Consider the following 56,882-nt stretch of genomic DNA (forward strand, 5'->3'; position numbering starts at 1 on the left):
GACGGTATGGGCTGTAGGCCCTTTCACGCAGGTTATCCACAGGCAGTTCCACAGCGATTGTGGGTAACGCAGCACAGCTCAATGACAACCGTGTGACTGCCAGACCCGCTGCGCACTGTGATGGAGGATGCCGTGGCGGCGGGCGAGGGCGTGGCGATCCTTACTGTAGCCGCCGCCAATCACGCCCATCACCGGAATGTCGCGGCCCAGGCAATGGCGCATCACACTTTCATCACGGGCGGCGACGCCTTCATCCGTCAGTTGTAGATAGCCGAGGGCGTCGTCCTTGTGCACGTCGACACCGGCGTCGTACAGCACCAGATCCGGTTGATACAGCGGCAGCAAATAATTGAGCGTGTCATCGACCACCTTCAAATAATCGGCATCGCCCATGCCTTTCGGCAGCGGTATGTCCCAGTCACTTTCCGCTTTGCGTGCAGGAAAATTCTTCTCGCAGTGCAGGGAAACGGTAATCGCCTCCGGCGTGTCGTGAAGAATCCGTGCCGTGCCGTCGCCCTGATGCACGTCGCAATCGAAGATCAGCACGCGATTCACCCGGCCACTTTGCAGCAGGTAATGGCTGATGATCGCCAGGTCATTGAAGATGCAGAAACCCGCCGGGTAATCGTAATGCGCGTGATGAGTGCCGCCGGCCAAGTGACAGGCCAGACCATGTTCCAAGGCTTTTTCCGCCGCCAGAATCGAACCGCCAACCGCGCGCACTGTGCGTCGCGCCAAGGCGTCGTTCCACGGCAGGCCGAGGCGCCGTTGGTCTTCGCGGGACAACTCGCCGCTCATGTAGCGTTCGATATACGCACGGTCATGGGCGAGGGCGAGGATGTCGTTGGGGCAGATCTCCGGGCGCAGCAGGTCGGCATCGCGGGTCAGCCCGCTGTCGACCAGGTGATCGCGCAGCAAACGGAACTTGTCCATCGGAAAGCGGTGATCCGCCGGAAACTCGGGGCTGTAGTCTTCGTGGTAGATCAGCGGCAGTGGCATGGCGTATTCATGTAGGAAATGTTGGAAAGAGTGAAGGATCCTACCAGCGATGTAGACTTGCGGCATGGAAACGGAGGGGCACGATGGAGCCGATACTGGAACTGCAAAGCGCACGCTTGTTGATGCGCCAGTGGCAGGACGAAGATTTGCCGGCATTTGCGGCGATGTGTGCCGATCCTCAGGTCATGCGTTATTTTCCGGCTGCGTTGAGCCGACTCGAAAGCGCCCCGCTGATCGGGCGGATTCGCGGGCATTTTGCCGAGCACGGTTTCGGCCTGTGGGCGCTGGAGCGCAAGGACAGCGGCGAATTTATCGGTTTCACCGGGCTCGGCGTGGTCGGTTTCGACGCGCCGTTTACTCCGGCGGTGGAAATCGGCTGGCGTCTGGCCAAGGAACATTGGGGGCTGGGCTATGCCAGCGAAGCGGCGTGGACGGCTCTGCGCTGCGGCTTTGACCGGATGGCCCTGAAAGAAATCGTCTCGTTCACCGCGCAAATCAATCTGCCGTCGGAGAAAGTCATGCAGGCGATTGGCATGCATCACGCCCCTGACGATGATTTCGATCACCCCAAGCTCGCCGTCGATCACCCGCTGCGCCGCCACGTGCTGTACCGCATCACGCGGGAGCAGTGGCTGGAAACCTTGCATGGATAAGCAGACACAGACGTTTACAATGGCGCGATAGTGGCTCGCGCCAGAACCTGAATCGACCGTTGCAGCCAAGACTGCACGGCATTGCTTTGTGTGAGGAGAGTCTGAATGAGCCAAGTGTTGGAAGATCTGGTCGACCTGCTGACCCTGGAACCGATCGAAGAAAACCTCTTCCGTGGCCGCAGCCAGGACTTGGGTTTCCGTCAGTTGTTCGGTGGTCAGGTGCTTGGTCAGTCGTTGTCGGCGGCCAGTCAGACGGTTGAAGAAGCGCGCCACGTGCATTCGATGCACGGTTATTTCCTGCGTCCGGGCGACGCCAAGTTGCCGGTGGTGTATTCGGTTGATCGCGTGCGTGACGGCGGCAGTTTCAGTACGCGCCGGGTGACCGCGATCCAGAAGGGCCATCCGATTTTCACCTGCAGCGCGTCGTTTCAGTACGACGAAGAAGGTTTTCAACACCAGAGCCAGATGCCGGTTGTGGTCGGCCCGGAAAACCTGCCGTCGGAACTGGAGTTGTTCCAGCAACGCGCGCAACTGATCCCCGAGCACATGCGTGAAAAGCTGCTGTGCCCGAAACCGATCGAAGTGCGCCCGGTCACCGAAAAAGACCCGTACAACCCGCAACCGGCCGATCCGGTGAAGTACGTGTGGTTCCGTGCTGACGGTGCGTTGGCCGATATTCCGGCGCTGCACAAATACTTGCTGGCCTACGCCTCCGACTTCGGTCTGCTGACCACTTCGATGCTGCCCCACGGCAAATCGGTTTGGCAGAAAGACATGCAGGTCGCCAGCCTCGATCACGCGCTGTGGTTCCACAATGATCTGCGTGCCGATGACTGGCTGCTCTACGCGATGGACAGCCCGTGGGCCGGCAATTCCCGTGGTTTCTCCCGTGGCAGCGTGTACAACCGCGCCGGCCAATTGGTCGCTTCGGTGACGCAGGAAGGCTTGATTCGTCATCGCAAGGATTGGGCATGAGCCTGAAAGAGGTGAAGCACTGGGTGTTCGACATGGACGGCACGCTGACCGTGGCCGTGCATGATTTTGCGGCGATTCGCGTGGCGCTGGCGATTCCGCCGGAGGACGACATCCTCACGCATCTTGCGGCGTTGCCGGCGGATGAAGCGGCGGCGAAACATGCTTGGTTGTTGGAACATGAGCGCGATCTGGCGCTGGGTTCGACTCCGGCCGCTGGCGCTGTTGAGCTGGTGCGTGATCTGCATGCGCGCGGTTATCGCCTCGGTATTCTGACCCGCAATGCGCGAGAGCTGGCGCATGTGACGCTGGAAGCGATTGGCCTGGCTGACTGCTTTGCTGTCGAAGACGTTTTGGGCCGCGACGAAGCGCCGCCTAAGCCGCATCCGGGTGGTTTGCTGAAACTGGCAGACGCCTGGGACGTGCCGGCCAGCGAGATGGTGATGGTCGGTGATTATCGCTTTGATCTGGATTGCGGAAGAGCGGCAGGGGCGCGGACGGTGTTGGTGAATTTGCCGGATAACCCGTGGCCGGAGTTGGCGGATTGGCATGCTAAAGATTGTGTTGAGTTGCGGCGGATGTTGGTGGATTAAGATCAAAAGATCGCAGCCTGCGGCAGCTCCTACACAGGACAAATGTAGGAGCTGCCGCAGGCTGCGATCTTTTGCTTCTCTAATCGAACAGGGCTTTCTGCCCCTCCGGCGACGTCAGCATCCCATCGCCGTTGTGCCCAACCCCCGGCACTTCCACCAGCCGCTGATTGACCCCTTCCGGATGTCGGCGTAGCAAATAGCCGAAGTAAGATTTCCCACGCTCAAGACGGAACGCGCCCTGCGCTTCCGCCGCGCAACTCTTGTCCAGCGCCGGGTGATGCGGATCAATATCCTGCTGCCCGAGCAGATAGATCACCTCGCGTTTGACGTAACTGCTTTCAAGCTGCAGCGGCGTTTGCCCACCGGCGTACACCGGCATGTCTGCCAGCCCATATTTCCAGCGATTGAAACCCGGGCACTTGGCGTGATCGAACGCCGCCGGCCGCTGTTCATTGAAGTACGCGTAGGAGGACGGATTCGCCACCACATAACGCAGACGAATGCCGTTGGCCTTCAGCGCCGGTTGATCCTTGGCCAGCAGGGCATAGCGCTGCACCACCTGGCCGCCGCCGGAGTGGCCGAAAATCACGATCTGCTTCACGTCGGGAAACTGTTTGCGATCGGTAATACGCGCGACGATTTCATCCAGTGCCGCGTACGAACTCAACGGATTCGGCCCTGTGGATAAGCCGCCACCCATCCACTCATTGCCTTGCCAACGCAGCAACGTGGCGGGCAACGAGTACAGGGCGACATCGCTTCCATTGAGAAACTGCGGGGCGATCACCAGCGTGTGTGCGGCCTGTCCGGCCAGTTCGGCGGCGCTTTCGGCGCTTTTGCGATAGGTCTCGGCGTTGCGCAAACGGCCATGAATGACGATCAGCACACGCTCGATTTTTTCCGGCGCCGGGCCAATGCCCACCGCCATTTCCCCGGCCTTGAGTTGCAAGCGACCGGGGCTGATCGCATCGACACCTGCGGCGTGCGCGGTGCTGCCAACGATCAGTAACGCCAAAAGCCATTTATGCATTTACAGGTTTTTCGCCGCGAAGGTGTCGCACTGGCCGACCTGGCCCTGCGCGAATCCGGTTTTAAACCAGCGCACCCTTTGCGCCGACGTGCCGTGGGTAAACGAGTCCGGCACCACACGGCCCTGACCCTGTTGTTGCAGGCGATCATCACCGATGGCGTTGGCCGCGTTCAAGGCTTCTTCGATGTCGCCCGGTTCCAGCCAGTTCAAACGCTTCTGCGCACTGTAAGCCCAGACACCGGCCAGGCAATCGGCCTGCAATTCCTGACGCACCAGCAAACCGCCGTCGCCTTCCATCTGCCGACCTTGCTGGCGGGCTGTCTGAATTTTCGCCGAGACGCCGAGAAGCGTCTGCACATGGTGTCCGACTTCGTGCGCAATCACGTAGGCCTGAGCGAAATCGCCGGCCGCCTTGAAGCGTTGCGACATTTCCTGGAAGAACGCCATGTCCAGATAGACCTTCTGGTCAGCCGGGCAATAGAACGGGCCGGTGGCGGAGGTCGCCAGACCGCACGCCGAATTGACCCGGTTGCTGAACAGCACCAGGGTCGGATCCTTATATTGGCGACCGGCCTGCTGGAAAATCGAACCCCAGGTGTCTTCGGTATCACCGAGGATCGAGCGAACGAATTCAGCCTGTTCATCGTTGGCCGGCGGCGCCTGACGGGTCTGCGAAGTCGGTGCCGCTTGCTGGGTAGATTGCCCGGCGAGCTGGCCGAGGATCTGCAACGGATCCTGGCCGGTGATCCAGCCGATCCCGACGATCAGCAGAATCGCCCCGAGGCTCAGGCCTTTGCCGCCACCAAAGCGCATGCCGCCACCGCCACCGCCTGCATCATCACCCCGGGCGTCGACGACGTTGTCACTGCGTCGGCCTTTTTTCCATAGCATGTGGGAATCCTCTGTTGTACGTGGTGATGAGTGTTGCTGGTGCACGACGGTGGCGCCAGTCCGGTCGTCAGACCATCGTGATCGACGCCGGTTCTAAAGCAGATGCCGATATTGCCAAGCTTACAGCTGCGCGGCGTTGAAGGTATCGCACGCGTCGACGCGGCCGCTATCGAATCCTGCGCTGAACCAGGCACTGCGCTGTTGTGATGTGCCGTGGCTGAAGGTCTCGGGACGTACTGTCTGGTTTCGCGCACGTTGCAGCGCATCATCCCCGAGCACGCTGGCAGCGTTCAGTGCTTCGTCGATGTCGCCCGGTTCCAGCCACGCATGGCGTTGTTGCGCATGGTGAGCCCAGACCCCGGCCAGACAATCGGCCTGCAGTTCGGCGCGCACCTCCGGTCCTGAGTCGCCGGTCACAGGCTGCCTGGCGGACAGCGTGCGTTCAAACGGTGCGGAAATACCCAGGGCAATTTGCACGTGGTGGCTGACTTCGTGGGCGAGGATGTAAGCCTGAGCGAAGTCACCGACCACCGAAAAGCGCTCGGCCATCTGTTCGAAGAACGCCGGATCCATGTAGATGTTTTGGTTGGTGGGGCAATAGAAGGGGCCGCTTGACGCACCGGCAAAGCCGCAGCCCGATGCGATGCCATCGCTGAACAGGGTCAATGTGGGCGCCGGGTAATGTTGCCCGGTACTGGCAAATACCTGTTTCCAGGTGTCTTCGGTGTCGCCGAGTATCGATTCGATGAATTTGAGTTGGGGGTCGTCGACCGGCGCGATTTCCTGACTGATGTAGTCCTCAGCGGCAGACGTCTGTGGTGCGGGGTCGTAGCTCGAATAGAGCACTACGCCTGTCAGCGCGGCGGCGGCCAGTCCGGCGCCGATTTTTTTCCCTGTCAGTGTGCGGGCGTCCTTGCCCTCTCGCGTGTCGTTGACGTTGTCGCTGCGTCTTGCCTTGTTCCATAGCATGGTGCGGTCTCTCATAGGTTGATGGGGCGTTTTCGCCTCGCCTATGAATAACCGCACAGCTCAGGTTGTGCAGGGCAGATGTGTAAGAGCGCGTAAGACCGATCCTGCAACTGGCGTCTCGAACCGGGCAAACGCTGTTTTCCTACTCACTGATCAAACGCGTCCCACACCGGCGCGAAGTCCGGGCTGACCTGACGCTCGCGCTTCGACAGACTGGCAATCAGCGCCCGGTCTTCATCGTCGAGATTGACCTCAAGTGCCGCGAGATTGGCCAGTTGATTGGTTTTGCTGCTCGCCTTGGGAATCGCCGCGACGTTGTCTTGATCGAGCAGCCATTTCAGCGCGATCTGCGTCGGCAGCACGCCATGCTTGGCGGCGATCTGCTGGATCTCGGCAATGTGTGAAACCTTGTTACGCGCCAGCGGTGTGTAAGCTGTCAGCGCCAGATTGTGTTGGCGAGCGTAGTCGAGCAGGGCGTTTTGTCCGAGCAGGACGTGGTACTCGACCTGAATCGCTGACAGATCGATGCCGTATTCCTCGACGACTGTGCGCAGCAGCGGCAGCGGAAAATTCGCCACGCCGATATTGCGCGCCAGGCCTTGCTCCTTGAACGAAGCCAAGGTTTCGAGCGTGCGCGGCAAGTCCCAATCGGTGGTGGGCCAGTGCAGCATGAACAGGTCGACATAGTCGCTGCGCAAGGCCTTGAGGCTGCGATCCATCGAGTGACGCATGGCATCGGGTTGCAGTTGATCCCACCAGACCTTGGTGGTGACGTGAATCTGCTCGCGGGGTGTCGGCGTATTCGCCAGCGCTTGTCCGACGGCGTCCTCATTGTTGTAGGCCGCAGCCGTGTCAATGTGCCGATAACCGAGTTCCAGCGCTTGCTCCACGGCCTGGGTGCATTCTTCGCCGAGCATCGGCCATGTGCCGAGACCGAGTTTCGGCATGTTCAAACCCTGGGCATTAACGATGTGCTGCATGGTCGATCTCCTGTTCGAAAGCAGTGATGCCGGCGATGTGGCGAGCGGCGATGTAGCCGAACGTCAGCGCCGGGCCGAGGTTGATTCCGCCCGCCGGGTAGTGGCCGCCCATGATGCTGGCCATGTCGCCGCCCGCTGCATACAGCCCGGCGATAGGTTGTTGGTTGGCGTCGAGGACTTGCGCGTGAGGGTTGACCTTGAGCCCGGCAAACGTGCCGAAGCATCCCGGTTGTACTTTCACGGCATAGAACGGGCCGGTTTCTATTGGGGCAACGCAGGGGTTGGGAAGGTTCGCCGGATCGCCCTGTTTGCGGTTGTAGGGCGTTGCGCCGCGCCCGAATTGCGGGTCTTCGCCGTTGCGTGCATGGCGGTTGTAGTCATCGAGGGTTTGGCGCAAACCGTTCGAGTCGATGCCGCAAGCGTTGGCCAATTCCTCCACGCTGTTACCGGTTTTCAGATAACCGCTGCGGATAAATTCTGACAACGGAACCGGAAACGGCCGTGACATGCCGAGGCCATAGCGGCGCTGAAAGGCGTGGGTGCAGATCAGCCATGAGGCGACCTCTTCACCTGGCGGCGCCGCATTGACCATCGCGCTGACGTAGTCGAAATAGCCGTTGGCTTCGTTGACGAAACGCTGGCCGTTGCTGAGTACGCCGATGATGCCGGGTTTGCCGCGCTCGATGATGTGTGGGAAATGGCCGATGCTGCCGTCGGAATGAGGCACTTGCGAGACGGGTGCCCACGCAACAGGTGACGCAACGTCGGTGTTGACCCGCGCGCCGACGCTTTCGCCCAGCCGCAAGCCATCACCATTCACGGCCAGCGGCGGCAACGCCCAATGTTCGTGGCCGGTGGGCGTGCGTGGGAACAGGGCTTTGCGCCGTTGGATATCGTTGGCGAAACCACCTGCTGCGAGCACTACGGCTTTGCGTGCATGAACGCGGATCGGGCCTTTTTTGCTGTTGATCACTGCACCGCAAATGCGGTTTTCGTCGCGCAGCAGTTCAGTGACTGGCGCCGATTCCCACAGCAACACGCCGAGGTCTTCGGCCGATTTCGCCAGTCGCGCGACCAGTGCCACGCCGTTGACCAGTTGCAGCGCACGGCCATGCGTCGCGAGGTCAAACAGGTGCCGGGTGAAACGTCGCGTCACGTGCCATGCGGCTTTCAATGAGCGGGTCAGATTGAGGAATGCCGAGAGATCCGCGCCCGCCATGATCGGCATGCCCATGAAGGACGTTTCGCGCATGGTCGTACGAAGTCGCTTGAGCAAGCGTCCGACCTTGCGCCCGTTGTAGGGGGCGGCAATCACTGAGCGTCCGCCGGTGCCCGCGCCCGGGGTGTCGCCATGGATGTCGGCAATCGCGTTGCCGTCGGCGAATTGCAGTGCGGTGTGTTGCTCGAAAAACGCCACCATATTTGGCCCGGCTTCGAGGAAGGCATCGATCATCGCCGGGTCAAAATGCTCGCCCAGTTCATAGCGCAAATAGGTGCGCGGTTGTTCGACGTCTTCGATGATGCCGGCACGACGGGCCAGCGGATTACACGGCACCCACGCCCAGCCACCCGACCATGCGGTGGCGCCGCCGAATACCGAATCCTTTTCGACGACGATGACCTTCAGGCCATGCCACGCAGCAGTGACGGCTGCCGACAATCCGGCGGCGCCAGAACCAACGATCAAAACGTCGCAGTCGATAGCGGGAAGTTCGGCAGGCATCAAACATGGCTCCAGCGCTGAATTATTTTTGGAATTTGATTCCAGAAAATAACCATTGCTGCCGTCGGCCTACAAGCCTTGATACGACAAACCGGGCGGTTATCGAACAACCAGTTCCAGATTTCGCTTTGCAGCAGATGTCTTCTAGAATCGGCGAAATTTCATTTGGATTTCCCTATGGCCGGCAGTCAGATTGAACGGGTTTTCAGCGTGCTGGAAAGCCTTACCAGTGATCCGCGCGGGCTGCCGATGCAGACGCTTGCCGAGCAATTGGACATTCCGAAAAGTGCGACTCACCGCTTGCTCGCCGAGCTGATTCGTCTTGGTTACGTGAGGCAGAATCCGGAAACTTTGCGCTATCACTTGTCGACCAAACTGGTCGCGATGGGCTTTCAATATCTGTCGAGCAGTGGCGCCGATATTGTTCAGCCCGTGCTGGATCGGCTGGCGCAGGAAACCGGCGAACTGGTGCGTCTCGGTGTGATCGATGGCGAGCGGCAAACCTGGATTGCCAAGGCGCAGGGTGCGCGTACCGGTCTGCGTTATGACCCGGACATGGGCCGCGATGCGCCGCTTTTTTACACCGCGTCGGGGCATGCGTGGCTGGCGTGCATGAGCGATGCCGAGGCGTTGTCACTGGTTGAGCGACAGGCGGCGGAGGTGCCGGTGGGTATCGGGCCGAATGCGCCGCGCTCCAATATTGAACTGCTGGAACGGCTGCGTCTGGCGCGTGAGCAAGGGTATGCCTGGGTCGAGGAAAGCTCGGCGGTCGGCACGTCGGCGATTGCGGCGGTGGTGAAACATCCGGCGGATGGTCGGGTGATTGGTGTGCTCAGCATTGCCGGGCCGAGTGCGCGGATGCCGGGGGCGCGGTTGCATGAGTTGGCGCCGTTGTTGTTGAAGTTTGCGCAAGAGTTATCCGCCGCCAGCCTGGCTTCTGAATTGTTTATCTGACACTCCACAAACCCCCTGTAGGAGCTGCCGAAGGCTGCGATCTTTTGACTTTTTTTTTAAGATCAAAAGATCGCAGCCTTCGGCAGCTCCTACAGCGGATTTTGGTGATTCAGAAAGGGTGCGGTGTTCGCAGGGTTTTAAGGTTGATGGGTATTTGATTCTGGAACTCGGTTCTAAATTGTTGCTGGAGTTTTTTTCAGACAATAATCACAAAAGGATCGCGCCTTGAATTCGCCCCTTCGAATCGCCCTGATCGGCGCTGGCAATATGGGTCAGCAACATTACCGGCACCTGCAAACCCTCAGCGAAGCCAGCCTGTGCGCAGTGGCTGATCCCGGGCCGCAAGCCGCCACTCTTGCGGCTGAGTGGGGTGTCAGACATTTCGCCGATCACCGTCAGATGCTTGATCAGATCAAGCCAGACGCAGTCATCGTCGCCAATCCTAATAACCAACACGTCAGTACGGCGCTCGATTGTCTGGCGGCCGGTGTACCGGTGCTGCTGGAAAAGCCTGTCGGCGTGCATCTGGATGAAGTGCGCGAACTGGTCGCGGCGGTTAAACGCAGCGGCGTGCCGGTGTTGGTCGGCCATCATCGACGCCACAATCCGCTGATCGTCCGTGCCCATGAGCTGGTGCAAAGCGGTGCGCTCGGGCGTTTGACCACGGTCACCGCGTTGTTCCAGGTGCGTAAACCGGACAGCTATTTCGAGATCCCGTGGCGCCGTGAAGCAGGGGCGGGGATGTTGCTGACCAACCTGATTCACGACCTCGATTTGTTGCGTCACCTGTGCGGTGAAGTGCGTTCGGTGCAAGCGTTCACCGACAACTCGGTGCGCGGTTTCGCCAACGAGGACAGCGCGGCGGTGTTGCTGCAGTTTGCCGGCGGCACACTGGGCACGTTGAGCGGCTCCGATGCGGTGGCGGCACCGTGGAGTTGGGAGCTGGCCTCCGGTGAAAACCCGGCGTATCCGCGTCAGGCGGATCAACCGTGTTATCTGCTGGCGGGTACCGCCGGGGCGTTGAGTATTCCGCAGCTCAAGCGCTGGCATTACGCCGCTGATCAGGTGGACGCCGGTTGGCATGAACCGTTGTTGAGTGTGGAAGAGTCCTACGGCGGTGAGGAAGCTTTACGCTTGCAGTTAGAGCATTTCGTCCGCGTGGCTCGGCGCGAAGTCGAGCCGTTGGTCAGTGCTGCTGATGCCGCGCGCACCCTCGCGCTGATCGAAGCCATTCGCGAAGCCGCCTCCACCGGCCGTGCTTGCGCCCCTGCACTGATCGAGGCTTGAACATGAGCGAACGTATTCTCTCCCTGGCCAGCCTGACCGTGCTGGAGTTGTCGCCACCGCAAATGATTGAAGTCGCTGCTCGCGCCGGATACAGCCATGTCGGATTGCGTCTGGAACCAGCAACGCCCGAGGAATATCACTTTCCACTGGTAGCCGATAACGATTTGCGGCGTAGGACGATGGAGCGATTGCGCGACACTGGCATCCGCGTGCTCGACGTGGAAATCCTCCGTCTGAAACCGCAGACCGTTGTTGCCTATTTCGAGAAACTTCTTACGGTCGGCGCCGAGCTTGGTGCGACTGAATTGCTCGTCGCCGGTAACGATCCTGACGAGCAGCGACTCACGGATAACTTTGCCGCGTTGTGCGATTTGGCGGCGCCGCTCGGGTTGCATCCGCATCTGGAGTTCATGCCCTGGACGGATGCGCGCAACCTTGAGCAAGCGCTGCGGATTGTGGAAAACGCTAGTCGGGAAAATGCTGCGGTGTTGGTTGATGCGTTTCATTTTGATCGTTCGGCGTCAAAGCTTGAGGATCTTGCGAAGGTGCCATCGTCGCGACTGCGTTATGCGCAGTTATGTGATGTCGCAGGGCCGCGACCGTCAGACATGGCCGAGATCTTGCGTCAGGCGCGCAACGAGCGACGGTTTCCCGGCGAGGGTGATTGCGATTTGCTCGGGTTGCTGAAAGCGCTGCCGGCTAATATCCCACTGAGCCTGGAAATTCCTACGGTTAAACTGCTGGAGCAGGGCGTGAGTGGATTGGATCGGGCGCAGATGGCGATCAACAAGACTCGGGAATTGTTGGCGCGGCTGTAAGCGGTGCTGCGCACCTGTTCGCGAGCAAGCGGGTTTTACGCAAACCGTGTGGGAGCAAGGCTTGCCCGCGAAGCTTTTGATCTTTTTTGGCAACACAAGGAAACCCAATGACCGTCAGCACCCCGCTCTCCGGTGTCAACCAACCCTTCAAAGGGATCCTGCTGATTGTCGTGGCGACTTTCCTGTTCTCCAGCCACGACGCGCTGTCGAAATACCTCTCCGGTTTCTATCCGATCGTGATGGTGGTGTGGGCGCGTTATTTGGTGCACACCTTACTGATGGCGGGAATTTTTCTGCCTCAGTCCGGGCTGCGCGTCCTACGTACCAAGAAGCCGTTATGGCAGTTGGTTCGAGCACTTTGCCTACTCGGCACCAGCCTGTTTTTCACCACGGCGCTGCTGTACATCCCATTGGCGGAAGCCACGGCGGTCAACTTTCTTGCACCGGTGTTGGTCACGGCGTTGTCGGTGCCGCTGCTCAAAGAACGAGTGACACGCGGCCAATGGATCGCCGTCATTTGCGGCTTTATCGGCGTGCTGATCATCGTCCACCCGGGCGGTGAACTGTTCACGCCAGCGGTGCTGTTGCCGTTCTGCTCGGCGCTGTTTTTCTGCTTCTATCAATTACTCACGCGCAAGCTCGCGGAGATCGACAGTCCGACCACCAGCAACTTCTTCGCCGGGTTGTGCAACACGTTGGTGATGAGTGCGCTGGTGCCGTTCTTCTGGCAGGTGCCGACGCTGACCCACGCCGGGTTGATGCTGGCGCTGGGCAGTTGCGGGATGACCGCGCATTTGTTCCTGACCCAGGCGTTCCGCCATGCCGCGCCGGCGCTGCTGGCGCCGTTCGGGTATTGCCAGATCGTGTTTGCGGGGTTGTTGGGCTGGCTGCTGTTCAATCACACGCCGAGTGTGTTGACGATCATCGGTATCGCGGTGATCTGCTGCAGCGGACTGGCAGCAGCGTGGCAACAAAGCCGGAAACACAAACCCCTGTAGGAGCTGACGAGTGAAACGAGGCTGCGATCTTTTGATCTTCAACATCAAGATCAAAAGATCGCAGCGTGCCGCAGCTCCTACAGGAATTTATTCGGTGACGGTCGGGATCTTGCGCGGGGCCATGAAGTACATCCACGTCAGCGCAAGGAAATACATCGCCGGAATCAGGGTAAACAACACGGTGTAGTTGTTGTTGGTCACGGTCAGGATATGGCCGACGATCTGGGTCATGAACATCCCGCCGATCGCCGCGCACATGCCGCCGAAACCGAACACCGTGCTCATCATGTGCTTGGGCGTGTAGTCCATCACCAGGCTCCAGATGTTCGCCGTCCAGGCCTGATGCGCGCCGATCGCCAGAGAAATCGCCGCCACCGCGACCCACAGATTGGCCGAGCCAGCCGCCATGATCACGCCGATGATGCAGCAGGCGAACAGCAACATCGACAGCAGCCGCGCCTTGATCGAGTTCATCCCGCGACCGATCAGGAACGAAGACAGAATGCCGCCGCCGACGCTGCCGAAGTCAGCCGTCACGTAGATGATGATCAGCGGAATACCCATCTGGGTGACGTTGATGCCCAGGTTGTATTGCTGATTGAGAAACGGCGGCAGCCAGTACAGGTAGAACCAGAACACCGGCGCGGTCAGCGCATAAGCGATGGCGAAGGCCCAGGTGCCGCGCATCCGCAGGATTCTCGAGAACGGCACGCGGGCCTGTTCCGGTTCAACTTCCTGCTGGATGTAGTCCAGTTCGGATTGCTTGACGCTCGGGTGATCTTCCGGGTTGAAGTATTTCAAACCCCAGAACAGCAACCAGATCCCGCCGAGCGCCGACATGCACAGGAACGCCGCTTGCCAGCCCCAGACGTGGAGAACCAGCGGCAGCAACATTGGCGTGAACATCGCGCCGACGTTGGTGCCGGCGTTGAAGATGCCGGTGGCGACCGCACGTTCGCCAGCGGGGAACCACAGGCGCGTGGTTTTCACGCAGGCCGGGTAGTTCGCCGCTTCGGTGAGGCCGAGGATAAATCGGCAGACCATGAAACCGACCGCCGATGTCGCCAGGCCGTGGGCGCCGGTGGCCAGGCTCCAGAGCAGCACGGCGCAGAAGAACACGCGTTTGACGCCGACCCGGTCGATCAGTCGACCTTGCAGGACGAAACCGATCGCGTAGCCGACCTGAAACCAGAAGTTGATGTTGGCGTAATCCATCGCCGTCCAGCTCATTTCCTTGGCGAGGATTGGCTGCATGACGCCGAGGGCGGCGCGGTCGATGTAGTTCAGGGTGGTGGCGAAAAACACCAGCGCCAGCATGCCCCAGCGGGTTTTGCCGACCGCCATGGCGCCGCGGATCTTGTCGCCGATGCCACCTGAGGCAGTGCTCATGGCCGGAGCCATGCGGGAAGTCTGTGAAGGAATCATGTGTTCCACCCGTTTTTGGATTTTTTATTTGGTGTGCTTTTTTTCTTTGCACGCTGCGACCGGTGGTTCATATCCGGACTCAATGTGCGGTCGATGGTGGGCAGTGGACGAAAAATCGTCAATTCGCCAAACCGCCATTGTGTTCGATAATCGCACGCAAAACTAACCGGGTAGTACACTTTAAATTGCTGCCGCGTTCAATGCAGCCAATAATTTCCCCACTATAAAAACCCATCCCATGTAGGAGCTGCCGAAGGCTGCGATCCTTTGATCTTGATTCTGAAAAGCAACATCAAAAGATCGCAGCCTTCGGCAGCTCCTACAGTAAAGATCAAGCGGCGCAGTCCGGGAGTTGAAACATGCAGCGTTCCATTGCCACCGTTTCCTTGAGCGGCACCCTGCCGGAAAAACTCGAAGCCATTGCCGCCGCCGGGTTCGACGGGGTGGAGATCTTCGAAAACGACCTCCTGTACTACGACGGCAGTCCGCGAGAAATTAAACAGATGTGCGCCGATCTCGGCATCGCCATCACCCTGTTTCAGCCGTTCCGCGATTTCGAAGGCTGCCGCCGCGATCGCCTGGCGCGCAATCTTGAGCGCGCCGAACGCAAGTTCGACCTGATGCAGGAACTCGGCACCGACCTGGTGCTGGTCTGCAGCAACGCCTCGGCGGACAGCGTCGGCGATCAACAAATTCTAGTCGATGACCTGCGCTTGCTGGCGGAACACGCCGGCGCGCGCGGCTTGCGCATTGGTTACGAAGCGCTGGCCTGGGGTCGTCACGTCAATACTTATCAACAGGTCTGGGACATCGTGCGTCAGGCCGATCATCCGAGCCTCGGCGTGCTGCTCGACAGCTTTCACACCTTGTCGCTGAAGGGCGATCCGCGCGCCATTGCCGACATTCCCGGCGACAAAATCTTCTTCGTGCAAATGGCCGACGCGCCGATTCTGCAGATGGACGTGCTGGAGTGGAGCCGGCATTTCCGCTGCTTCCCGGGGCAGGGCGAATTCGATCTACCGGGGTTCCTTGCACCGATCATTCAGAGCGGTTACACCGGGCCGCTGTCGCTGGAAATTTTCAACGACGGCTTCCGCGCCGCGCCGCCACGGGCCAATGCTGCCGACGGTTTGCGTTCGCTGCTGTACCTGGAGGAGAAGACTCGCCAGCGTCTGGAGCAGGAAGCGACGCCTGTGGCCAACCGCGAAATTCTTTTCGAAACGCCGCAGGCCAGCGAGTACAACGGCATCGAGTTTCTCGAGTTTGCCGTCGATGAAAGCCTCGGTGCCAAGCTGTCGAATTGGCTGGAACGCTTGGGTTTCGTCAAGGCCGGGCAGCACCGCTCCAAGAGCGTGAGTCTGTTGCGTCAGGGCGACATCAACCTGATTCTCAACTCCGAGCCTTACTCTTTCGCCCACAGCTTTTTCGAAGCCCACGGCCCGTCGTTGTGCGCCACCGCCGTGCGGGTCAAGGACAGCGCCAGTGCTTTGGCCCGCGCCGTGGCTTACAAAGGTCAGCCCTATCGCGGACTGGTCGGCCCCAACGAACTGGAACTGGCGGCAGTGCGCGCGCCGGACGGTAGCCTGATTTATCTGGTCGATGAACAGGCCGACGTCTACGGCACCGATTTCAACCTGCTGGCGGATGCCCCGGCCCGTGGCGGCCTCAAGCGCATCGACCACATGGCCATGGCGCTGCCGGCCGACAGCCTCGACAGTTGGGTGCTGTTCTACAAGAGCCTGCTGGATTTCGAAGCGGATGATGAAGTGGTGCTGCCCGACCCGTACGGGCTGGTGAAGAGCCGCGCACTGCGCAGTCGCGACAGCTCGATCCGCTTGCCGCTGAATATCTCAGAGAACCGCAACACCGCGATCTCCCACGCGCTGTCGAGTTATCGCGGTTCCGGTGTGCATCACATCGCCTTCGATTGTGACGACATCTTCGCCGAAGTCAGTCGCGCCAAAGAGGCCGGTGTGCCGCTGTTGGATATTCCGCTCAACTATTACGACGACCTCGCCGCACGTTTTGATTTCGACGACGAATTCCTCAGCGAGCTGGCGTATTACAACGTGCTCTATGACCGTGATGCGCAGGGCGGCGAGCTGTTTCACGTCTACACCGAGCCGTTCGAAGGACGCTTCTTCTTCGAGATCATCCAGCGCAAAAACGGCTATGCCGGTTACGGCGCAGCGAATGTCGCGGTGCGTTTGGCGGCGATGGCCAAATCACGCAGCGGCGCCGTTCGCCAGGCGAAGTTGTAGGAAATTCGTAAACGCGGGATTAAACACGGCTCGCGCGGCTTCCTTCACTGTGCGGCGCGGGCCCATAATCGCCGCCTGTGCAGTGATGGCCGTGAGCCCGCAATGACGATAAATTCAGAACTTTCCGCAGCTACTGTCGTGCCCGTCGTAGAGCCGCGCAAGAGTCGCAAAAACAACCCGGAAAAGACCCGCGAGAACATCCTGCAGGAGGCGATCGTCGAGTTCGTCCAGCAAGGTTTGTCCGGTGCTCGCGTCGACGCGATCGCCGAGCGCATCCACACCTCCAAACGCATGATCTATTACTACTTCGGCAGTAAGGAGCAGTTGTACGTCGAGGTGCTGGAGAAGCTTTACGGCGATATCCGCAGCACCGAAAACCGTCTGCACCTGGCCGAGCTGGCGCCGGTCGAAGCGATTCGCCGATTGGTTGAATTTACGTTTGATCACCACGATCGCAACGTCGATTTCGTGCGCATCGTCAGCATCGAAAACATTCACAATGCTGAATTCGTGAAGCGTTCCGATGCGATCAAGGCGATGAACAACACCATCCTCGATTCACTCGGCGAGATTCTGCGTCGCGGTGCTGACGAAGGTGTGTTCCGTGCGGGGCTGGATGCGCTGGATGTGCATTTGTTGATCAGTTCGTTCTGCTTCTATCGCGTGTCGAACCGGCACACGTTTGGCGAGATCTTCCAGATCGACCTGCCGGATGAAAGCATCAAGCAGCGGCATCGCGAGATGATCTGCGAATCGGTGCTGCGCTACCTGCAAGCCTGACAATCAAAAGATCGCAGCCTTCGGCAGCTCCTACACCGATCCCTGTAGGAGCTGCCGCAGGCTGCGATCTTTTGATCTTCAGCTGTTCATGCTTTGAAAATGCGCCAGCATCCGCTGCGCATCCGGCACCACGCCGCTGAACAATTCAAACGCCTTCACCGCCTGAAACACCGCCATGTTGCCGCCATCCAACGTGCGGCAACCCAACGCGCGAGCATTACGCAGCAGCTCGGTTTCCAGCGGGAAATAGACAATCTCCGCCACCCACAATTCCTTGCGCAGCAACTCGACTGGCACTGGCATGCCCGGCAGTTTGGCCATACCCATCGGCGTGGTGTTGACCAGACCATCAGCCAGATTCAGCGTACTCGGCAAATCCCGACCCGCCACCGCACGACCGAAGCCGAAATGCTGATTCAAGTTGTTCGCCAGACTTTCCGCACGCTCAATGTCGACGTCGAAAATACTCAGTTGCTGCACGCCTTCGCTCAATAACGCGTGGGCCACTGCCGCGCCCGCACCGCCGGCGCCCATCTGGACGACACGTTCGCGGGCAGCGTCCTGCAAACCACGGCGAAAACCCTCGGCAAAACCCAGACAATCGGTGTTGTGACCGACGCGCTTGCCGTCCCTCAGCACCACCGTGTTGACCGCGCCGATGCCCCGAGCTTCCGGCGACAACTCATCAAGCAGCGGAATAATCGCCTGCTTGCACGGAAAAGTAATGTTCAGCCCGGTGTAGTTCATCCGCTCAGCTGCCAGCAGCAGATCGGGCAGGGCGGTGCTGTCCATTTGCAATTGATCGAGATCGATCAATCGATACAGATAACGCATGCCCTGCGCATCACCCTCGTGCTCATGCAGCGCCGGCGTGCGCGAAGCCTGAATACCGGCACCGATCAACCCGGCGAGAATTACGTTGGAATGCGACATGCGATTCACCCCTTCAGCCGCTGACTGAAATGTTCCAGCGCCAGGCGATAGCCATGACTGCCAAACCCGGCCATCACCGCCGTGGCAATTGCCGAGACAAACGAGTGATGACGAAACGGTTCGCGGGCGTGGACGTTGGACAGATGCACTTCAATCACCGGCAATTCACTGGCCACCAGCGCATCGCGTATCGCCACCGACGTGTGCGTCCACGCTGCCGGGTTGATCACGATCCCGGCGCAACGACCGCGCGCCGCGTGAATCCAGTCGAGCAATTCGCCTTCGTGATTGGTCTGGCGAAACTCCACGGCCAGGCCGAATTCTTCAGCCGCGCGACCGCACAGTGCCGAAATATCCGCCAGGGTTTCGTGACCATAAGTCGCTGGCTCGCGGGTGCCAAGCAGGTTCAGGTTCGGGCCGTTGAGCACCAGAACGATAGGGGGCATGAGGGGTAACTCCACTTATTGTTTTTGGCTTTGGCCAGAGGTTTCGGCCTGTGGAGATAAAATGTACTAGATGGTTACCATGGTCAATTGAACAAAAATGCACGTGGCGTTTTATGTTCGGTGATCGCACAGAAGCAATATTTGGTAGAAATTCTGAAGCAGGAATGAGACATAAATTTCACACTTGAAATCAGTTAACCTAACTGATGGGTTAGTATAGGTGCGCAGCTAAAAGAAACATGCAATAGCGATCGTGATGCGAGATGGGCATCCCGCTCGCACGTTTCGAAGGAGTGGAAATCGATCTATGAAAGTCGTCAAAGCTAAGCCATCCACACGTCGCCCCCTGACGGAGGAGATGATCGACGCCGCCATCCTGCAAGGGGAGGCTCGCCGGGCGAGTAGCTTGCAGGCGGTCTCCGTAACCTTTGAAGAATCATCTCTGGTCATCCGTTTTGAGGATGGCAGCGGTGTGTTGCTACCGGTGAACCAGTATCCAGAGTTTGACGGGTTTGATGCAGGCGATTACGAGGGGCTGACAGTCGGGTTCGCAGGCACTGCGCTTTGCCATGAGGGCAAAGACCTTGACGTTTCCATTGCCGGGATGATTTCAGCGAGCCCGTCACTCATGAAGATGGCCGCGTCGGTGGTTGCATCGCGTAACGGTCGTCAAAGCAGTGCTGCAAAGTCCGAAGCTGCTCGAGCGAATGGCAAAAAGGGCGGGCGACCACGCAAGGCCGATCCCGCGTTGTAAACACCCACAAAAAAGCCGTCAATCACGACGGCTTTTTTGTATCTGGCATTCGCACTCAACGTCGGGTCAGTAAGACACCCGATTCCATGTGGTGCGTCCACGGGAACTGGTCGAACAACGCGCACTGGGTGATGCGGTGCGTGTCGTGCAACTGGGCGATGTTGGCCGCCAGGGTTTCCGGGTTGCAGGAGATGTACAGAATGTTGTCGAAACGCCGGGTCAGTTCGCAGGTGTCCGGATCCATGCCGGCGCGTGGCGGGTCGACGAAGACGCTGCCGAACTCGTAGCTCTTCAGGTCGATGCCTTGCAGGCGACGGAACGGGCGCACTTCGTTGAGCGCTTCGGTCAGTTCTTCGGCGGACAAACGCACAAGGGTGACGTTATCCACAGCGTTTTCGCTGAGGTTGCTCAGTGCCGCGTTGACCGAGGTCTTGCTGATTTCGGTGGCCAGCACTTTGCGCACGCGGGTGGCGAGCGGCAGGGTGAAGTTGCCGTTGCCGCAGTACAACTCCAGCAAGTCGTCAGTGCGATCACCGAGCGCTTCGTATGCCCAGTTGAGCATCTTCTGGTTCACGGTGCCGTTCGGCTGGGTGAACGCGCCTTCCGGTTGGCGATAGCTGAAGGTGCGACCGCCGACTTCGAGTTTCTCGACCACGTAATCGAGGCCGAGCACTTCGCGTTTGCCTTTCGAGCGACCGATGATGCTGACGCCGAGATCCGCCGCCAGTTTGGTCGCCGCCGCGTGCCAGTGCTCGTCCAGCGGACGGTGATAGCACAGGGTGATCATCGCATCGCCCGACAGCGTGGTCAGAAACTCGACCTGAAACAACTTGTGGCTCAGCGCCGAACTGGCCTGCCACGCCGCTTTCAGCTGCGGCATCAACTGATTGATGCGCAGGCTGGCGATCGGGAATTCTTCGATCAGGATCGGCGTGCGTTTGTCGTCCTGAGCGAACATCGCGTAATGCCGATCGCCGCCCTCGCGCCACAGGCGGAATTCGGCGCGCAGACGGAAGTTCTGCAGCGGCGAGTCGAACACGGTCGGCTCGGGGGCATCGAACGGCGCCAGCAGGTCACGCAAGCGCGTGACCTTGGCTTCGAGTTGCTCGGCGTAAGCCTGGGAATCAAATGTCATGCGTTGAACCAACCCAACTTGATCACGAACAGAATCGACAGAATCACCAGCGCCGGGTTCAGCTCACGGGCGCGACCGGACAGTAACTTGATCACCGTCCAGGAGATGAAGCCGAAGGCGATGCCGTTGGCGATCGAGTAAGTGAACGGCATGGCCAGCGCGGTCACCACAACCGGCGCGGCAACAGTGATGTCGTCCCAGTCTATTTCCGCCAGGCCTGAAGTCATCAACACGGCGACGAACAGCAGTGCCGGTGCAGTGGCGAACGCCGGAACGCTGGCTGCCAGTGGCGAGAAGAACAGCGCCAGCAGGAACAGAATCGCCACGACGATGGCGGTCAAACCGGTACGGCCGCCAGCACTGACGCCGGCGGCGGATTCGATGTAGCTGGTGGTGGTCGACGTACCCAGCAGCGAACCGGCCATGGCCGCGGTGCTGTCGGCGATCAGTGCGCGACCCATTTTCGGCATGTGGCCGTCCTTGCCCATCAGGCCGGCGCGCTTGGCGACGCCGATCAGGGTGCCGGAGTTGTCGAACAGGTCGACGAACAGGAAGGCGAAAATCACGCTGACCAGACCGATGTCCAGTGCGCCTTTGATGTCCAGTTGCAGGAAGGTCGGCGCCAGCGAAGGTGGCATCGACGTCACGCCGCCGAACGGGGTGAAGCCCATGGCGATGGAGGTGATGGTCACCGCGAGAATGCCGATCAACACCGCGCCGCGCACTTTCAGCGCTTCGAGGGCAACGATCAGGGCGAAGCCGAGGGTCGCGAGAATCGGTGCCGGTTGTTTCAGGTCACCGAGGCCGACCATGGTCGCCGGGTTGCTGACCACGATGCCGGCGTTGTGCAGGGCGATCAGCGCCAGGAACAGGCCGATACCGGCGGCAATCGCCGAGCGCAGCGGCAGCGGGATGCTGTTGATGATCCATTCACGGATGCGGAAGATCGACAGCAGGAAGAACAGCACCGCCGAAATGAACACCGCACCCAGCGCCACTTGCCACGTGTGGCCCATGTGCAAAACAACGGTGTAGGTGAAGAAGGCGTTCAGGCCCATGCCCGGCGCGAGGGCGATCGGGTAGTTGGCGATCAGGCCCATGACCGTCGAGCCGATGGCAGCTGCCAGACAGGTGGCGACGAACACCGCACCCTTGTCCATGCCGGTCTCGCCGAGAATGCTCGGGTTGACGAACAGAATGTAGGCCATGGCCAAGAAAGTCGTGATGCCCGCCAGAATCTCGGTGCGCACGTTGGTGTTGTGTGCCTTGAGTTGAAACAGCCTTTCCAGCATGTCTGCTCCCCGTGGCGCGCGTAGCGCCGTGAATGTATCGACCTCAACAGCAAAGCACAGACCGTCGCAAGCGCCTGAGAAATTGTGATGGGCCGGAAAAAGCCGCGCATCATACCAGCAGCATGGGGGATTGGCTGCGATCGTCGGCGATGTTTTGCAGTCAGGCGAAGTGAGCCATACTGCGCGCCTGTTTTGGGGGGAAGGTCATGATGGGCGTCAAGCGCAATTTCATTCGATCGTTGGGGCTGTTTTGCACGTTTATGGCCAGTGTGCCAGCCGTTATGGCGGCAACGGCGCCACCGTTGACCAGTGTGCAGGTGCTCAAGGTGCAATCGGCGGCCTGCGGCATCGAAAATATTTCTGATGGGCAGGACAAGACGGCCTGCGACCACGGCGGTGCCAACATCAAGGTGTATGTGCTGGAAATGGGTTACGGCCGCGTTCCCAATGCCGCACTGGACGGTTTTGAACTGGACGGAATGAAAACCCAGGTCTGCGCCTACGGCAACGGCAACCTCACGCAATGCACCGGCGCCGCGTCGAAGGTCGTCGGCACGCTGTACATCTTTGATCTGGATGGCAAGCAGGAAGGCACGTTCACCTACAGCAACACTTCTATTAACGCGCCGGGCAACAAGGTTTCAACGCAGCTTTACATCAAGTAACGGCTGGCGCTGCGCGATCCAGGCGAAGCTGACTACGCTTAAAGGATCACCCAGCGGACACAGCCTATGACCTTTAGAGCCCTGATTACCCTCGCCGAGGGCATCGATGATCTGCAAAGCGTGACCCTCATCGACGTGCTACGCCGTGCCGGCATCGAAGTCGTCGCGGCCAGCATCGAAGGCCGGCGCATGCTCACCTGCGCCCGCGGCACCCGCCTGACTGCCGACGGGATGCTTGTCGATGTGCTGGCGCAGACCTTCGACCTGATCGCTTTACCCGGCGGCGCCGTCGGTGCTCAACACCTCGCTGCACACCAACCTCTGCAACAAATACTTAAGGATCAATCCAGCGCCGGACGCCTGTTCGCCGCCATCGCCGAATCCCCGGCCGTCGCCCTGCAAGCTGCTGGCGTGCTGCGCCAACGCCGCATGACCTGCTTGCCCAGCGCCAGTCATCAACTGTCGGGCTGTACGTTTGTTGATCAACCGGTAGTGGTCGACGGCAACTGCATCACCGCGCAAGGTTCTGGCGCGGTGCTGGAGTTTGCCTTGGCGCTGGTTGAGCAACTGGGGGGCAAGGCGCTCAGGGCGAAAGTGGCGGGGGAGTTGTTGGTGTGAGTCGATCAGGCGTGTGCAGCGATCGGTTGAATTGGCGGCTGCTCGCGATGTTCTGCTTGCCACAGATCGTAATCAGTTTGAACACCCAGCCAAACGCGAGCCTTACCAATGCCCGCACGCTCCAGGCGTACAGCCAGATCCGGGCTGATCGGCGCATGACCGTGCAATACACGCGAAAGATGTGGGCGCGCAAAACCCAGATGCCGTGCCAGTTCGGTAACACTGATGCCCAAATCGGGCAGAACATCCCTCAACAGTGTTTCGCCGGGGTGTGGCGGGTTGTGCATGGGCATGAGCCTGCTTGCTATTTGTGCTGAAAGGATTTGATCATGGGGCGAGTGTAAGGCGATACATTACACTCAGTGCGGTATCTATGTACCGCACATTTTCATCTGATGTGTGTTTGGCCTGCCGATTTTGCCGATGAACTCAAACCTTCTTCTCTTCCACCGGCACATGCATCCGGTCCCGATTCGCCAGCGTCGGAAACAACTTGATCCACGTCCCCGTCACCACCAGCGTGCCGATCCCGCCCATGACCACGGCAGGCACGGTGCCGAACCAGTGGGCGGTGACGCCGGATTCGAATTCGCCCAGCTGATTGGAAGCGCCGATGAACAGGCCGTTGACCGCGCTGACCCGGCCGCGCATTTCGTCCGGTGTTTCCAGTTGCACGAAGGAGGCGCGGATGACCATGCTGATCATGTCTGCCGCGCCGAGTACCACCAGCACCGCCAGCGAGAACCAGAACGAGGTCGACAGACCGAAGGCGATGGTCGCGACGCCGAAGATGCCGACCGCAGTGAACATCACCCGACCGACGTTACGTTCCACGGCAAATCGTGCGAGGAACAGTGACATCCCCAGCGCACCGACCGCTGGCGCCGAGCGCAGCAGGCCCAGACCCCACGGGCCGGTCAGCAGAATGTCCTTGGCGAACACCGGCAGCAGCGCCGTCGCACCGCCGAGCAGTACCGCAAACAGATCCAGCGAAATCGCGCCGAGAATATCCGGGCGGCTGCGAATGAAGCGGATCCCCGCCAGCAACGAATCCAGTGTGGCTTTGCCTTTGTTCAATGGTGTTTGCCGCGCGGGCAGGTTGAGCATAAGCGTGCAGGCGATCACGTAGAGCAGCACGGTCGGGCCATACACCCAGACGCTGCCGAACGCGTAGAGCAAACCGCCAAGGGCCGGGGCGACGATGGTCGCTGACTGTTGCGCCGATTGCGCTGCCGCGACGGCTCGGGGGAACAGGGCGCTGGGCACGATGCTCGGCAGCAATGCCTGAGTGGTCGGCATCTCGAAGGAGCGCGCCGCACCGAGCAGGAAGGCGAGGATGAAGATCATCTCGCGGGTGACGTGATCGGTGGCGCTACCAATGGCCAGCGCGAGGGCGATCATGGCCTGCAACGACTGGCAGATCGCTGCGACTTTGCGTCGGTCATAGCGGTCGGCGACATGCCCGGTGTGCAGCATGAACAGCACGCGCGGGGCGAATTCGACCAGACCGACCAAACCCAGGTCGAGGACGTTGCCGGTCAGTTGATACAGGTTCCAGCCAATCGCCACGGTGAGCATCTGAAAACCGCTGGCGGTGAAAATCCGCGCCATCCAGAACGCGAGAAAGGGACGATGGTGGCGTAACAGCAACGGCTCTTGGCTGGGCATCTGAGGGCAGGTCTGGTTCGAGGGGAACCGCGAGGTTATCACCAGTCTGTAACAGGAAGTTGCTATGACAAAAAATTTAGTTAGCCAGACATCGATTTTTTTTGCGGTGCAGATTTGCTTGTGTGGCGAGGGGATTTATCCCCGATGGGCTGCGAAGCGGCCCCAAATCCATTCAGACATGCTTTTTCAGATAAACCGTGTTGCCGGGTTTGGCGACTGCTGCGCAGCCGGTCGGGGATAAATCCCCTCACCACAGAGGTTTGTGCAGGCCTGGGGATCTGTACTGTTTTCCTCCCTGCCAGCGTTCTGTGGATTTGTTGCAAAGTTTTGCCACGGTTATGAGGCAACTTGTCACGCGGCAAACGACCACGCGGGTCAACCGCAAAAATGGGACTACTCTTTCAACGTTGCTTGATCCAGATCAAGACCCCAAACGGCATTGATCAGACGGCCAGTTGGCCAGACTCCCTGCGTTGCGATGGTTTCAAAAAGAACGAATCCGAATTCGCCGCACTCCATATCCGTGGGGGCAGTAGTGCAAGGGGCCACAAGCCCCGCCGCCGGTATTACCTGACAGAGGAAGCCATATGTTCGGTTTAGAGGCACTAGATCTCGCCCGAATTCAATTCGCGTTCACCATCTCGTTCCACATCCTGTTCCCGGCCATCACCATCGGTCTGGCGAGTTACCTCGCCGTGCTCGAAGGCCTGTGGCTGAAAACCCATAACGACACGTACCGTGACCTCTACCATTTCTGGTCGAAGATCTTTGCCGTCAACTTCGGCATGGGCGTGGTCTCGGGGTTGGTCATGGCCTACCAGTTCGGCACCAACTGGAGCCGTTTCTCGGACTTCGCCGGTGCCGTCACCGGGCCGTTGCTGACCTATGAAGTGCTCACGGCATTCTTCCTTGAGGCCGGTTTCCTCGGGGTCATGCTGTTCGGCTGGAACAAGGTCGGGCGCGGATTGCACTTTTTCTCCACGGTGATGGTGGCCATCGGCACGCTGATTTCGACCTTCTGGATTCTCGCCTCCAACAGCTGGATGCAGACCCCGCAAGGCTTCGAGATCATCAACGGTCAGGTGATTCCGACCGATTGGTTTGCGATCATTTTCAACCCGTCGTTCCCGTACCGCTTGATGCACATGGCGACGGCGGCGTTTGTGGCCACAGCGTTTTTCGTCGGTTCCTCGGCGGCCTGGCATTTGCTGCGCGGCAAGGACAACCCGGCGATCCGCACCATGCTCTCGATGGCGATGTGGATGGCGTTGATCGTCGCGCCGATCCAGGCGGTCATCGGCGACTTCCACGGCCTCAACACCCTCAAACATCAGCCGGCGAAAATCGCCGCGATCGAAGGCCACTGGGAAAACAAGGGCGACGAAGCCACGCCGCTGATCCTGTTCGGCTGGCCGGACATGAAAGAAGAGCGCACCAAATTTGCCGTAGAGATCCCGTACCTCGGCAGCCTGATCCTCACGCACTCGCTGGACAAACAAGTGCCGGCGCTCAAGGAATTCCCACCGGAAGACCGGCCGAATTCGACCATCGTGTTCTGGTCGTTCCGGATCATGGTCGGCCTCGGTTTCCTGATGATCTTCACCGGTCTGTGGAGTCTGTGGCTGCGTAAACGCGACACGCTCTACACCTCGCGTCCGTTCTTGTACCTGGCGTTGTGGATGGGGCCGTCCGGTCTGATCGCGATTCTGGCCGGCTGGTTCACCACGGAAATCGGCCGTCAGCCGTGGGTGGTCTACGGACTGATGCGCACGGCGGACGCGTCTTCCAACCACAGCTTTATGCAGATGAGCATCACGTTGATCATGTTTGTCGTGGTGTATTTCGCCCTGTTCGGTGCCGGTCTCGGCTACATGATGCGCCTGGTGCGCAAAGGGCCGAAGATCAGCGAAGGCACAGAGACGCCGGACGGTGGCCCTGGCAAAAAACGTACACCGGCCCGTCCGTTGTCCGCTGCCGACGATTCGTCCGATGCCGATCACGGCGACGACGTTCGCCTGACCAAGGAGATTTGACTCATGGGTATTGATCTTCCGCTGATCTGGGCCGTGATCATCATCTTCGGCATCATGATGTACGTGGTCATGGACGGCTTCGACCTGGGCATCGGGATTCTCTTCCCGTTCATTCCCGGCAAAGTCGACCGTGACGTAATGATGAACACCGTCGCCCCGGTCTGGGACGGCAATGAAACCTGGCTGGTACTGGGCGGCGCGGCGTTGTTTGGTGCGTTTCCGCTGGCGTATTCGGTGGTGTTGTCGGCGCTGTATCTGCCGCTGATCTTCATGCTGATCGGCCTGATCTTTCGCGGTGTGGCGTTCGAGTTTCGCTTCAAAGCCAAGGACGACAAGCGTCACTTGTGGGACAAGGCGTTCATCGGCGGTTCGGTGGCGGCGACGTTCTTTCAGGGCGTGGCGCTCGGTGCGTTCATTGACGGCTTGCCGGTGGTCAATCGGCAATACGCCGGCGGCTCACTCGACTGGCTGACACCGTTCACGCTGTTCTGCGGCGCGGCACTGGTGGTGGCGTACGCCTTGCTCGGCTGCACCTGGCTGATCATGAAGACCGAAGGCAAGCTGCAAGAGCAGATGCACAATCTGGCGCGGCCACTGGCATTCGTGCTGCTGGCGGTGATCGGTGTCGTCAGTCTGTGGACACCGCTGGCCCACCCGGAAATCGCCACGCGCTGGTTCAGCATGCCGAATCTGGTCTGGTTCATGCCGGTGCCGATTCTGGTGTTGGTCACCCTGTACGGGTTGATTCGGGCGGTGGCGCGTAATGCCCACTACACGCCGTTCCTGCTGACGCTGGTGCTGATCTTCCTCGGCTACAGCGGCCTGGGCATCAGCCTGTGGCCGAACATTGTGCCGCCGTCGATCTCGATCTGGGACGCCGCATCGCCGCCGCAGAGTCAGGGCTTCATGCTGGTGGGGACGCTGTTCATCATCCCGTTCATTCTGGGTTACACCTTCTGGAGCTACTACGTGTTCCGCGGCAAGGTCACCCACGAAGACGGCTACCACTAAGCGAAACCCTGTGGAAGCGAGCCTGCTCGCGATGGCGTCGGCAACGGCGCCATTGATCTAACTGAGGATCGAAACAATGCCCGGCAAACATTCCCTGCACGACATTGAACAAGCCGAAAAAAAACCGCTGTGGCAGCGGCTCGGCTGGCTGGCCCTGATCTGGGCCGGCAGTGTTGGCGTGTTGTTCATCGCCGCCAGCCTGATGCGCATGTTCATGAACGCGGCAGGCCTGACCACGCACTGAATCTGAATCATCCCCGTCCCGGCGCCTTCGGGTACGGCTTTGTAACCCTCCGCATGGAGGGTTTTTTTTGCCCTGAAGATTATTTTCGGGCTTTGAGAATCACGAACTTCGGCGTCGCCGCGACTTGCTCGACACCCCGGAACAGCCGCGCCAGTTTGCTGTGATAACCCAGATGACGGTTGCCGACGATGTACAACGCGCCGCCCACCACCAGTGCCTCACGCGCCTGCTGAAACATGCGCCAGGCGAGAAAATCGCCGACGACTTGCTGCTGATGGAATGGCGGATTGCACAGCACCACGTCCAGTGATTGCGGCTCTTGCCCAGCCAGACCGTCGCCAGCGCGAACAATCACTTCACGATCACCCAGCGCCGCGCGCCAGTTTTCAGCGGCCGATTGCACCGCCATGAACGATTCATCGACCAGCGTGTACTGCGCGTCAGGGTTGTGCAGCGCACTGGCAATCGCCAACACGCCGTTGCCACATCCGAGGTCGGCGACGCGTGCGCTGCCAAGGTTTTTCGGCAGATGCGGCAGGAAGGCGCGAGTGCCGATGTCCAGGCCTTCACGGCAGAACACGTTGGCGTGGTTGAGCAGTTCGATGGCCGGTTCGTCGAGGCTGTAACGGCTCGGGTAGGGCGAAATAGCCGGGGCTTTCGCTTCCGGCGTGGCGATCAACAGTCGCGCCTTTTTCACGGCGAGCGATGCTTGCACCGGGCCGATGTAGCGCTCCAGCAGATCACCGGCAGCGCGTGGCAAATGTTTGACCATCGCCGCTGCGATGACTTCGGCGCCGGGAGCGAGTTGCCCTTGCAGGCGAATCAATTGTTCTTCGAGCAGCGCGAGGGTTTTCGGTACGCGGATCAACACGCGATCGAAAGGCCCGACCAAAGGCTCACTCGCCGGAATCGGCCGAATGGCATCGAATGCCTGACTGTTGCGCAGCAAATTCTTTTCCAGTCCCTGAAAGCCCAGAAACGAGTCGCCGCTGCTGCTCACTTCAACCTTGCCCAGCAAACTGGCGGCTAACGCGCCGAAGCTGTCATTGAGCACCAGCACCCGCGTGCTCGCCGCAGGCTGTTGCGCGGCCAGATGATTGAGCAGGTATTCGTCGGCGGCATCGAAAGCTTGCAGCGGTTCGTTCTGCTGTTCGGGTTGGCGAATCAAGTCGAGTTGGGCGAACGGTGTATCGAGCAAAGGCATGGGGCGGGGACTCAGGGTAATCGAGGGATGTCCCGCAGCCCTGGCATTGTGCGGCGGAACCGACCGAGTGGACTGCAACGCGGGTAGATGGCGTTAACACTCAGGAAGGCCACAAATGGTACGTTTTTTTCTATTCAATTACCCGCACGTTTTCTGTTCGTGCGAGGCCGGCCGTTTAGATATACCCGGCCCGGGCGGCGGCAATGACCGCAGAGATCTTGTTGCACACCTTGAATTTCTCGATCAGGTGCTGGACGTGATAATTCACGGTTCGCTCGCTGAGGCTGAGAATCTTCGAGATTTCATACGCCGTTTTGCCTTGGGCGGACAATTGCACCACTTCCAGTTCGCGCGGCGACAAATGCGGTTGTCGGGCCAGGGCGGGCTTGGGCAACGATTGAGCGAACAAATCCGTCATGTGACTGGTGATGTAAAACAGGCAGCCAAAATGCTCGTAAAGCTCAATCGAATTGACCGGCCCATCGCTTCTGGCCAGGCTGAGGGTGCTACAGACACCGAACTCTTCGCGATGAAATGATTGCGACCAGCCGTGCCGCAGTCCTTCGTGTTGCAGGGCGCGCCAGCGCTTTGGGGCTTTGTCGTAGGCAGTCTTGCTCCATACGAAGGGCAACATTGAACCGTGGCAGTGCGTGGTGACGGGATCAATCTCATCGCTCGGCTCCTGTTCATGGCGTTGTTTCCAGTCGTCGGAAAAGTTATTGATCTCCAGCGTATTGAAGTGCGCCTCACGATAAGTAGAGGCCACGTTGATCGCGCAAAAATCGAAGCCGATGTTTTCCGCGAAGCTCAGCAGAATCGGGTAAGCGCTATCTATGTTTTTTGCGAACGTCAGTTGCCTTAACTGCGACTCCTTCCACTTTTCCATTACAAACGCTCCGTGTACTTGTTACTTGAGGGTGCGTTGGATCCAATGCGCACGAAACCGAGTGTAGGACGTTTCCTACGTCGCGCTGCGATTTTTTTGCTCTTTGTGCTGATGCTTATTTGTATAAAACGTTATTAGTAAGTTGTTAATTTAATATGAAGGTCGACATGTTAGTTAACTTAATGTTCTATTCAGTTAATGTCGCTGTTAGTACAACTTGTTGTGGGTAAGGCAGTCGATGCGTAATACCACTACAAATTGGCGGTTTTAACGTACGGCGCTTTGCGAGAGACTACGAACATCGTCGAATGGAGCGCCACATGACCGCCAGCGCAGAAAAATTCACCCGCCAGACTCTGCTTGATGTGCAGCCGCTGACCGCGAATCTGTTCACCTTGCGTACCACTCGTGATGCAGGCTTCAGGTTTCGTGCAGGGCAATTCGCCAGACTCGGCGTCACCAAGGCTGACGGCAGTACGGTTTGGCGTGCTTATTCGATGGTGTCCTCACCGTTTGACGAATTTCTCGAATTCTTCTCGATCGTGGTGCCCGGCGGCGAATTCACCAGTGAACTGAGCCGGCTTGAAGCGGGCGATACCTTGCTGGTCGACCGTCAGGCCTTTGGTTATCTGACGCTGGATCGTTTTGTCGACGGTCGCGACCTCTGGCTGTTATCCACAGGCACCGGCGTGGCGCCGTTTTTGTCGATCCTGCAGGACTTCGAAGTCTGGGAGAAATTCGAGCGGATCATTCTGGTCTACAGCGTGCGCGAGGCCCGCGAACTGGCGTATCGACAGTTGATTGCGGAATTGGCGCAGCGTGACTATCTGGCCGAGCATGCCCACAAGCTGCAATTTATCCCCACCGTGACCCGTGAATCTCATCCCGGCGCACTGAATGGGCGTATCACGACGCTGATCGAAAACGGTGAGCTGGAGCGGGCGGCAGGCGTCGAGCTGACGGCTGAGCACTCGCGCGTCATGTTGTGCGGCAATCCGCAGATGATCGATGACACCCGCGCGTTGCTCAAACAACGGCACATGAGCCTGAGCCTGACGCGCAGGCCTGGTCAGGTTGCGGTGGAAAACTACTGGTAAAAAAAACGGCGCCCCGAAGGCGCCGTTTTTTGTTCCAGCAGGATTACTCCGGCCGGCTGTTCTGCGCCTTGAGCAGGTCGCGGATCTCGCCCAGCAGTTCCTCTTCTTTGGTCGGAACCGGTGGCAGCGTTGGGGCCACAGCCTCTTCACGCTTCAGGCGGTTGATGGCTTTAACACCCATGAAGATCGCGAAAGCGACGATGATGAAATCCAGAACGGTCTGCAGGAATTTGCCGTAGGCAAGCACCACCGCAGGGGCGGCGCCATCAGCGGCTTTAAGCGTGACGGCTAAATCACTGAAGTCCACGCCTCCGATCAGCAGGCCGATCGGCGGCATGATCACGTCACCGACGAATGACGAGACAATCTTGCCGAAAGCGGCGCCGATGATGATACCGACGGCCATGTCGACCACATTGCCTTTGACCGCGAAGGCCTTGAACTCACTTAGCACGCCCATAGGTTATTTCCTTGTTACAGATGAGATTGGTGTACGCAGTGTAAATCAGCAAAACGCGTCCTGCGCGAAACACCTTCTTACAATGCACATTTTTTATCGACACGCTCTTTGCCGAATAGTTTGAAAAGTGCCATTGAATTGCCCTCGAAACTTGTACGTGCAAGTGCAAAGTCCACAACTTCTGTACAGGTTTAATATTGATACAGTCGCAGGCAAGCGAAATGCCTTGGTCAAAGACAATGCCGATGTATGCGTTATCATCGCTGTTTTTGCCCCGGGGGTTCTGATGGCCAAGGCCAAGCGCATGTACGGCTGCACCGAGTGCGGCGCAACCTTTCCCAAGTGGGCCGGGCAGTGTGGCGAATGCGGTGCCTGGAACACCCTCACCGAAACCATGATCGAAAGCGGCGGTGCCACGGCGCCAAGCGGTCGCACCGGTTGGACCGGCCAGCAGGCGCAGATCAAAACCCTTGCCGAAGTCAGCGTCGAAGAGATTCCGCGTTTTTCCACGGCATCCAGTGAACTGGATCGCGTGCTCGGCGGCGGTCTGGTCGACGGCTCGGTGGTGTTGATCGGCGGCGATCCGGGCATCGGCAAATCGACGATTCTGTTGCAGACCTTGTGCAACCTCGCCAAGAGCATGCCGGCGCTGTACGTCACCGGCGAAGAATCCCAGCAGCAGGTGGCCATGCGAGCGCGGCGTCTCGGCTTGCCGCAGGATCAACTGCGGGTGATGACCGAAACCTGCATCGAAACCATCATCGCCACCGCCCGCCAGGAAAAGCCCAAGGTGATGGTGATCGACTCGATTCAGACGATCTTCACCGAACAACTGCAATCGGCGCCCGGTGGCGTGTCTCAGGTGCGTGAGAGTGCAGCACTGCTGGTGCGTTATGCCAAGCAGAGCGGCACGGCGATTTTCCTTGTCGGCCACGTTACCAAGGAAGGCGCGCTGGCCGGCCCGCGTGTTCTCGAACACATGGTCGACACCGTGCTGTATTTCGAAGGTGAGTCCGATGGTCGTTTGCGGTTGCTGCGCGCGGTGAAAAACCGTTTCGGTGCCGTCAACGAACTGGGCGTGTTCGGCATGACGGACAAGGGTTTGAAAGAAGTCTCCAACCCTTCGGCGATTTTTCTCACACGGGCGCAGGAAGAAGTCCCGGGCAGTGTGGTGATGGCAACGTGGGAAGGCACCCGGCCGATGCTGGTGGAAGTGCAGGCGCTGGTCGATGACAGTCATCTGGCCAACCCGCGACGGGTAACGTTGGGGCTGGATCAGAACCGCTTGGCGATGTTGCTCGCGGTGTTGCATCGCCATGGCGGGATTCCGACGCACGATCAGGACGTGTTTCTCAACGTCGTTGGTGGGGTGAAGGTGCTGGAAACGGCGTCTGACCTGGCGTTGATGGCGGCGGTGATGTCGAGTTTGCGCAATCGGCCGTTGCCGCATGATTTGTTGGTGTTTGGAGAGGTTGGGTTGTCTGGCGAAGTGCGTCCTGTGCCCAGTGGCCAGGAGCGCCTGAAGGAAGCCGCGAAGCATGGCTTCAAACGCGCGATCGTGCCCAAAGGCAATGCGCCAAAAGAGTCCCCGCCGGGTTTGCAGATCATCGCCGTAACGCGCCTCGAACAGGCCCTCGACGCTCTCTTCGAATAACCAGAGATCCCCTGTAGGAGCTGCCGGAGGCTGCGATCTTTTGATTTTGGTTTTCAAGATCAAAAGATCGCAGCCTCCGGCAGCTCCTACAGGGGCAACCATCAGATCTCGATCAACGCACCCAACTCTCGCTCCAGCTCCTGCGGGTCCGCCAGGTTCAGCTCGATCAAGCGCCGCAACCGCTGGATCGACTCCAGACTGATATGCCGGCAAACAAACCCCAGCTGGCCGTTCTCTTCGTGCGCCAACTGCACGTCCATCTCGATATCAATCTCATCGCTCAGATGAATGTCGACGAAGAAATCCTTCTCGGCATCCCCCAGCCAAGGCTCTGGCCGCTCGATCAGCAAGCCTTTGAGCGACAGGTCTATCAGCTTGACCGGCCAGATGTACTCGCCCTGACTCAGCTCGGTTCTGGCATCGAACGCAATACGTTTGAAGCGACGACGATTGGCTGGGTGCTCGCTCATGGCGCAATTCTCCGGAAGTTCGCTGACTATAGACCCGCATTGTCTAAGCGTACCAGCGCAGACGGGCCACTCAGACCAACGTCGGGGTATGGCCTTTGGCGCCGTAAGCGCTAAACTCGGGGTGGCTGTCTTTCTTGTCCACCCTGGCTGGAATAATAAAATGAAAAATAATAATAGCCTGCTACGCCACTTACCCTGGCTATTGCTGGCAATCGTAGGAGCGTGCGCCCTGGGCGTAGTGGCATTGCGCCGAGGCGAGGCGATCAATGCCTTGTGGATTGTGGTCGCCGCTGTGGCCATTTATCTGGTTGCGTACCGTTACTACAGTCTGTTCATCGCACACAATGTGATGCAACTTGACCCGCGTCGGGCCACCCCCGCCGTGCTCAACAACGACGGTCTGGACTTCGTGCCGACCAACAAACACATTCTTTTCGGTCACCACTTCGCGGCCATCGCTGGCGCGGGGCCGCTGGTTGGTCCGGTATTGGCGGCGCAGATGGGTTATCTGCCCGGCACGCTGTGGCTGATTGCCGGTGTGGTGCTGGCGGGCGCGGTGCAGGACTTTATGGTTCTGTTCATGTCGACCCGTCGCAACGGCCGTTCCCTGGGCGACATGGTGCGTGAAGAAATGGGCCGGATTCCCGGCACCATCGCACTGTTCGGCTGCTTCCTGATCATGATCATCATCCTCGCGGTGCTGGCGCTGATCGTGGTGAAGGCACTGGCCGAGAGTCCGTGGGGCATCTTCACCGTAATGGCGACCATCCCGATCGCGATGTTCATGGGCATTTATATGCGCTACATCCGCCCGGGCCGCATCGGCGAAATCTCCGTGGTCGGCGTGTTGCTGCTGCTCGGTTCGATCTGGCTGGGCGGGCAGATTGCTGCTGATCCGGTATGGGCCAAGGCCTTCACCTTCACCGGCGTGCAGATTACCTGGATGCTGGTCGGTTACGGTTTCGTCGCAGCATCGCTGCCGGTGTGGCTGATTCTGGCGCCGCGTGACTACCTCTCCACGTTCCTCAAAATCGGTACCATCATCGCCCTGGCGATCGGCATCCTGGTAACCATGCCCGAGCTGAAAATGCCGGCGCTGACCCAGTTCGTCGACGGCACCGGTCCGGTGTGGAAGGGCGGTCTGTTCCCGTTCCTGTTCATCACCATCGCTTGCGGTGCGGTATCGGGTTTCCACGCACTGATTTCTTCGGGCACCACGCCGAAGCTGCTGGATAACGAAACCAACGCCCGTTACATCGGTTACGGCGGCATGCTGATGGAATCGTTCGTCGCGATCATGGCCATGGTTGCCGCTTCGGTGATCGAGCCTGGCGTGTACTTCGCCATGAACAGCCCGGCCGCTGTGGTCGGCAGTGATGTCGCTTCGGTTGCGCAAGTGGTCTCCAGCTGGGGCTTTGCGATCACGCCGGAAGCGCTGCAAGCCGTGGCGCATGACATTGGCGAAACCACCATTCTCGCCCGTGCCGGTGGCGCGCCGACCCTGGCGGTCGGTATCGCGCAGATCCTGCACAGTGTCCTGCCGGGTGAAAACACCATGGCGTTCTGGTACCACTTCGCGATCCTGTTTGAAGCGCTGTTTATCCTGACCGCTGTCGACGCCGGTACTCGTGCCGGACGTTTCATGCTGCAGGATTTGCTCGGCTCCTTCGTGCCAGCGCTGAAACGCACTGAATCGTGGACGGCCAACCTGATCGCCACCGCCGGTTGTGTGGCGATGTGGGGCTGGTTGCTGTATCAGGGCGTGGTCGATCCACTGGGCGGCATCAACACCTTGTGGCCACTGTTCGGTATCTCCAACCAGATGCTGGCCGGTATCGCGCTGATGCTCGGCACCGTGGTTCTGATCAAAATGAAGCGTCAGCGCTACATTTGGGTCACCTTGCTGCCAGCCACCTGGCTGTTGATCTGCACCACGACGGCGGGCTTCATCAAACTGTTCGATGCCAACCCGGCAATTGGCTTCCTGTCGCTGGCCAAGAAGTACAGCGATGCGTTGGCCAGTGGTCAGATTCTGGCCCCGGCGAAAAGCATCGAGCAGATGCAGCACGTGATCTTCAACGCTTACACCAACGCAACGCTCACCGCGCTGTTCCTGTTCGTGGTCTTCAGCATCCTGTTCTATGCGCTCAAAGTCGGCATCGCCGCCTGGGGCAAAAAAGAGCGTACGGATAAAGAATCGCCATTCCAGGCTCTGCCGGATGCGTAACCAGAGGATTGCAGCATGTTCAATGACCTGAGTCGCCTCGGTAAATACCTCGGTCAGGCCGCGCGCCTGATGGTCGGCATGCCCGACTACGACACCTACGTCGAGCATATGCAAACCAAACACCCGGACAAACCGGTGATGAGCTATGAGATGTTCTTCCGCGAACGTCAGGAAGCCCGTTACGGTGGCAAGGGTGGGCCGAAGTGCTGTTGAGGCACATGATGGTTCAGGCAACACAAGCACTGTAGGAGCACAGCTTGCTGGCGAAAGCGATCTTGATGACGCCTTCGCTGGCAAGCCAGGCTCCTACAGTTTTTTTGCGTGAGGGAGATTTAATTTGTCAGCCCCAATCCCGGTCACGGTACTCAGCGGTTTCCTCGGTGCCGGCAAGACCACTTTGCTGCGCCACATTCTGAAAGCCGAGCACGGCCTGAAAATCGCCGTGATCGAAAACGAATTCAGCGACGCCGGCATCGACACTCAGTTGCTCGGCGACGAGCCGGTGCAAGTCATGACCCTGGCCAACGGCTGCGTCTGCTGCACCATTCACACCGACCTGACCAAAGCGCTGTACCTGCTGCTCGAGCGTCTGGACAGCGGCGAAATTGCCTTCGATCGTCTGGTCATCGAATGCACCGGCCTGGCCGATCCAGCGCCAGTCGCCCAGACCTTTTTCATCGACGAGGAATTGCGCGAGCGTTACCTGCTCGACGGCATCATCACCTTGGTCGATGCCGCACACGCGGATGTGCATCTGAGCCAGACCATCGCCCAAGCGCAGATCGGTTTTGCCGACCGCTTGCTGGTGAGCAAGACCGATCTGGTCGACGAGGCCACGTTCACCGCGTTGAGCGAACGCCTGACGCGAATCAACCGTCGCGCGCCGATTCGTGTGGTTGATCACGGCAACATCGATCTGGCTGAGCTGCTCGATGTACGCGGCTTCAATCTCAACGCCGATCTGGGCGGCGGCTTGAGTTTGCGTCCGGTGAGTAAGGCGCCGTCGATCGATCGTATTTCCAGCCTGGTGCTGCGCACCGATCAACCGCTGGATATCGATCAGCTCAGCGAGTTCATGAATGAATTGCTGGAAGAGCACGGCAAGCAATTGCTGCGTTACAAAGGAGTGCTGAGCATTGCTGGCGAAGATCGTCGCTTGGTGTTTCAGGGCGTGCTGAAACTCTATGGTTTCGACTGGGACACCGAATGGGCCGAGGGTGAGGCGCGGGACAGTGTGATCGTGTTTATTGCTGATGATTTGCCGGAAGAGAAGATTCGGGCGGGGTTTGCCAAAGTAGTGGCGGGCTGATGATTCCTGGTGTCAGTGATGGCCTCTTCGCGAGCAGGCTCACTCCTACAGTTGCAATGCGTTCCCCTGTAGGAGTGAGCCTGCTCGCGATAGCCATCTAACCAGCAACACCAGGCTCAAGGTCTGAACCCAGCAATGTCTGCTCAAGATGATCCAAATGCCGATTCATCAACATCCCGGCCCTGGAAGCATCCCCACATTCAACCGCCTCAACCAACGCCAAATGCTCCCGCCAAGCGCAACAGCTGTGCGCAGAAACCTCGCACCGCGCAATCGCCAACGAAGTAAGCGGTACCAGACTGCCCAAAAAATGCGCCAACGGCACATTCCCCGCCATCGTCGCCAACGTCAGATGAAACTCCCCCGACAAGCGAATCGCCGCCCCGCGCCGATCCTGCTCAACCGCCAGCCGCTCACGCTCGATCAACCCACGCAAGCGTTTCAAACCCTCAGCCTGCGGACGCTGACACGCCAACCGCACCAACGTGTTCTCGGCCAATCGCCGCGCATGCAAGGTCTGCCGCGTTTGCTCGCGATCCGGCGCCGCCACACGCGGACGATGATTGGCGCGCAGCACAACAACTTGTTCATGGCTCAGTTGCGTCAGCACCCGCCGCACGTCCGCGCGAGTCACGCCGAACATGTCTTTCAAACTGTCTTCGGTGAAACGGCTGTCCGCATCAAGGCGCTGTTCCAGAATCGCATCGAACAGTCGCGGGTAAAGATCCTCCGCCGGCGCGCGCAAGCGAGAGAAGGGCAGGGGCGTCGTGCTCTCGCGAGTGTGCGACGCTGAAGCGAAACTGTTCATGGCCTGTCTCCTGTAGGAATCAGCGACTCAGGTTGTCATCCGGAATATTCAGCTCGATGCCCATGCGCTGACCTTCTTGCAGAATGTGCCGACGCATTTCCGCGCTGGCCTGCGCGCTGTTCTTGCTGCGGATCGCACGTACCACGGCCTCGTTTTCTTCAAGGCGTTCGGCCAGATGTTCCGGGGAGTTGCGCAACACTTCGGCGCTTTGCTTGAGGGCATTGCTGGTTTGCTGCACCACGCTTTGGAATATCGGGTTTGACGTCAGGGTGAACAGCTCTTCGTGGAAGGCGATGTAAGCGCTGACGCCGGCTTCACTGTCGCCGGCCTCAAGGGCTTCGCGCATGTCCATCAAAGTCAGGCGCAATTGGCCGACTTCCTTGCTGCTGATCGACTGCGCCACCAGACCGACTATGAATGGCTCAAGGGTGTAGCGCAGTTGCAGCACATCTTCGAGGCTCGCCCCGGCGACCGCGCTGTCGTGGCTTTGGCTGTCGCTGAGTTGTGCATCGAGGACGACCACGCCTTTGCCCGGCATCGAACGGACGAGGCCGAGGGTTTCCAGAACGATCACCGCTTCACGCAGGCTCGGGCGGCTGATGCCCAGTTGTTCGGCGAGTTCGCGCTGGCCCGGCAGCATGTCGCCCGAGCGCCATTGGCCACGGGCGAGGGCGGCGCGGAGTTTTTCGACGACTGAGTTGACTACGGTTGATGTGGTTATCACTTGTTTTGCTCCGTGAACCTTCGTGCAAGCCGCAGGCAAGATCAAAAGATCGCAGCCTGCGGCAGCTCCTACAGGTCAGAATTCCTGTTGGTGGGCGGGTGCCGCTGTTTTTCTCGGCTGAAAGTTATAGCCCTGTTCGCCGTTGAGCACCTTGTTTGCCCGCTGCACGTCGATGTCTTTTTCCCAACGGGCGATCGCAACCGTGGCGACGCAGTTGCCGATCAGGTTGGTCAGCGCGCGGCCGATGCCCATGAACCAGTCCACGGCCAAGACCAATACCAGACCGACCACCGGGATCGCCGGAATCGCGGTCAGTGTCGCCGCCAGAATCACCAGTGCCGAACCGGGAATGCCGTGGGCGCCTTTCGAGGTGATCAGCGACACCAGCAGAATCGTCAGCAAATCGGTCATCGCTAGCGGCGTACCGGTGGCGTTGGCGATGAACACGATGGCCAGCGTCAGGTAGATCGAAAAACCATCGAGGTTGAACGAGTAGCCGGTTGGAATCACCAGCCCGACCGTCGAACTGCCAATGCCCAAGTGTTCGAGTTTGCGCATGATCTGCGGCAACACGGCGTCGGATGACGCGGTGCCCATGACGATCAGCAGTTCTTCACGCAGGTACTTGAGCAGCGGCCACATGCGCAGGCCGGACAGGCGCATGACAGTGCCAAGGATCAGCGCGACGAAAGCCATGCAGGTCAGGTAAAACAAACCGACCAGGCTGCCCAGATGCTGCAGCGAATCGAGGCCATATTTGCTGGTGGTGAAGGCGATGGCGCCAAACACGCCGATCGGCGCCAGACGCACGATCATGCCCATGATGCGGAAGATCACATGGCTCAATTCGTTGATCAGTCGCGAGATCCCGGACGCCGCTTCGCCGACCAGATTCAACGCGCTGCCGAACAGCACCGAGAACAGCAGCACCTGCAGAATGTTGTTGTCGGCGAAGGCGCCGATCACCGAAGTCGGAATCAGATCCATCAGGAACTGCGTGGTGGTGTGCATGTGCTGGCCGCGCTGGGCGATGTCGCCCATGTCGGCAGCGGACAACTGCTCCAAGTGGATATTCGCGCCGCTGCCGATGCCGGTGCTGAAGGCGAAGACCAGACCGATCACCAAGGCGATGGTGGTGAGGATTTCAAAGTAGATGACCGATTTGAGGCCGATGCGCCCGACCTTCTTCAGATCGCCCGCGCCGCTGATGCCGCTGACCACTACGCAGAACACGATCAGGCCGATGAGCATCTTGATCAGTTTGATGAAACCGTCGCCGAGCGGTTTGAGCTGGGCCGAATATTCAGGAAGGGTCAGCCCGCAGACGATGCCGAGCACCAGTCCGAGAACCACTTGGAGGAAGATTGAACGCGAGCACCATCTGAGCATGGGAGGAATCCTGGTCGTGTCCTGGCTGCCGTGCGCTTGAACGCATCAGATTCAGGACTTAATTATTGTGGTCTTACCGGTATGTCCAGTGCAGGCGCAGTCTACGCTGGGGTTTTTCTTTAATACAAGGGGGAATCGCGAAATTGGCAAGACCGGTCTGACCGGTGGTTAAATCAAAAGATCGCAGCCTTCGGCAGCTCCTACATTTGGAATGCGTTCACCTGTAGGAGCTGCCGAAGGCTGCGATCTTTTGATCTTTTTGCAGGCGAAAAAAAACCGGCCAATCACACTTGGCCTGTTTTTCATGCTGCGGATTTAACGTCGCAATTAAGCGCCGTATACCGGCAGTTTCTTGCAGATGGCTTTGACTTTCTCACGAACGGCGTCGATCACCGCTTCGTTGTTCAGGTCAGCCAGGATGTCGCAGATCCAGCCGGCCAGCTCTTTGCACTCGGCTTGCTTGAAGCCGCGAGTGGTCACAGCCGGAGTACCGAAGCGCAGGCCGGAAGTAACGAACGGCGAGCGTGGATCGTTTGGCACGGAGTTCTTGTTCACGGTGATGAAGGCTTTGCCCAGAGCGGCGTCAGCATCTTTACCGGAGATGTCCTGCTTGATCAGCGACAGCAGGAACAGGTGGTTCTTGGTACCGCCCGAAACTACGTCGAAACCGCGTTCGATGAACACTTCGGCCATGGCTTGGGCGTTCAGCACCACTTGTTCCTGGTAGGCCTTGAACTCAGGCTGCAGCGCTTCCTTGAAGCAGATCGCCTTGGCAGCGATCACGTGCTCCAGCGGGCCACCCTGGGCGCCCGGGAATACCGCGGAATTCAGCTTCTTCTCGATGTCGGCGTTGGCGCGCGCCAGGATCAGGCCGCCACGTGGGCCGCGCAGGGTTTTGTGCGTGGTGGTGGTCACGACGTCAGCGAAAGGCACCGGGTTCGGGTAGACACCCGCGGCGACCAGACCGGCCACGTGAGCCATGTCGACGAACAGGTAAGCGCCGACTTTGTCAGCGATGGCGCGGAAGCGTGGGAAATCGAGAATCTGCGAGTAGGCAGAGAAACCCGCCACGATCATTTTTGGCTTGTGCTCAACCGCCAGACGCTCGACTTCGTCGTAGTCGATCAGGCCGTTGGCGTCGATGCCGTACTGCACAGCGTTGTACAGCTTGCCGGAGGAGGACACGCTGGCGCCGTGGGTCAAGTGACCGCCGTGGGCCAGGCTCATGCCCAGAATGGTGTCGCCACCTTGCAGCAGAGCCAGGTAAACAGCCGCGTTGGCTTGCGAACCAGCGTGCGGCTGCACGTTGGCGTAATCGGCGCCGAACAGCTCTTTGGCGCGGTCGATGGCCAGTTGCTCAACGATGTCGACGTACTCGCAACCACCGTAGTAACGCTTGCCTGGGTAGCCTTCAGCGTACTTGTTGGTCAGCACCGAGCCTTGAGCTTCCATCACCGCTGGGCTGGTGTAGTTTTCCGAAGCGATCAGCTCGATGTGTTCTTCCTGGCGCTGAGCTTCTTGCTCCATGGCGGCAAAAAGGTCGGCGTCGTACTTGGCAATAGTCAAATCACGGCTGAACATGGCGGTCCTCAAGGATCGGGGGGCAGAAAAGGGAGGCATTCTAACCCAACGGCTTTTAGATGGCATATGAAACGGCATCATGTCGCAGACAAGTGGCGTTCATGACAGATGTGCGGTGCTTTGCAGGCCCTCAGCGTCGCAGCCTGCGGTGGCGTCGATGTCCTGATCCGTGGGAGAGCTGCCGCAGGCTGCGATGTGCTCAGTTGTAATCAATGACGCTCAATTACGTTTAATGTAAACACAGCAACGGGTTTTGTTCGTTCAGTTTTGAAGTAGATTTTCTTTTCGCGTTCTCCGGAGGACACTATTACGCCCGCACCCGTTTTTATATCCAGCGTAATAGGTTGCCCGGGTTTGACGAGTATTGGAAGTTTGATGGAGTCGCCTTGCAATAACTCAGGGGAAAAGCCACTGAAATCAAATTCTGTGTTTGTCGCTTCATTAGCCGGGCTGACAGCGATTTCACCGTGACTGTTTAAATGAACCAGTTGTCCTTCGTGGGTCGTGTCGCGTACATGCATGCTATAGCTATCGTTTTCCCAGCGGAAGTCAAAGGTTGTCGGTGACTTGTTCGCATTGACAACCAGCCGTTTATAGCCCCCGCGACCTTCTTTGAACACCCATTCGATGCAGACGGGTTTTCCGTTATAGCTCAACGAGCCGATAAACGATTTTTTTGGGCGATCCGTGCTCATGTTTTATTCCCTGCTTTAGTTCGGTTGGTTTATGACGTGTTGTCACCAATCAAAACTTAACATGAGTGATAATTTTGCGAGGGGCTTCGTGTGTTTCGATATATGGTTTTTGCTGTGGCGGTTAGTTGTTAAGGGGTTTGCCGGTTGTAACTGTATGTTGGTTTTAATTAAAGGATCGAGTCAGTCAAACATGAACAACGCGTCATTGCTGAACTGCGCCTCAAACCTGCTCGCCGGCATCGGTCGCCCGAACAGATACCCCTGAACCTCATCGCAACCATGTTCACGCAGGAAATCCAGCTGCTCATGGGTTTCCACACCCTCTGCAATCACCGCCAGATTCAGGCTGTGCGCCATCGCGATGATCGCCCGGGCAATCTGCGCGTCCTGCTCGCCGGATGGCAAACCGTCGACAAACGTGCGGTCGATCTTCAGCACATCGATCGGGAACTGCTTGAGGTAGTTCAGCGATGAATAACCGGTGCCGAAGTCATCGACCGCAATGCTCAGGCCGAGGTTTTTCAATCCGGCGAGAATCTGCATCGCCTCGCTGACTTCGCGCATCAGAATACTTTCAGTCAGCTCCAGTTCCAGGCACGCCGGCGGCAGGCCGGTTTCGCGCAGGATCGTGGCGATCCGCGTGCCGAGTTGGCCATCGGAGAACTGCCGCGCGGAAATGTTTACCGACACTTTTGGTACGCGCACACGGTTCTGGTGCCAGGTCTTCAGTTGGCGGCAGGCTTCGCTGATCACCCAATCGCCAACGTCGACCACCAGACCGAGCTCTTCCAGCACCGGAATGAAATCCCCCGGCGGCACCAGTCCTCGACGCGGGTGACGCCAGCGCAGCAGGGCTTCAGCGCCGGTCAGGCGTTTGCCGTCGCCGCTGAATTGCGGCTGGTAATACAGGACGAATTCGTCTTGTTCCAAGGCGTGGCGCAAATCGCTTTCCAGCTCCAGACGCTCCAGCGCACTGGCGTTCATGTCCGCCTGATAGAACTGGAAGTTGTTCTTGCCGCGCTCCTTGGCGTGGTACATCGCGGTGTCGGCGTTCTTCATCAACTGGCTGAGTTCGTTGCCATCCTGCGGACTCAGGGCGATGCCGATACTCGCAGTGACAAAAAACTCGCGGCCTTCCAGCACAAACGGTCGCACCAGGCTGGCGAGAATCTGCTCGGCGACATGAATCGCCCGGTTCAGCGCCAGTTCACGGCTGGAGCGATGTTGCAGGAGCAGAGTGAATTCATCGCCGCCCATGCGCGCGACGGTGTCGTCGTTGTCGACGCAGGCCAGCAGGCGCGTGGCCATGTCTTTCAACATGCGGTCACCGGCGGCGTGGCCGAGGGAGTCGTTGATCGGTTTGAAACGGTCGAGGTCGAGGAACATCAGCACCACCCACGACTTCTGCCGCTCAGCCGATTGCAGCGCCGTGTGCAGGCGATCCTGGAACAGCGTGCGGTTCGGCAAGTGGGTCAGGGCGTCGTAATAAGCGAGGCGGTGGATGCGTTGTTCGCTGGCCTTACGCTCGCTGATGTCGCTGAAGAAACACACGTAACTGGCCAGATCGCCTTCGTCGTCGAGCACCGCGGTGATGCCGACCCACGCCGGATAATGCTCGCCATTGCGGCGCTTCATCCAGACTTCGCCTTCCCAGGTGCTGTGCTGATGCAATTGCTTGAGCACGTAACGCAGATGCGCGTCCTGCTGTTCGTCGACCGTGAGCATGTTCGGCAACTGGTCGAGCACTTCGCTCACCGCGTAACCGCTGACGCGACTGAATGCTTCGTTGGCCTGAACGATGTAACCGGCCGGGTCGGTAATCAGAATCGCCGAGGTCGAGTGTTCGAATACGGTGGCAGCCATGCGCAGGTCTTTTTCGGCGCGGCGCTGCTGACTGATGTCGCGACCGACCCCGAGCACGCCTTCAAAACCGCCATGCTCATCCCACACCAAGACCAGACGCAGTTCGATTGGAATCTTGCGGCCATCGGCGCGCAGACAGTCGAACAGGAACAATTGCGTCTGCACCTGACTGCGCAACAGCGCCAGTTGCTCGGGTTTATTCAGCGACTTGCTGACCCGATCCATCAGCGTGTAGATGCCGCTCAATTGCTGCGGGTTGGCAATGATCGATTGCCAGCCATTCTGGAAAATCCACTCGGCATCAAAGCCCAGCACAGCCTGCACCGACGGGCTGACGTAGTTCAGCGAGAGCTTGCTGTCGGTGGAGAAAATCACGTCGCTGATGCTTTCGGCGAGCATGCGATAACGCTGCTCACTGTCGCGCAGGGACTCGCTGGCCTCAATCTGCTCGGTGATGTCCTTGGCCACGCCGATGATCCGCGTGACCTGATCGTGTTTGTCGCGCGCCAGTGCCTGTTCGCGAATATCAAAGCGCCGCCAGTTACCGTCGCGATGGCGGAAGCGCAGTTGGCATTGCAGCAATTGGCTGTAACCGGCATGGCGCTGGGATTGGCGCGAGCGGTGGTAGTAATCGGCGTCTTCCGGGTGCAGGAGTATTTCCCAGAAATACTCGCCCATCTGGTGCAGTTCGGTGCGGTTGTAGCCGAGGGTCTGCCCGAGGTGATGGTTACTGAAAATCATCCGCTGGCTGATCACGTCCTGCACATACAGATGATCCGGCACGGTGCGCACCACGTCCGACCAGAACCCTTCGCGCTCCAGCAACGACAGCTCGACCAGTTTGCGGCTGGTGATGTCGTTGATGCTGAGGATCACCGCCGTGTAATCGTGCTGCTCGGTCGGCAGGCGCAAAACCATCCACAGGTGTTGATCGCGGCCATTGACGTCCGCCAGTTTGATTTCCAGTTCCAGCTGCTTTTGCTGTTGCAGCACGGCGTCGAGGATTTGATTGCCGATCGCGCACTGACGGTGCGGATGACCGTCGATCAACAGTTGCCACGCTTGTTCGCAGGAATTGACATTGAGCAGTTGCAATGCGACCTGATTGACTTCGGTGACGCGCAACTCTTGCAGCAATTGCTGACGTTGAGCGGGTTGGTCGAGCCAGGCTTTGAGTTGATCGCTGGTCTGGATCTGCGCTTTCTCGAAAACCTGTTTCAGGCCAGAGAGATCGAGCACACACAACGCAACGCCGGTGCCTTCGAAAATATCCTGATAGCGCCGGCGACCTTCATGCAACTGGCGCTGACGGCGGCGCATGTTCAACAGCGCGATCACCGGCAGCAGCGAGAAAGCCAGACCGAGCAGGCATTTGCCGATAAACGCCGGGAGCAATTCTTCGAGCACGCGCTGACGGTCGAACAGACCGCGCAACTGCCAGTCGCTGCTGCTCAGCGGCACAGTCAGCACCGTGTCGGCCAGATCGTCAGGGGAAAGCACGCTGGGCTTGGCCGAGGGCAACGCTTTATCGCGACTGACGATCTGATGGTTGATGCGGTTTTCCACCAGCCACAATGGGCGCAGGCCGGTTTCGCCCTGTTTGGTCAGCGAATCGAAAAACGTCGGCGTCAGGCGCAAGGCCCAATAACCGCGCGAACTGCCGCTGGCCTGATGCAGCAACAGATGCACCACCGAGCCGTCATCGGCGTTACTGAAGTAATGCGCCTGAGCACGACTGCGCCGTACCAGTTCGGTGAGGTAATCGGCGTCGTGACTGTCGGCGGCGCTGTCGCTGAGGATTCGCCCGGAAGGACTGAGCAACGCCATGCTGCGCAGATCCGGCAGCGATTGCTGAAGTTTGCGCAGCAGCGCCTGCTGTTCGTCGGCGGTTTGCGGTTGCTCGACGATCGGTAGCAGGTTGAGAGCGATTTGCGCGTTCAGCGCCATGTTCAGGCTGACTTGTGAAGCGAGGTCGGCGGTGTAATCGATGGTGTACTGGCGCTGGTTTTTCTGGGTCTCGCGCAGTTGATCGAGCAGTTGCCAGAACAGCAACGCCAGCAGCAACAGCACCAAAGTCGCCAGCGCACCCTTTAATGTCCCGCGCAGGGGTGAGCCGGGCGCCGGAGGGGTGCTGCTCACAGAGGCTGGCGGAGTGACATTGGACAAGCTGTAATCCTGCGGTCTGGCTGGACTGGCGCGACGTGCACTATAAGCCGGACGCCCAAAGGGCGGCTAGCATGCCTTGAGTTGTGGCGAAGTGCCAGCCCCGCTCGGCTGGACTGCCTTCCGTCATTCAGGTAGCTTTGCCGGTTACGCGGGAGCGTTCCAGCTCCTAGACTCAGACTTTTTCAGCGCGCACGCATTGATAACCATCAAGTGAACGACGCGCATGGTCTGGCCGGGCATCGCCCGCGCTGCAATCATTCATCTGTCACTGACCCAAGGTTCTCCATGGCTCAATACGTCTTCACCATGCATCGGCTGGGCAAAGTTGTTCCGCCGAAGCGGGAAATCCTCAAAAACATTTCGCTGTCCTTCTTCCCCGGCGCCAAGATCGGCGTGCTCGGCCTCAACGGTTCGGGTAAGTCCACGCTGCTGAAAATCATGGCTGGCGTCGACACCGAGTTCGAAGGCGAAGCGCGCCCGATGCCGGAACTGAACATCGGTTATCTGCCGCAAGAGCCGCAACTTGACCCCACCAAGACCGTGCGTGAAGTGGTCGAGGAAGCGGTCAGCGTGATCAAGAACGCCCAGGCCCGCCTGGACGAGGTCTACGCGGCTTACGCTGAAGAAGATGCCGACTTCGACAAACTGGCAGCTGAACAGGCCAAGCTCGAAGCGATCCTGCAAGCCAGCGACGGTCACAATCTTGATCGCCAACTGGAAGTCGCTGCCGACGCACTGCGTCTGCCGGCGTGGGACGCCAAGGTCGAATTCCTCTCCGGTGGTGAAAAGCGTCGTGTGGCCCTGTGCCGCCTGCTGCTGTCCGCCCCTGACATGCTGCTCCTCGACGAACCAACCAACCACTTGGACGCCGATTCCGTTGCGTGGCTGGAGCATTTCCTCCACGACTTCCCGGGCACCGTGGTAGCGATCACGCACGACCGTTACTTCCTCGACAACGTCGCCGGCTGGATTCTCGAACTCGACCGCGGCGCGGGCATTCCGTACGAAGGCAACTACTCGGGTTGGCTTGAAGCCAAATCCGATCGTCTGGCCGCTGAATCCAAGCAGCAGTCGGCGCACGAAAAAGCCATGAAGGAAGAACTGGAGTGGGTGCGCAAAGGCGCGAAAGCCCGCCAGTCGAAATCCAAGGCACGTCTGCAACGCTTCGAAGAAATGCAATCGCAGGAATTCCAGAAGCGTAGCGAGACCAACGAGATCTACATCCCGGCCGGCCCGCGTCTGGGTGACAAGGTCATCGAATTCAAGAACGTCACCAAGGGCTACGGCGATCGCGTGTTGATCGACAACCTGTCGTTCTCGATGCCGAAGGGCGCCATCGTCGGCGTGATCGGCGGTAACGGTGCCGGTAAATCGACCCTGTTCCGCATGCTGATGGGCAAGGAACAACCGGATTCGGGCAGCATCGAAGTCGGCGAAACCGTGCAACTGGCTTGCGTCGATCAGAGCCGCGATGACCTCGATGGCAGCAAGACTGTGTTCCAGCAGATTTCCGACGGTTCCGACCAGATCCGCATCGGCAACTACGAGATCCCGTCGCGCACTTACGTCGGTCGCTTCAACTTCAAGGGCGGCGATCAGCAGAAGTTCGTCAAGGATCTGTCCGGTGGTGAGCGCGGTCGTCTGCACCTTGCGCTGACCCTGAAGGAGGGCGGTAACGTCCTGCTGCTCGACGAACCGTCCAACGACCTCGACGTTGAAACCCTGCGTTCCCTGGAAGAAGCCCTGCTGGACTTCCCGGGCGCTGCAATTGTGATCTCTCACGATCGGTGGTTCCTTGACCGCGTGGCGACACACATCCTCGCGTACGAAGACGACTCGCAAGCGATCTTCTTCGAAGGCAACTACACCGAGTACGAAGCGGATCGCAAGAAACGCCTCGGCGAAGCAGCTGCCCAGCCACACCGGGTACGTCACAAGAAACTGGCCTGATTCGGGTTGGTTGCATAAAAAGCGGAGCCTTCGGGCTCCGTTTTTTTTTGCCGGAGTTTTTTCAGATGAACCGAGTCGCGGCATTCGCGAGCAAGCTCGCTCCCACAGGGGTAACGCATTTTAAATGTGGGAGCGAGCTTGCTCGCGAAGGCTGCCTTCCTGTTGGTGCAAAGCTTGTTTTGTGAATCACCATTCAGGTGCGATATCTGTCTAAAAAGGCTTCAGATTTATATCCTGTGCACCATTTAATTTCATATCCGCGACATTTCGCTCTATTCCTGTGCGCAATTCGTTTGTTACAGTCCGGCCCAATCTCTTCCAACGATAATAAATTTGCCGAGACTTTCCCCATGATCGAATCCGTCGAATCCTTCCTCGCCCGTCTGAAAAAACGCGACCCGGATCAGCCCGAATTTCACCAGGCCGTCGAAGAAGTACTGCGCAGCCTGTGGCCGTTTCTCGAGGCCAATCCGCATTACCTGACTTCGGGAATTCTGGAGCGCATCTGCGAGCCAGAGCGTGCCGTGGTGTTCCGCGTGTCGTGGGTCGACGATCAGGGCAAGGTTCAGGTCAATCGCGGTTTCCGCATCCAGATGAACAGCGCCATCGGCCCGTACAAGGGCGGCTTGCGTTTCCATCCGTCGGTGAACATGGGCGTGCTGAAATTCCTCGCCTTCGAACAGACCTTCAAAAACTCTCTGACCTCGTTGCCCATGGGCGGCGGCAAGGGCGGCGCGGACTTCGATCCGAAGGGCAAGAGCGACGCCGAAGTCATGCGTTTCTGCCAGGCGTTCATGAGCGAGTTGTATCGTCACATCGGCGCCGACGTTGATGTGCCGGCCGGTGACATCGGCGTTGGTGCGCGCGAGATCGGTTTCCTCTTCGGCCAGTACAAACGCCTGAGCAACCAGTTCACCAGCGTGCTGACCGGCAAAGGCATGACCTACGGCGGCAGCCTGATTCGTCCGGAAGCCACCGGTTTCGGTTGTGTGTACTTCGCGGAAGAAATGCTCAAACGTCGCGAGCAAACCGTGGAAGGCAAACGCGTGGCGATCTCCGGTTCCGGCAACGTCGCGCAATACGCCGCGCGCAAAGTGATGGATCTGGGCGGCAAGGTGATTTCGCTGTCCGACTCCGAAGGCACGCTGTATTGCGAGGCGGGCCTGAGCGAAGAACAGTGGTCGGCGCTGCTGCAGCTGAAAAACGTCAAACGCGGGCGCATCAGTGAATTGGCCTTAGCGTTCGGTCTGGAATTCCGCGCCGGTCAATTGCCGTGGTCGCTGCCGTGCGACATCGCGCTGCCGTGCGCCACGCAGAACGAACTCGACGCCGAAGCCGCGCGCACGCTGCTACGCAATGGCTGCGTGTGCGTCGCTGAGGGCGCGAACATGCCAACCACGCTGGAGGCTGTGGATATCTTTATCGAGGCCGGCATTCTCTTCGCGCCGGGCAAGGCTTCCAATGCCGGCGGAGTCGCGGTGAGTGGTCTGGAGATGTCGCAGAACGCCATGCGTCTGCTGTGGACGGCGGGTGAGGTGGACAGCAAGCTGCACGCGATCATGCAGTCGATCCACCACGCTTGCGTGCATTACGGCGAAGAAAATGGGCGGATCAATTACGTCAAAGGCGCGAACATCGCCGGTTTCGTCAAAGTCGCCGACGCGATGCTGGCGCAGGGTGTGGTTTAAGCCGGTTCGATGCGGATCACTTCAATCACTTGATCGCCGGCGGGGCGCTGCCACAGCACCTCGTCGTTGAGCCGGGCACCGAGCAGCGCCCGGCCCAGCGGTGAGCCCCAGTTGATCAGGCCTTTGGCGGCATCGGCCTGATCTTCACCGACCAGTTGCACGCGGCGTTCTGTGTCGTGCTCATCCGCGTAGGTGACCCAACTGCCGATCTGCACTTTGTCTCTGGACGTTGCGGCGACGGCGACTTGGGCGCTGCTCAAGCGCTGATTGAAATAACGCAAATCCCTTTGCAGGTCGGCCAGCCGTTGTTTGTCGGCCTGCTCACCTTTGGCCGATTGCTCGGCGTGCTGGGTTTGCAGTTCGGCGACTCTCGCCTGCAACTGCGCCAAGCCTTGTGACGTGACGTAATTGGGCTGCTCGCTGACCTGCCGTTCAACCGGTTGATCGGCTTGTGCGGCGGCGTTGTCTTCGTTGACGAAAGCACGGCTCATGGATTCCTCCTCGTATGAGGTTTGGGCCATGCTCGCAGGCATTTGGTTTCACTGGATGTCTGGGAGCGACCTAGGGCGAGCGGTAAGCCCGCGCGGCGTCCTGATCTTTTTGCTGCTGCCAGGCGCGCTCGCGTTCGTCCCAATGCTCATTGCGGTAATCGTCGCGATCCTTGTTTTCGAGCATCGCCTGACATTGGCGGAAGCCGTCCGTCCAGCCCTCGGCGTATTGCTTGTCTTTGAGATAGCGCGGGACGTTTTTGCGGAATTCGCCGCTGATCGAACCGGCAGCCTGGCGACCACTGACGCAACCGTCATCGAAACCGTCGGCAAAGGCCGGTGGGTAGCCTTTGGCGATCAAATCATCGTGGGTGGTCTGGCAACCGCTCACGAACAGCAAAACCCCCAGCAAACCCGCACACCGCCACATCGCACTCTCCCGGGCCGGTTGTCCGGCTTATAAGGAGAGTCTAGAAGCAGATTCATTAGTGGGGTGTGAAAGAAAGATCAAAAGATCGCAGCCTGCGGCAGCTCCTACAGGTGAAGCACATTCCAAATGTAGGAGCTGCCGAAGGCTGCGATCTTTTAGTAGTGATACCACTTCACTTCGAGCATGACTTCCGTTTCCGGCGTGGCGATGTGGCTGAACTCGCGCTGCGCACTCAAGCGCAAACCAAGATTGCGCGACAGTTCCCACTGCTGATTCAGACTCAAACTGCGCCGCACTTCGCCATTGGTGAAGTAATCACCCTTGGCCTCCAGGCTCATATTTCCCAGAGGATTGCGCCACAGCACGCCGGTATTGAAACCACCGGCCGGCGAAACAAATTCAGCAAAGTCATTGTTGTGCTCAACCCGCACGGTGCCCAGCGCAAACCCCAGCACATCATCACCCAGCGCCCACGTGCCGCCACCGCCACCATTCACATGACTGACCAGCGTCTCGTCATCATGCTTGCCCGGCACGCGCTCAAGACCACCGGTGACTTGCCACGACAACGGCTGCAACAACTCATTACGCGGCGTCAGCGAGCGAATCGTCGCCAGATCCAGTTGCTGGAACTGCCAGTGATTGCCCTCGTACTGACGCAGCTTCATTTGCAGGATTTCAATCTGCGCGCCGAGCGGGAAGCTTTCGGCGTTGTCGTTGAGATCGTGATAGGCCATGCGCAAACCGTACTCGCCGAACGCACGATCGCCGCGCGTGCCGAGGCCGGCCTGCCAGGTGCGCGATTCGTGGCCGTCTTCCGGCAAGCCCGGTTGCGGAATCTGCAGATCGGGTGCCGGGTTTTTATTGATCGCTCGCAGCAGTTCGAAACTGCGTTGCGCCCGTTGCGGATCACGTTCCTGACCGTTGGCGCGGTAGCGTTCGAGGCGATACGCCGCATCGATGATCAATGCCTGACGATCGCGGGGCAGGGCTTTGAAGGTCGGCTCTTGCAGCACTTGTTGATCGGCGCTGACTTTCAGCACCCAATCCTGTTCTTCACCCGTCAACGGCTCAGCGCGGCTCAGCAACTCGCGCTCACGCGACGGACGATATTCAATACTTTCCACCAGCCCGGCTTCTTTCACCGCTTTCACGGTGTCGGTCGGAATTGCCGTCAGCGGGAATTGCTCGGTCAGGCGCAGACTTGGGCGGGCCACTTGCAGCAGCTCCAGCAAGCGGTACGAGCAGTTTTCATCGAAGAAGAAATAGTCGAACTGGATCTGCTTCAACTCCCACACATGTTCGACCATGCGTGCGGTTTCTTCTTGCGTCAGATTGAGTCGGTATTCCCACAGATCACGATTTTCCAGGCTGCGGTATTCGGAGAGTTTTTCCTGATACGGCACCAGCGCGAACAGGCCCGGATAGCCGCCCATCAAACCTTTCCAGGCGTAGAGGATGCTGTTGTCAGAGCCCTCGATGTAGGCGCCGAAGTTGATCGCGTAGCTGAGCAGCGAGGTCTTGTCGGCCTGCACGTCAGCTTGGTCGATGCGCAGCAGGGTGTGGCCGAACATCGATGACGGACTGTTCAAATACGCCGCCGGGAAGATCATCACCGCGCTGTGCGGCGAGACGTCCTTCATCCATTTTTTGTACTCGGCGCAATCAGCTGCCGGCAGATCTTTCAGATTGAGTTGCGCTTTCAGCCAGCGCGTGCGCGCCGGGTAAACGCACTGCGCGTGCTTTTCACCGAGACTGGCCGGGGCGTACAACGCTTGCACGGTCGCCGCCAATTCGTGATCGGGATGTTCATTGCCATCAGGCGCGAGAAAGAATTTCTTGTCGCTGACATAGCTGCGCCAGCCGCCGAGTTTGGCGGTTTCGTAATGACCGAGGGAAATCCAGAAGCGGTCGTTGGCCAGTTGCTGCAAACGTTGAGGGTCGACATGGGGCGCGGCGGACAGCGGGGCGCAGACACAGAGCGCCAGCCAGGCAAGGCGTTTGAGCATAAGTGGCAACTTAAGTCGAAAGAAAATAAAACCCGAATCGGGGGTTAACACTCCACCCTTGTGGCGAGGGGATTTATCCCCGTTGGGCAGCGAAGCGGCCCCAAAACCTATATCCCCAATGCACCAGTTATACCGCATGCACAGGTTCACGACTGCTGCGCAGCCGATCGGGGATAAATCCCCTCACCACAGGTTCAGCGTCACGGTGGAATCACTGCATAAAAAATAAAACCCGCTCCCCGAAGGAAGCGGGCAGGGGTCGAGCTTAAGCCTGCGTTGCGTACTTGGCCAGACGAGGATCCGATTTCAGTACGGCCAGGGTGTTGGTATGCACGTCTTCAGCGGTCACGTCAGCTTTGCTGAAGATCTGCTGGAAGTGCTCGTGAGTCACAGCAGCGAAGTGCGCACGATCTTCCGGCGCCACGCCCAGTACCACGGCATAAGTCGTCAGCGCTTCGCCGTTGCCTTTGGCCATGTCTTCGGACAGCTCGTTCATCATGCCATTCATGGCAAACCAGGATTTGCCGCCGTAGGTCAGCGACGCATTGGTCGAGCAACCGTTGGTGCCGGAAGTCATACCAAACGTAGCGTTACCGGAAGTGCCGTTAGTGGTGGAAGCGAGGAAGTGAGCAGGGGTGCCACGCTGACCTTCAAACAGCATGTTGCCCCAACCGCAATCCGGGCCGCCTGGAGCTTGCGCCATTGCGTTGATGGATACAGCGGTGAAGAGAGTACCGAGAAGAATCCGTTTCATAGCTTTGTTCTCTTTGTGTGCATACCAATGGACAGGGTTCTGGCCCCAAGCGCTGTACAAGACAGACCCAAACGAAGCCAGTGGGCCGGTATTAGTTCCAGCCGCGCAGTTTGGAGTTTAGGCACGTTCCTGCGGTTCCGTGATTTTTTACAAAAGATTCGGTAATAACCCCGGTTTCAGGGGAGCCGGTGCGCAGAGATCCGGTTGTCTATGCTTTGTCACATGGCGCGCCTTGCCAGTGGGGCACGGGCAGCGCCAGAATGCGGCTATCTGCCCCGCCTGATTGTTAAGGAAGCCCGATGCCTGATCCTGTTGCTGCCAGCTTGCGTCTTGCGCCCGAAGCGCTGACCCGTCCGTTTTCCGCTGAACAGTTCAGCTTGTCTACCACCTATGATCTGGTGGCCGTTCGCGGTGTGCTCGGCCAGGAACGCGCGGTCGAAGCCTTGCAGTTCGGTGTGGCCATGCCACGCCCCGGTTACAACGTGTTTGTCATGGGCGAGCCCGGCACCGGCCGTTTCTCGTTCGTCAAACGCTACCTTAAGGCCGAAGGCAAACGCCTGCAGACCCCGGCGGACTGGGTCTACGTGAACAATTTCGATGAGCCGCGCGAACCCCGCGCACTGGAGTTGCCATCCGGCACCGCCGCTTCGTTCATCGGTGACATCAACGGTTTGATCGACAACCTGCTGGCGACGTTTCCAGCAGTCTTCGAGCACCCGTCCTACCAGCAAAAGAAAAGCGCCATCGACCGCGCCTTCAACCAGCGCTACGACAAAGCTCTCGACATCATCGAGCGGCTGGCCCTGGAAAAAGACGTCGCCCTCTATCGCGACAGCAGCAACATCGCCTTCACGCCGATGCTCGACGGCAAGGCGCTGGACGAAGCCGAATTCGCCCAATTGCCGGAAGCTGATCGCGAGCGTTTTCACGATGATATTTCCGGGCTTGAAGAACGCCTGAACGAAGAACTCGCCAGCCTGCCGCAATGGAAGCGCGAGTCGAACAATCAGCTGCGTTCGCTCAACGAAGAAACCATCACGTTGGCGCTGCAGCCGTTGCTGTCGCCGCTGTCGGAGAAGTACGCCGAGAACGCTGCGGTCTGCGGTTACCTGCAAGCGATGCAGGTGTACCTGCTGAAAACCGTGGTCGAACAACTGGTCGACGACAGCAAGACCGACGCCGTGGCGCGCAAGCTGCTCGAAGAGCAATACGCGCCAAGTCTGGTGGTCGGTCACCCAGTGAGCGGTGGTGCGCCGGTGGTATTCGAACCGCACCCGACTTATGAAAACCTCTTCGGGCGTATCGAATACACCACGGATCAGGGCGCGCTCTATACCACCTATCGTCAGTTGCGCCCGGGTGCGTTGCACCGTGCCAATGGCGGTTTCCTGATTCTTGAAGCGGAAAAAATGCTCAGCGAGCCGTTCGTGTGGGATGCGCTGAAACGCGCCCTGCAATCGCGCAAGCTGAAAATGGAATCGCCGCTGGGCGAGATGGGCCGTTTCGCCACGGTCACGCTCAACCCGCAGCACATTCCGTTGCAGGTCAAAGTCATCATCATCGGTGCGCGGTCGCTGTACTACACGCTGCAAGACCTCGATCCGGACTTCCAGGAGATGTTCCGCGTGCTGGTCGACTTCGACGAAGACATCCCGATGGTCGACGAGAGTCTCGAGCAGTTCGCCCAATTGCTGAAAACCCGTACCTCGGAAGAAGGCATGGCACCGCTGACCGCCGATGCGGTGGCGCGTCTGGCCACTTACAGTGCACGACTGGCCGAGCATCAGGGGCGTTTGTCGGCGCGTATCGGCGATCTGTTCCAGTTGGTCAGCGAAGCGGACTTCATCCGCCATCTGGCTGGCGATGAAATGACCGATGCCGGCCACATCGAGCGTGCGCTGAAAGCCAAAGCCACGCGCACTGGTCGCGTGTCGGCGCGGATTCTCGACGACATGCTCGCCGGGATCATTCTGATCGACACCGATGGTGCGGCAGTCGGCAAGTGCAACGGGCTGACCGTGCTCGAAGTCGGCGACTCGGCGTTCGGTGTGCCGGCGCGGATTTCCGCCACGGTGTACCCGGGCGGCAGTGGCATCGTCGACATCGAGCGTGAGGTTAACCTTGGCCAGCCGATCCACTCCAAAGGCGTGATGATCCTCACCGGGTATCTGGGCAGCCGTTACGCGCAGGAATTCCCGCTGGCGATTTCCGCGAGCATCGCGCTGGAGCAATCCTACGGTTACGTCGATGGCGACAGTGCATCGCTGGGCGAGGCGTGCACGCTGATTTCGGCGCTGTCGAAAACCCCGCTCAAGCAGTGCTTCGCGATCACCGGCTCGATCAACCAGTTCGGTGAAGTGCAGGCGGTCGGTGGGGTCAACGAGAAGATCGAAGGCTTCTTCCGTCTCTGCGAAGCACGCGGGCTGACGGGCGAGCAGGGCGCGATCATTCCGCAGGCCAACGTGGCAACGTTGATGCTCGATGAGAAGGTATTGGCGGCGGTGCGTGCCGGGCAGTTCCACGTTTACGCGGTGCGTCAGGCTGATGAGGCGTTGAGCCTGCTGGTCGGCGAACCAGCCGGTGAGCCGAACGCCGACGGCGAATTTCCGGAAGGCAGCATCAATGCACGGGTGGTCGAGCGCTTGCGCGACATCGCTGAAATGATCAGCGAAGAAGACCTCAAGGAAGCGGAAAAGGAACTGGCCCAAGAGGCGTTAGCCGAAGCAAAACCGGCTTAACAGGCTTGCAATGAACCCTGTGGGAGCGAGCTTGCTCGCGAAAGCGGTGTATCAGCCAACGAATCAGTTGCCTGACACTCCGCATTCGCGAGCAAGCTCGCTCCCACAGTTGTTTTTCCAGATTGATTTTCGTGGGGATCTTCTGGAAATTCGCCACTAC

50 protein-coding genes and 1 tRNA gene are annotated in these 56,882 nt (G+C 59.1%); 24 read left to right on the forward strand and 27 right to left on the reverse strand.

What is annotated here, in order from left to right:
• Positions 1-78: 78 nt before the first annotated feature.
• Positions 79-999 carry a histone deacetylase gene (locus ACIP66_RS08900; protein ID WP_159813639.1) on the reverse strand — a complete coding sequence of 307 codons (921 nt, stop codon included), beginning with the start codon at positions 997-999 and terminating at the stop codon, positions 79-81.
• A gap of 83 nt (positions 1,000-1,082) precedes the next feature.
• On the opposite strand from ACIP66_RS08900, the gene ACIP66_RS08905 reads away from it, so the two are divergent.
• From ACIP66_RS08905 to ACIP66_RS08920, 4 genes are all read left to right on the forward strand, one after another.
• Positions 1,083-1,652, forward strand: a complete 570-nt coding sequence (locus tag ACIP66_RS08905; protein WP_400647225.1) for a GNAT family N-acetyltransferase — start codon at positions 1,083-1,085, stop codon at positions 1,650-1,652.
• Between the two features lie 105 nt (positions 1,653-1,757).
• Positions 1,758-2,627 carry an acyl-CoA thioesterase II gene (gene tesB, locus ACIP66_RS08910; protein ID WP_053124082.1) on the forward strand — a complete coding sequence of 290 codons (870 nt, stop codon included), beginning with the start codon at positions 1,758-1,760 and terminating at the stop codon, positions 2,625-2,627.
• Between the two features lie 133 nt (positions 2,628-2,760).
• Positions 2,761-2,846, forward strand: a tRNA-Asn gene (locus ACIP66_RS08915).
• On the forward strand, positions 2,798-3,217 hold the full coding sequence (locus ACIP66_RS08920) for an HAD family hydrolase (protein WP_400647303.1): 420 nt from the start codon (positions 2,798-2,800) through the stop codon (positions 3,215-3,217). Before ACIP66_RS08915 ends, ACIP66_RS08920 begins: the two co-directional genes overlap by 49 nt.
• 79 nt (positions 3,218-3,296) lie before the next feature.
• Here the strand turns inward: ACIP66_RS08920 and ACIP66_RS08925 are convergent, their stop codons facing one another.
• The 5 genes from ACIP66_RS08925 to ACIP66_RS08945 form a co-directional block, all read right to left on the reverse strand.
• A complete protein-coding gene (locus ACIP66_RS08925) occupies positions 3,297-4,247 on the reverse strand; it encodes an alpha/beta hydrolase family protein (RefSeq protein ID WP_400647228.1) in 951 nt (316 codons plus the stop codon).
• A complete protein-coding gene (locus ACIP66_RS08930; RefSeq protein WP_400647231.1) occupies positions 4,248-5,138 on the reverse strand; it encodes a neutral zinc metallopeptidase in 891 nt (296 codons plus the stop codon).
• 120 nt (positions 5,139-5,258) lie between these two features.
• Complete coding sequence (locus ACIP66_RS08935) at positions 5,259-6,107, reverse strand: neutral zinc metallopeptidase (protein WP_400647234.1); 849 nt, start codon at positions 6,105-6,107, stop codon at positions 5,259-5,261.
• A gap of 146 nt (positions 6,108-6,253) precedes the next feature.
• Positions 6,254-7,087 carry an aldo/keto reductase gene (locus ACIP66_RS08940; protein WP_400647237.1) on the reverse strand — a complete coding sequence of 278 codons (834 nt, stop codon included), beginning with the start codon at positions 7,085-7,087 and terminating at the stop codon, positions 6,254-6,256.
• Positions 7,071-8,810: an FAD-dependent oxidoreductase gene (locus tag ACIP66_RS08945; RefSeq protein WP_400647239.1), complete on the reverse strand. Its 1,740-nt coding sequence runs from the start codon at positions 8,808-8,810 to the stop codon at positions 7,071-7,073. Before ACIP66_RS08945 ends, ACIP66_RS08940 begins: the two co-directional genes overlap by 17 nt.
• Positions 8,811-8,987: 177 nt before the next feature.
• On the opposite strand from ACIP66_RS08945, the gene ACIP66_RS08950 reads away from it, so the two are divergent.
• From ACIP66_RS08950 to ACIP66_RS08965, 4 genes are all read left to right on the forward strand, one after another.
• The gene (locus ACIP66_RS08950; RefSeq protein WP_400647242.1) at positions 8,988-9,764 is read left to right on the forward strand and encodes an IclR family transcriptional regulator; all 777 of its coding nucleotides are present in this window, start codon (positions 8,988-8,990) and stop codon (positions 9,762-9,764) included.
• Positions 9,765-9,989: 225 nt separating this feature from the next.
• Complete coding sequence (locus ACIP66_RS08955; RefSeq protein WP_400647245.1) at positions 9,990-11,051, forward strand: Gfo/Idh/MocA family protein; 1,062 nt, start codon at positions 9,990-9,992, stop codon at positions 11,049-11,051.
• 2 nt (positions 11,052-11,053) lie between these two features.
• Complete coding sequence (locus ACIP66_RS08960) at positions 11,054-11,869, forward strand: sugar phosphate isomerase/epimerase family protein (protein WP_400647248.1); 816 nt, start codon at positions 11,054-11,056, stop codon at positions 11,867-11,869.
• Positions 11,870-11,976: 107 nt separating this feature from the next.
• Complete coding sequence (locus ACIP66_RS08965) at positions 11,977-12,867, forward strand: DMT family transporter (protein WP_159813620.1); 891 nt, start codon at positions 11,977-11,979, stop codon at positions 12,865-12,867.
• A gap of 87 nt (positions 12,868-12,954) precedes the next feature.
• On the opposite strand, the gene ACIP66_RS08970 is transcribed toward ACIP66_RS08965, so the two are convergent.
• Positions 12,955-14,292, reverse strand: a complete 1,338-nt coding sequence (locus tag ACIP66_RS08970; protein ID WP_400647251.1) for an MFS transporter — start codon at positions 14,290-14,292, stop codon at positions 12,955-12,957.
• A gap of 359 nt (positions 14,293-14,651) precedes the next feature.
• Here ACIP66_RS08970 and quiC point away from each other — a divergent pair, with 359 nt between their 5' ends.
• Both quiC and ACIP66_RS08980 read left to right on the forward strand, forming a co-directional pair.
• Positions 14,652-16,553, forward strand: a complete 1,902-nt coding sequence (gene quiC / locus ACIP66_RS08975) for a 3-dehydroshikimate dehydratase QuiC (RefSeq protein ID WP_053124058.1) — start codon at positions 14,652-14,654, stop codon at positions 16,551-16,553.
• Positions 16,554-16,655: 102 nt separating this feature from the next.
• Positions 16,656-17,333 carry a TetR family transcriptional regulator gene (locus ACIP66_RS08980; protein ID WP_400647254.1) on the forward strand — a complete coding sequence of 226 codons (678 nt, stop codon included), beginning with the start codon at positions 16,656-16,658 and terminating at the stop codon, positions 17,331-17,333.
• 78 nt (positions 17,334-17,411) lie between these two features.
• Here the strand turns inward: ACIP66_RS08980 and ACIP66_RS08985 are convergent, their stop codons facing one another.
• Both ACIP66_RS08985 and aroQ read right to left on the reverse strand, forming a co-directional pair.
• Positions 17,412-18,266, reverse strand: coding sequence for a shikimate dehydrogenase (locus ACIP66_RS08985; protein ID WP_400647257.1), 855 nt, complete (start codon positions 18,264-18,266; stop codon positions 17,412-17,414).
• A gap of 5 nt (positions 18,267-18,271) precedes the next feature.
• Positions 18,272-18,712: a type II 3-dehydroquinate dehydratase gene (aroQ, locus tag ACIP66_RS08990; RefSeq protein WP_008084592.1), complete on the reverse strand. Its 441-nt coding sequence runs from the start codon at positions 18,710-18,712 to the stop codon at positions 18,272-18,274.
• Between the two features lie 307 nt (positions 18,713-19,019).
• Here aroQ and ACIP66_RS08995 point away from each other — a divergent pair, with 307 nt between their 5' ends.
• The gene (locus ACIP66_RS08995) at positions 19,020-19,466 is read left to right on the forward strand and encodes a DUF2442 domain-containing protein (RefSeq protein ID WP_159813614.1); all 447 of its coding nucleotides are present in this window, start codon (positions 19,020-19,022) and stop codon (positions 19,464-19,466) included.
• Positions 19,467-19,521: 55 nt separating this feature from the next.
• Here ACIP66_RS08995 and trmA read toward each other — a convergent pair whose 3' ends face one another.
• Together trmA and ACIP66_RS09005 are read right to left on the reverse strand one after the other, a co-directional pair.
• Positions 19,522-20,601, reverse strand: coding sequence for a tRNA (uridine(54)-C5)-methyltransferase TrmA (trmA, locus tag ACIP66_RS09000; protein ID WP_141126443.1), 1,080 nt, complete (start codon positions 20,599-20,601; stop codon positions 19,522-19,524).
• Entirely contained in the window at positions 20,598-21,893 is a 1,296-nt protein-coding gene (locus ACIP66_RS09005) for an NCS2 family permease (RefSeq protein WP_400647261.1), read from the reverse strand. The genes trmA and ACIP66_RS09005 overlap by 4 nt, the downstream gene beginning before the upstream one ends.
• Positions 21,894-22,153: 260 nt before the next feature.
• On the opposite strand from ACIP66_RS09005, the gene ACIP66_RS09010 reads away from it, so the two are divergent.
• Both ACIP66_RS09010 and ACIP66_RS09015 read left to right on the forward strand, forming a co-directional pair.
• The gene (locus ACIP66_RS09010; protein WP_400647306.1) at positions 22,154-22,558 is read left to right on the forward strand and encodes a DUF4879 domain-containing protein; all 405 of its coding nucleotides are present in this window, start codon (positions 22,154-22,156) and stop codon (positions 22,556-22,558) included.
• Positions 22,559-22,624: 66 nt separating this feature from the next.
• The gene (locus ACIP66_RS09015; protein WP_159813606.1) at positions 22,625-23,176 is read left to right on the forward strand and encodes a DJ-1 family glyoxalase III; all 552 of its coding nucleotides are present in this window, start codon (positions 22,625-22,627) and stop codon (positions 23,174-23,176) included.
• Between the two features lie 5 nt (positions 23,177-23,181).
• Here ACIP66_RS09015 and ACIP66_RS09020 read toward each other — a convergent pair whose 3' ends face one another.
• Both ACIP66_RS09020 and ACIP66_RS09025 read right to left on the reverse strand, forming a co-directional pair.
• Entirely contained in the window at positions 23,182-23,469 is a 288-nt protein-coding gene (locus ACIP66_RS09020) for a HigA family addiction module antitoxin (RefSeq protein WP_159813604.1), read from the reverse strand.
• A 136-nt stretch (positions 23,470-23,605) separates the two neighbouring features.
• On the reverse strand, positions 23,606-24,844 hold the full coding sequence (locus ACIP66_RS09025; protein ID WP_053124041.1) for an MFS transporter: 1,239 nt from the start codon (positions 24,842-24,844) through the stop codon (positions 23,606-23,608).
• Positions 24,845-25,431: 587 nt separating this feature from the next.
• Between ACIP66_RS09025 and ACIP66_RS09030 the strand changes: the two genes are divergently transcribed.
• The 3 genes from ACIP66_RS09030 to ACIP66_RS09040 all read left to right on the forward strand — a co-directional run bounded on the left by ACIP66_RS09030 (position 25,432) and on the right by ACIP66_RS09040 (position 28,132).
• On the forward strand, positions 25,432-26,877 hold the full coding sequence (locus ACIP66_RS09030; protein WP_159813600.1) for a cytochrome ubiquinol oxidase subunit I: 1,446 nt from the start codon (positions 25,432-25,434) through the stop codon (positions 26,875-26,877).
• A gap of 3 nt (positions 26,878-26,880) precedes the next feature.
• Complete coding sequence (gene cydB / locus ACIP66_RS09035; protein ID WP_053124037.1) at positions 26,881-27,888, forward strand: cytochrome d ubiquinol oxidase subunit II; 1,008 nt, start codon at positions 26,881-26,883, stop codon at positions 27,886-27,888.
• 76 nt (positions 27,889-27,964) lie between these two features.
• Positions 27,965-28,132 carry a DUF2474 domain-containing protein gene (locus ACIP66_RS09040; RefSeq protein WP_082341490.1) on the forward strand — a complete coding sequence of 56 codons (168 nt, stop codon included), beginning with the start codon at positions 27,965-27,967 and terminating at the stop codon, positions 28,130-28,132.
• Between the two features lie 79 nt (positions 28,133-28,211).
• On the opposite strand, the gene ACIP66_RS09045 is transcribed toward ACIP66_RS09040, so the two are convergent.
• Together ACIP66_RS09045 and ACIP66_RS09050 are read right to left on the reverse strand one after the other, a co-directional pair.
• Positions 28,212-29,336 (reverse strand): methyltransferase, encoded by a 1,125-nt coding sequence (locus ACIP66_RS09045; protein WP_400647266.1) that lies wholly within the window; start codon positions 29,334-29,336, stop codon positions 28,212-28,214.
• Positions 29,337-29,511: 175 nt separating this feature from the next.
• On the reverse strand, positions 29,512-30,222 hold the full coding sequence (locus tag ACIP66_RS09050) for a LuxR family transcriptional regulator (RefSeq protein ID WP_053124034.1): 711 nt from the start codon (positions 30,220-30,222) through the stop codon (positions 29,512-29,514).
• 320 nt (positions 30,223-30,542) lie between these two features.
• Between ACIP66_RS09050 and ACIP66_RS09055 the strand changes: the two genes are divergently transcribed.
• On the forward strand, positions 30,543-31,319 hold the full coding sequence (locus ACIP66_RS09055; protein ID WP_400647269.1) for a ferredoxin--NADP reductase: 777 nt from the start codon (positions 30,543-30,545) through the stop codon (positions 31,317-31,319).
• 43 nt (positions 31,320-31,362) lie between these two features.
• On the opposite strand, the gene mscL is transcribed toward ACIP66_RS09055, so the two are convergent.
• Positions 31,363-31,779, reverse strand: coding sequence for a large-conductance mechanosensitive channel protein MscL (gene mscL / locus ACIP66_RS09060; protein ID WP_053124026.1), 417 nt, complete (start codon positions 31,777-31,779; stop codon positions 31,363-31,365).
• Positions 31,780-32,065: 286 nt separating this feature from the next.
• On the opposite strand from mscL, the gene radA reads away from it, so the two are divergent.
• Positions 32,066-33,433 (forward strand): DNA repair protein RadA, encoded by a 1,368-nt coding sequence (gene radA, locus ACIP66_RS09065; RefSeq protein ID WP_008084632.1) that lies wholly within the window; start codon positions 32,066-32,068, stop codon positions 33,431-33,433.
• Between the two features lie 101 nt (positions 33,434-33,534).
• On the opposite strand, the gene ACIP66_RS09070 is transcribed toward radA, so the two are convergent.
• On the reverse strand, positions 33,535-33,903 hold the full coding sequence (locus tag ACIP66_RS09070; RefSeq protein ID WP_053124024.1) for a PilZ domain-containing protein: 369 nt from the start codon (positions 33,901-33,903) through the stop codon (positions 33,535-33,537).
• A gap of 160 nt (positions 33,904-34,063) precedes the next feature.
• On the opposite strand from ACIP66_RS09070, the gene ACIP66_RS09075 reads away from it, so the two are divergent.
• The 3 genes from ACIP66_RS09075 (at position 34,064) to yjiA (ending at position 37,439) form a co-directional block, all read left to right on the forward strand.
• Complete coding sequence (locus ACIP66_RS09075) at positions 34,064-36,130, forward strand: carbon starvation CstA family protein (protein ID WP_400647272.1); 2,067 nt, start codon at positions 34,064-34,066, stop codon at positions 36,128-36,130.
• Positions 36,131-36,145: 15 nt separating this feature from the next.
• On the forward strand, positions 36,146-36,343 hold the full coding sequence (locus ACIP66_RS09080; protein WP_003228401.1) for a YbdD/YjiX family protein: 198 nt from the start codon (positions 36,146-36,148) through the stop codon (positions 36,341-36,343).
• A gap of 124 nt (positions 36,344-36,467) precedes the next feature.
• On the forward strand, positions 36,468-37,439 hold the full coding sequence (gene yjiA / locus ACIP66_RS09085; protein ID WP_282358202.1) for a GTPase: 972 nt from the start codon (positions 36,468-36,470) through the stop codon (positions 37,437-37,439).
• A 97-nt stretch (positions 37,440-37,536) separates the two neighbouring features.
• Here the strand turns inward: yjiA and ACIP66_RS09090 are convergent, their stop codons facing one another.
• From ACIP66_RS09090 to morA, 6 genes are all read right to left on the reverse strand, one after another.
• Positions 37,537-38,247 (reverse strand): GntR family transcriptional regulator, encoded by a 711-nt coding sequence (locus tag ACIP66_RS09090; RefSeq protein ID WP_400647275.1) that lies wholly within the window; start codon positions 38,245-38,247, stop codon positions 37,537-37,539.
• Positions 38,248-38,266: 19 nt separating this feature from the next.
• Entirely contained in the window at positions 38,267-38,971 is a 705-nt protein-coding gene (locus ACIP66_RS09095) for a FadR/GntR family transcriptional regulator (RefSeq protein ID WP_053124015.1), read from the reverse strand.
• A 75-nt stretch (positions 38,972-39,046) separates the two neighbouring features.
• Entirely contained in the window at positions 39,047-40,360 is a 1,314-nt protein-coding gene (locus ACIP66_RS09100) for a C4-dicarboxylate transporter DctA (protein WP_159813579.1), read from the reverse strand.
• 327 nt (positions 40,361-40,687) lie between these two features.
• Positions 40,688-41,941 (reverse strand): serine hydroxymethyltransferase, encoded by a 1,254-nt coding sequence (glyA, locus tag ACIP66_RS09105; protein ID WP_007909785.1) that lies wholly within the window; start codon positions 41,939-41,941, stop codon positions 40,688-40,690.
• Between the two features lie 209 nt (positions 41,942-42,150).
• Positions 42,151-42,636, reverse strand: a complete 486-nt coding sequence (locus ACIP66_RS09110) for a hypothetical protein (RefSeq protein WP_400647279.1) — start codon at positions 42,634-42,636, stop codon at positions 42,151-42,153.
• Between the two features lie 180 nt (positions 42,637-42,816).
• Positions 42,817-46,665, reverse strand: a complete 3,849-nt coding sequence (gene morA / locus ACIP66_RS09115) for a cyclic di-GMP receptor MorA (RefSeq protein ID WP_400647282.1) — start codon at positions 46,663-46,665, stop codon at positions 42,817-42,819.
• Between the two features lie 285 nt (positions 46,666-46,950).
• On the opposite strand from morA, the gene ettA reads away from it, so the two are divergent.
• Together ettA and gdhA are read left to right on the forward strand one after the other, a co-directional pair.
• Positions 46,951-48,615 carry an energy-dependent translational throttle protein EttA gene (gene ettA / locus ACIP66_RS09120; protein ID WP_008078577.1) on the forward strand — a complete coding sequence of 555 codons (1,665 nt, stop codon included), beginning with the start codon at positions 46,951-46,953 and terminating at the stop codon, positions 48,613-48,615.
• Between the two features lie 350 nt (positions 48,616-48,965).
• The gene (gdhA, locus tag ACIP66_RS09125) at positions 48,966-50,303 is read left to right on the forward strand and encodes an NADP-specific glutamate dehydrogenase (RefSeq protein ID WP_400647285.1); all 1,338 of its coding nucleotides are present in this window, start codon (positions 48,966-48,968) and stop codon (positions 50,301-50,303) included.
• Here the strand turns inward: gdhA and ACIP66_RS09130 are convergent.
• From ACIP66_RS09130 to ACIP66_RS09145, 4 genes are all read right to left on the reverse strand, one after another.
• On the reverse strand, positions 50,300-50,794 hold the full coding sequence (locus tag ACIP66_RS09130; protein ID WP_282358207.1) for a GreA/GreB family elongation factor: 495 nt from the start codon (positions 50,792-50,794) through the stop codon (positions 50,300-50,302). The two genes, gdhA and ACIP66_RS09130, sit on opposite strands and share 4 nt — an antisense overlap.
• Before the next feature lie 70 nt (positions 50,795-50,864).
• Entirely contained in the window at positions 50,865-51,221 is a 357-nt protein-coding gene (locus tag ACIP66_RS09135) for a hypothetical protein (protein WP_400647288.1), read from the reverse strand.
• Positions 51,222-51,376: 155 nt separating this feature from the next.
• Positions 51,377-53,230 carry a DUF4105 domain-containing protein gene (locus ACIP66_RS09140; protein WP_400647291.1) on the reverse strand — a complete coding sequence of 618 codons (1,854 nt, stop codon included), beginning with the start codon at positions 53,228-53,230 and terminating at the stop codon, positions 51,377-51,379.
• Between the two features lie 265 nt (positions 53,231-53,495).
• The gene (locus ACIP66_RS09145) at positions 53,496-53,984 is read right to left on the reverse strand and encodes a DUF3015 domain-containing protein (protein ID WP_007909797.1); all 489 of its coding nucleotides are present in this window, start codon (positions 53,982-53,984) and stop codon (positions 53,496-53,498) included.
• Positions 53,985-54,283: 299 nt separating this feature from the next.
• Here ACIP66_RS09145 and ACIP66_RS09150 point away from each other — a divergent pair, with 299 nt between their 5' ends.
• Positions 54,284-56,722 carry a Lon protease family protein gene (locus tag ACIP66_RS09150; RefSeq protein ID WP_400647294.1) on the forward strand — a complete coding sequence of 813 codons (2,439 nt, stop codon included), beginning with the start codon at positions 54,284-54,286 and terminating at the stop codon, positions 56,720-56,722.
• The last annotated feature ends 160 nt before the right edge of the window (positions 56,723-56,882 follow it).

The sequence above is a fragment of the Pseudomonas sp. NPDC088429 genome (assembly GCF_044753305.1).
Classification (GTDB): domain Bacteria; phylum Pseudomonadota; class Gammaproteobacteria; order Pseudomonadales; family Pseudomonadaceae; genus Aquipseudomonas; species Aquipseudomonas rustica.

What these genes read in the sequence shown, in the direction of transcription:
- radA (WP_008084632.1), top strand. Translation starts at nt 32,066, where the DNA reads ATGGCCAAGGCCAAGCGCATGTACGGCTGCACCGAGTGCGGCGCAACC.
- ACIP66_RS09050 (WP_053124034.1), bottom strand. Translation starts at nt 30,222, where the DNA reads ATGGAAAAGTGGAAGGAGTCGCAGTTAAGGCAACTGACGTTCGCAAAA.
- ACIP66_RS09145 (WP_007909797.1), bottom strand. Translation starts at nt 53,984, where the DNA reads ATGAAACGGATTCTTCTCGGTACTCTCTTCACCGCTGTATCCATCAAC.
- tesB (WP_053124082.1), top strand. Translation starts at nt 1,758, where the DNA reads ATGAGCCAAGTGTTGGAAGATCTGGTCGACCTGCTGACCCTGGAACCG.
- gdhA (WP_400647285.1), top strand. Translation starts at nt 48,966, where the DNA reads ATGATCGAATCCGTCGAATCCTTCCTCGCCCGTCTGAAAAAACGCGAC.
- ACIP66_RS08950 (WP_400647242.1), top strand. Translation starts at nt 8,988, where the DNA reads ATGGCCGGCAGTCAGATTGAACGGGTTTTCAGCGTGCTGGAAAGCCTT.
- ACIP66_RS08935 (WP_400647234.1), bottom strand. Translation starts at nt 6,107, where the DNA reads ATGCTATGGAACAAGGCAAGACGCAGCGACAACGTCAACGACACGCGA.
- ACIP66_RS09075 (WP_400647272.1), top strand. Translation starts at nt 34,064, where the DNA reads ATGAAAAATAATAATAGCCTGCTACGCCACTTACCCTGGCTATTGCTG.
- ACIP66_RS08980 (WP_400647254.1), top strand. Translation starts at nt 16,656, where the DNA reads ATGACGATAAATTCAGAACTTTCCGCAGCTACTGTCGTGCCCGTCGTA.
- ACIP66_RS09100 (WP_159813579.1), bottom strand. Translation starts at nt 40,360, where the DNA reads ATGCTCAGATGGTGCTCGCGTTCAATCTTCCTCCAAGTGGTTCTCGGA.
- ACIP66_RS09140 (WP_400647291.1), bottom strand. Translation starts at nt 53,230, where the DNA reads ATGCTCAAACGCCTTGCCTGGCTGGCGCTCTGTGTCTGCGCCCCGCTG.
- ACIP66_RS09130 (WP_282358207.1), bottom strand. Translation starts at nt 50,794, where the DNA reads ATGAGCCGTGCTTTCGTCAACGAAGACAACGCCGCCGCACAAGCCGAT.
- ACIP66_RS08900 (WP_159813639.1), bottom strand. Translation starts at nt 999, where the DNA reads ATGCCACTGCCGCTGATCTACCACGAAGACTACAGCCCCGAGTTTCCG.
- ACIP66_RS08940 (WP_400647237.1), bottom strand. Translation starts at nt 7,087, where the DNA reads ATGCAGCACATCGTTAATGCCCAGGGTTTGAACATGCCGAAACTCGGT.
- ACIP66_RS08930 (WP_400647231.1), bottom strand. Translation starts at nt 5,138, where the DNA reads ATGCTATGGAAAAAAGGCCGACGCAGTGACAACGTCGTCGACGCCCGG.
- ACIP66_RS08985 (WP_400647257.1), bottom strand. Translation starts at nt 18,266, where the DNA reads ATGTCGCATTCCAACGTAATTCTCGCCGGGTTGATCGGTGCCGGTATT.
- ACIP66_RS08960 (WP_400647248.1), top strand. Translation starts at nt 11,054, where the DNA reads ATGAGCGAACGTATTCTCTCCCTGGCCAGCCTGACCGTGCTGGAGTTG.
- ACIP66_RS09110 (WP_400647279.1), bottom strand. Translation starts at nt 42,636, where the DNA reads ATGAGCACGGATCGCCCAAAAAAATCGTTTATCGGCTCGTTGAGCTAT.
- mscL (WP_053124026.1), bottom strand. Translation starts at nt 31,779, where the DNA reads ATGGGCGTGCTAAGTGAGTTCAAGGCCTTCGCGGTCAAAGGCAATGTG.
- ACIP66_RS09015 (WP_159813606.1), top strand. Translation starts at nt 22,625, where the DNA reads ATGACCTTTAGAGCCCTGATTACCCTCGCCGAGGGCATCGATGATCTG.
- glyA (WP_007909785.1), bottom strand. Translation starts at nt 41,941, where the DNA reads ATGTTCAGCCGTGATTTGACTATTGCCAAGTACGACGCCGACCTTTTT.
- ACIP66_RS09045 (WP_400647266.1), bottom strand. Translation starts at nt 29,336, where the DNA reads ATGCCTTTGCTCGATACACCGTTCGCCCAACTCGACTTGATTCGCCAA.
- cydB (WP_053124037.1), top strand. Translation starts at nt 26,881, where the DNA reads ATGGGTATTGATCTTCCGCTGATCTGGGCCGTGATCATCATCTTCGGC.
- ACIP66_RS09010 (WP_400647306.1), top strand. Translation starts at nt 22,154, where the DNA reads ATGGCCAGTGTGCCAGCCGTTATGGCGGCAACGGCGCCACCGTTGACC.
- ACIP66_RS08925 (WP_400647228.1), bottom strand. Translation starts at nt 4,247, where the DNA reads ATGCATAAATGGCTTTTGGCGTTACTGATCGTTGGCAGCACCGCGCAC.
- ACIP66_RS08965 (WP_159813620.1), top strand. Translation starts at nt 11,977, where the DNA reads ATGACCGTCAGCACCCCGCTCTCCGGTGTCAACCAACCCTTCAAAGGG.
- ACIP66_RS09020 (WP_159813604.1), bottom strand. Translation starts at nt 23,469, where the DNA reads ATGCCCATGCACAACCCGCCACACCCCGGCGAAACACTGTTGAGGGAT.
- ACIP66_RS09150 (WP_400647294.1), top strand. Translation starts at nt 54,284, where the DNA reads ATGCCTGATCCTGTTGCTGCCAGCTTGCGTCTTGCGCCCGAAGCGCTG.
- ACIP66_RS09135 (WP_400647288.1), bottom strand. Translation starts at nt 51,221, where the DNA reads ATGTGGCGGTGTGCGGGTTTGCTGGGGGTTTTGCTGTTCGTGAGCGGT.
- ACIP66_RS08905 (WP_400647225.1), top strand. Translation starts at nt 1,083, where the DNA reads ATGGAGCCGATACTGGAACTGCAAAGCGCACGCTTGTTGATGCGCCAG.
- ACIP66_RS09055 (WP_400647269.1), top strand. Translation starts at nt 30,543, where the DNA reads ATGACCGCCAGCGCAGAAAAATTCACCCGCCAGACTCTGCTTGATGTG.
- ettA (WP_008078577.1), top strand. Translation starts at nt 46,951, where the DNA reads ATGGCTCAATACGTCTTCACCATGCATCGGCTGGGCAAAGTTGTTCCG.
- ACIP66_RS09025 (WP_053124041.1), bottom strand. Translation starts at nt 24,844, where the DNA reads ATGCCCAGCCAAGAGCCGTTGCTGTTACGCCACCATCGTCCCTTTCTC.
- trmA (WP_141126443.1), bottom strand. Translation starts at nt 20,601, where the DNA reads ATGACATTTGATTCCCAGGCTTACGCCGAGCAACTCGAAGCCAAGGTC.
- ACIP66_RS08995 (WP_159813614.1), top strand. Translation starts at nt 19,020, where the DNA reads ATGAAAGTCGTCAAAGCTAAGCCATCCACACGTCGCCCCCTGACGGAG.
- quiC (WP_053124058.1), top strand. Translation starts at nt 14,652, where the DNA reads ATGCAGCGTTCCATTGCCACCGTTTCCTTGAGCGGCACCCTGCCGGAA.
- ACIP66_RS09040 (WP_082341490.1), top strand. Translation starts at nt 27,965, where the DNA reads ATGCCCGGCAAACATTCCCTGCACGACATTGAACAAGCCGAAAAAAAA.
- ACIP66_RS09080 (WP_003228401.1), top strand. Translation starts at nt 36,146, where the DNA reads ATGTTCAATGACCTGAGTCGCCTCGGTAAATACCTCGGTCAGGCCGCG.
- ACIP66_RS09005 (WP_400647261.1), bottom strand. Translation starts at nt 21,893, where the DNA reads ATGCTGGAAAGGCTGTTTCAACTCAAGGCACACAACACCAACGTGCGC.
- ACIP66_RS09070 (WP_053124024.1), bottom strand. Translation starts at nt 33,903, where the DNA reads ATGAGCGAGCACCCAGCCAATCGTCGTCGCTTCAAACGTATTGCGTTC.
- ACIP66_RS08970 (WP_400647251.1), bottom strand. Translation starts at nt 14,292, where the DNA reads ATGATTCCTTCACAGACTTCCCGCATGGCTCCGGCCATGAGCACTGCC.
- ACIP66_RS08945 (WP_400647239.1), bottom strand. Translation starts at nt 8,810, where the DNA reads ATGCCTGCCGAACTTCCCGCTATCGACTGCGACGTTTTGATCGTTGGT.
- ACIP66_RS09030 (WP_159813600.1), top strand. Translation starts at nt 25,432, where the DNA reads ATGTTCGGTTTAGAGGCACTAGATCTCGCCCGAATTCAATTCGCGTTC.
- aroQ (WP_008084592.1), bottom strand. Translation starts at nt 18,712, where the DNA reads ATGCCCCCTATCGTTCTGGTGCTCAACGGCCCGAACCTGAACCTGCTT.
- ACIP66_RS09090 (WP_400647275.1), bottom strand. Translation starts at nt 38,247, where the DNA reads ATGAACAGTTTCGCTTCAGCGTCGCACACTCGCGAGAGCACGACGCCC.